Source organism: Nostoc paludosum FACHB-159 (assembly GCF_014698835.1).
Classification (GTDB): domain Bacteria; phylum Cyanobacteriota; class Cyanobacteriia; order Cyanobacteriales; family Nostocaceae; genus Nostoc; species Nostoc paludosum.
Window position 1 is genome coordinate 57,672 of sequence record NZ_JACJTU010000007.1, and the last position, 57,671, is coordinate 115,342.

General features: G+C 36.8%; 23 protein-coding genes and 1 pseudogene (2 of these 24 cut by a window edge). All 24 read right to left on the minus strand.

Translation table 11 applies throughout. The features are described from left to right. Positions 1-168, minus strand: partial view of an oxidoreductase gene (locus tag H6H03_RS09225; RefSeq protein ID WP_190954838.1) — the beginning only. It extends 720 nt beyond the left edge of the window; the window shows 168 of its 888 coding nt (coding positions 1-168); the start codon lies at positions 166-168; the stop codon falls past the left edge of the window. 233 nt (positions 169-401) lie between these two features. Beyond that, positions 402-626: an MbtH family protein gene (locus tag H6H03_RS09230; RefSeq protein ID WP_190954839.1), complete on the minus strand. Its 225-nt coding sequence runs from the start codon at positions 624-626 to the stop codon at positions 402-404. Positions 627-743: 117 nt separating this feature from the next. Further along, complete coding sequence (locus H6H03_RS09235) at positions 744-2,129, minus strand: MATE family efflux transporter (RefSeq protein ID WP_190954840.1); 1,386 nt, start codon at positions 2,127-2,129, stop codon at positions 744-746. A gap of 23 nt (positions 2,130-2,152) precedes the next feature. After that, positions 2,153-3,169, minus strand: a complete 1,017-nt coding sequence (locus H6H03_RS09240; RefSeq protein ID WP_190954841.1) for a sucrase ferredoxin — start codon at positions 3,167-3,169, stop codon at positions 2,153-2,155. A gap of 155 nt (positions 3,170-3,324) precedes the next feature. Further along, positions 3,325-4,212 (minus strand): SDR family NAD(P)-dependent oxidoreductase, encoded by an 888-nt coding sequence (locus H6H03_RS09245; RefSeq protein WP_190954842.1) that lies wholly within the window; start codon positions 4,210-4,212, stop codon positions 3,325-3,327. 147 nt (positions 4,213-4,359) lie between these two features. Further along, the gene (locus H6H03_RS09250) at positions 4,360-5,766 is read right to left on the minus strand and encodes a cytochrome P450 (protein ID WP_190954843.1); all 1,407 of its coding nucleotides are present in this window, start codon (positions 5,764-5,766) and stop codon (positions 4,360-4,362) included. Continuing rightward, entirely contained in the window at positions 5,766-9,875 is a 4,110-nt protein-coding gene (locus tag H6H03_RS09255) for a non-ribosomal peptide synthetase (protein ID WP_190954844.1), read from the minus strand. The genes H6H03_RS09250 and H6H03_RS09255 overlap by 1 nt, the downstream gene beginning before the upstream one ends. Before the next feature lie 101 nt (positions 9,876-9,976). After that, the gene (locus H6H03_RS09260; RefSeq protein ID WP_190954845.1) at positions 9,977-10,750 is read right to left on the minus strand and encodes a class I SAM-dependent methyltransferase; all 774 of its coding nucleotides are present in this window, start codon (positions 10,748-10,750) and stop codon (positions 9,977-9,979) included. Between the two features lie 88 nt (positions 10,751-10,838). Continuing rightward, positions 10,839-11,435 carry a phosphopantetheine-binding protein gene (locus H6H03_RS42205; protein WP_449289990.1) on the minus strand — a complete coding sequence of 199 codons (597 nt, stop codon included), beginning with the start codon at positions 11,433-11,435 and terminating at the stop codon, positions 10,839-10,841. After that, positions 11,409-14,069 (minus strand): annotated as a pseudogene (locus H6H03_RS09265) (type I polyketide synthase); the annotation flags it as partial. The pseudogene H6H03_RS09265 and the gene H6H03_RS42205, both read right to left, overlap by 27 nt. Before the next feature lie 33 nt (positions 14,070-14,102). After that, positions 14,103-18,452, minus strand: a complete 4,350-nt coding sequence (locus H6H03_RS09270) for a type I polyketide synthase (protein ID WP_190954847.1) — start codon at positions 18,450-18,452, stop codon at positions 14,103-14,105. Between the two features lie 83 nt (positions 18,453-18,535). Then, positions 18,536-20,191 (minus strand): pyridoxal-dependent aspartate 1-decarboxylase PanP, encoded by a 1,656-nt coding sequence (panP, locus tag H6H03_RS09275; RefSeq protein WP_190954848.1) that lies wholly within the window; start codon positions 20,189-20,191, stop codon positions 18,536-18,538. 35 nt (positions 20,192-20,226) lie between these two features. After that, positions 20,227-24,894 carry a type I polyketide synthase gene (locus tag H6H03_RS09280; protein WP_190954849.1) on the minus strand — a complete coding sequence of 1,556 codons (4,668 nt, stop codon included), beginning with the start codon at positions 24,892-24,894 and terminating at the stop codon, positions 20,227-20,229. A 21-nt stretch (positions 24,895-24,915) separates the two neighbouring features. Next, positions 24,916-27,681 carry a non-ribosomal peptide synthetase gene (locus H6H03_RS09285; RefSeq protein WP_190954850.1) on the minus strand — a complete coding sequence of 922 codons (2,766 nt, stop codon included), beginning with the start codon at positions 27,679-27,681 and terminating at the stop codon, positions 24,916-24,918. Between the two features lie 49 nt (positions 27,682-27,730). Next, positions 27,731-28,987 (minus strand): diaminobutyrate--2-oxoglutarate transaminase, encoded by a 1,257-nt coding sequence (ectB, locus tag H6H03_RS09290; RefSeq protein WP_190954851.1) that lies wholly within the window; start codon positions 28,985-28,987, stop codon positions 27,731-27,733. Positions 28,988-29,167: 180 nt separating this feature from the next. Beyond that, positions 29,168-30,049 (minus strand): cupin-like domain-containing protein, encoded by an 882-nt coding sequence (locus H6H03_RS09295; RefSeq protein WP_190954852.1) that lies wholly within the window; start codon positions 30,047-30,049, stop codon positions 29,168-29,170. Positions 30,050-30,060: 11 nt separating this feature from the next. Further along, positions 30,061-31,464: a condensation domain-containing protein gene (locus tag H6H03_RS09300; protein ID WP_190954853.1), complete on the minus strand. Its 1,404-nt coding sequence runs from the start codon at positions 31,462-31,464 to the stop codon at positions 30,061-30,063. Beyond that, positions 31,464-36,200: a type I polyketide synthase gene (locus H6H03_RS09305; RefSeq protein ID WP_190954854.1), complete on the minus strand. Its 4,737-nt coding sequence runs from the start codon at positions 36,198-36,200 to the stop codon at positions 31,464-31,466. The genes H6H03_RS09300 and H6H03_RS09305 overlap by 1 nt, the downstream gene beginning before the upstream one ends. A 14-nt stretch (positions 36,201-36,214) precedes the next feature. Next, positions 36,215-39,442, minus strand: coding sequence for a non-ribosomal peptide synthetase (locus H6H03_RS09310; protein WP_190954855.1), 3,228 nt, complete (start codon positions 39,440-39,442; stop codon positions 36,215-36,217). An 81-nt stretch (positions 39,443-39,523) separates the two neighbouring features. Further along, positions 39,524-45,094, minus strand: coding sequence for a non-ribosomal peptide synthetase (locus tag H6H03_RS09315; protein ID WP_190954856.1), 5,571 nt, complete (start codon positions 45,092-45,094; stop codon positions 39,524-39,526). 13 nt (positions 45,095-45,107) lie between these two features. Continuing rightward, positions 45,108-51,050: a type I polyketide synthase gene (locus H6H03_RS09320; RefSeq protein WP_190954857.1), complete on the minus strand. Its 5,943-nt coding sequence runs from the start codon at positions 51,048-51,050 to the stop codon at positions 45,108-45,110. Between the two features lie 387 nt (positions 51,051-51,437). Continuing rightward, positions 51,438-52,307: a TauD/TfdA family dioxygenase gene (locus H6H03_RS09325; RefSeq protein ID WP_190954858.1), complete on the minus strand. Its 870-nt coding sequence runs from the start codon at positions 52,305-52,307 to the stop codon at positions 51,438-51,440. 324 nt (positions 52,308-52,631) lie between these two features. Continuing rightward, positions 52,632-53,912 carry a glycosyltransferase gene (locus H6H03_RS09330; protein ID WP_190954859.1) on the minus strand — a complete coding sequence of 427 codons (1,281 nt, stop codon included), beginning with the start codon at positions 53,910-53,912 and terminating at the stop codon, positions 52,632-52,634. 30 nt (positions 53,913-53,942) lie between these two features. After that, positions 53,943-57,671: the 3' portion of a non-ribosomal peptide synthetase gene (locus H6H03_RS09335; protein WP_190954860.1), read on the minus strand. Its footprint extends 1,590 nt past the window's final position; the window shows 3,729 of its 5,319 coding nt (coding positions 1,591-5,319); its start codon lies beyond the right edge, outside the window; the stop codon is at positions 53,943-53,945.

Genomic DNA, 57,671 nt, shown 5'->3' on the forward strand with positions numbered 1-57,671 from the left:
ATGTTCTGGAAAACTTGCTGCTAAATCTTGTATTAATTCTGGATTCCTTGCAGTTAACACTACAGTGTCACCCTGCTCTAACACCGTTTTTGCTAATGCCCGACCCAAGCCTTTTGAGCTACCAGTAATAAACCATACTCGTCTTTCAATACTTGAGGATATGACCATAAAACTCTCCATTTTTAGTAAAAGAATTCAAGGGTAAGTCAGACAGAATCCAAAATTTAATGTTGTCTGACTAGGGTAAGCTGATGTGCTTTTAAGTTGCATAACCTTAGCCTCAAAAAGACGCGGGTATGCAATGTAAATGGTGAACCACCATACCAAAACAATTAATTGCAGGTCTGAATTTTCTGATGACTACTGAATTCTCAATTTTTCTTTAGATCCCGATCTGCTTACTAAATGTTGCCAGATGTTTCCTGCATCTTTTTCCGCAGACTAAGCGGCCTCATGTCAGTCCAAACTTCTTTAATGTAATTCAGACACTCTTGCTTCAAACCATTTTTACCAACATCCTTCCAACCAATAGGATTTTCGCGGTCAGATGGCCAAATGGAATATTGTTCTTCGTGATTAACTACAACTTTGTAAATTGTTGTGTCTTCTTTTTCATCTTGATACATAATTGACCTGTTGATGTTAATTAAATAGTGGAATTTAATCAAGGAACTACAGAATAAGAGAAAATTAAGAGTAGAAAATTTTATTCAGCTTTTTTCTTAAAATTGTCATTTTCAAACCTAGAACTGTTTGTATTTTGTTGTTTTAACTTTGAGAAAACTTAAAGATTTAAATTCTAAAACTGTTAATATTAAAACAAGTAGCATAAATAAAATATCTGCAAAAAGTATACCAGAATATATACCCCTTACACCTGCAATTTTTGAAAACAATATAACTGTTGGTACAGTTAAAATTATACTTTTTATCAAAACTACTACTAACACAGTTTTACCTTTGCCTATAGATAGAAAAAGAGTGTTACTAAAGTATGCTAAAGGCCATATCGGCATTAATACACTCATAATTCTAAAATTTAACAAATCGCCATTCATAAATTTAACATCTGGTAGAAGTATTTCTAAAAACATCTTTGGAAATAATTGTAAAGGCAGCCAAATTAATATTAATAAAAAAGTTGCTATGATTGCAAAAGTTAAATATGCTTTTTTGATCCTTCCGTAATTTTGTGCGCCATAATTGATCCCAATTATAGGTTGTAATGCTTGTGAGAACCCAATAATAGGAATAAATACAATTGAAATTACTTTTCCTGCTGCTGCATAGAAAGCAATATCAGTATTTGTTCCATAGTGAGAAATTGAATTAAAAATTACAAAATCTTGTAGCAATATGGTAAATGGATAAAATAGTTCGGAGATTCCAACTGATAAAATTTGGGGGATTAAGTCTATGGCGATCGCTATTTTTTTTAAACTAGCTGGGATAGAACTTTTCCCAACAATAAAATAACCTAAATTAGCAATGCTATAAACAACCATCGCCATAACTGTAGCGAGAGCAATACCTTGAGTTCCCCAATTAAACGCACTAATAAATATATAATTTAATGCAATATTAACAATAACAAAAAGCCAATCAAATATTAAAGTTAATTTAAGGTTTCCTTCTGATTTTATCAGCTTGCTACAACCTTCCGCTAAAATCAAAAATACTGAACCTATTATATAAGTATTAAAATATTTTGTGCCTTCTAAAGCAACTACACCAGTTCCTCCCATTAATAAAATTAATTTCCCGCCATAACTATAACCAATAATAGTAATTAAGAGTGAAATTACAGCAGTAATAACTATTAAATTACCAAAGATTTTGGACTGAGTTTTAACATCTCCTGAACCAATAGCTCGACTCAGAACAGAAGCAGAACCCACCCCGATACAAAAAGCAAATCCATTTATTATAGCTATAATTGGCAGTGCCAGCGAAATGCCAGCCAAAGCACTTTCACCAATAAATCTTCCTGCAAATAAAGCATCAATAAAAGTATTTAAACTCAGCATCAATATCCCTAAAGTACTAGGAATTGATAACTTCAACATTAGTTGAGCAAGATTACCATCAAGGATTTCATTGGTGATTTGAGATTGTTTTTGTGAAGTCATTTTTTAGTTTTCGGATTCCCTGTTTACTCAACCTTAATCAAACGACTAACACGATATTGCTTCACTGCTTCTAACTCCATCTCTTTTGCTGAGTTAAATGCACTCATGACCTCACCACAAACTTCTATTGTGGCTTCATAAGCACCTGAAGTACTACCATCTGGAAGGGCAAAATCAATCCTAACTTCTGCCCAGTTGCCATCTTTTTCCATCGCTAATACTTTGCCTGCTTTCAAGTAATTTAGCCAATTCCAACCAGACTGCATCCAAATTTCGCACTCAGCAATTTGCTCAAATTTACTTAAACCAGTCCATCCTCGGTAATATTGACGCAAACCAAAAACTGAACCATTTTGTTGCACTAATAAATCCAATACATCTGGCTCTAAATGTCCCCACAAAGAGCCTTGAGGTAAATCAATTAATGTAGGAGCAAACTGATGCCCACCAAAGTGAGTTGTTTGCCAAACGCGTAATTTTTCATTAGAAACAGGAGCGTATTCTTTACGTAATTGTCGATATATGGGAGTCCCAAATCTTCCACAAGCCAGGTCAACTTGAGCATGAGTGCAAACCATCAGTTCGCGAATGTCATTTGTTTGTTGTTGATATTGCTGAAATTGGGATAAATTGTTGGGTTGTTGTATCAATTGCTGAAATATTGCTGTCAACAAATCAGCGGCTTTACTTTCTGGAACGACAAACTCTTGTTTCTCAAACTGAGAAAACAGTGTTGCAGGGCGATAATAGTAGAAAATGCGGGTAAAACCAGGATGAGAATATTCGCGGTCAGGGGCAATTAGTATTGGTTTTAAATTAACCCCATGCTGAAAAATTAACTCTTGGAATAAACCTATTACTGATTTAATAATTGGATTTTTCTGAAATATTTCTTGCGGCCAAGGTTGCGGAACTTCCATAATCAACCAATGTTCACAAGTACCTGCTGTCCCAATTAAATCTTCTCCATTAGCTTTAGAAACCAAAGAACAAAAACGACAGTCTCTTGCCAGTAGTTCTTTAACATTTTCAGTTGGCATATTTACTATCTTTGTTATTATTTTTTATTTAAAAATAATTTGACATAAGAGCCATTTTGGATTTTTGAAAAAACTTAGCACAACTTTAAAAGCTTGTTTCCTTGATTACACAAATCAGTTTAAAAATCAAAACAAATTCCGATAGCGAGAAATTACTAATCAAGTCCCATTCCTTTTCGCATATCCTGATAAAAATTGTCATAAAAATATTGGTGCGGGACTAACCTTTTATACAAAGCATACAAAGTAAGACGCCAGTATGATTGCACTACAAAATATTGTCTTTTAGGTTTGCGAGCTTCCAATGCCTGAAAAATCTTATTTGCCACTTTTTCAGATGCTAAACCTCCACTACGATTATCTTGTACCGATCCTTGCATATATATTTTGTAATTCTTGCCATATATCGCTTTAATTTCCGATGACATATTCGCCAACGTTTTCTGATAACTAGCTTCTACTTTGTCAGCCTGTTCTGGAGTTACTATTCCTGCTGGTAATATGGAAATAACATCAACTCCACTAGAAAATAATTCCATTCGTAAAGAATCTGTAATTGCTTCGATCGCAAATTTGGAAGCAGATAAAAGACTTCTATAAGGTAGAGCCAATCTGCCACAAATTGCACTGATATTAATAATCCGCCCCTTAGCTTGTCTAATCAACGGTAAAAATGCTTGTGTGACAGCAATTTGACCAACAACATTGACTTCAAAATTAAATCTAACATCATCTATTGGAATACATTCTAAAGGCCCATCTACCGCTATAACTGCATTATTAATTAATGCGAATAATCCTTCCTCTCCAACTGCTAGCGAGACAAAATCCGTAGCAGATTTAATTTCTTCAGCTTTTGTCAAATCCATAATAATTGGTGTTAAATTACCAGATGCAGCTTCCTTGAGCGACTGTGCATCTTTCTCAGTGCGGACTCCAGCAAAAACACGATACCCTTGTTTGGCTAATAAAAGTGCAGTTGCTCGACCTAAACCTGTGGATGTCCCTGTGATAACGACTGCGCCCTTATGATTCTGATTCATACCAATTTTCCCCCAAATGGAATGTATTTTTCTGCCACAAAATGGTTAGTTGAGAAATGCAAGATATATCAACTGAATGAACAACTAAAACCAACTAATTTTGACTTTGATTGATACTATAAAAACAAATTCAGAAATATATTAAAATCAATTCATACCTTGCAAGAAAGTAGGCGTTCTTGTTTCTCCTGCGCTCTCCATATCCTCTGCTGCTTTTTGACGGCGACTACGTATAACCATTTTCACACCACTTGCAGGAGAGCAAATCAAACCTGCAAATTTTGGACGTTCTGGGCGCTTACTGACTAACTCTAATTCATAGCCTGAGAGAATCGTTGCTAATATAAGTTTCATTTCAAATAGGGCAAAATTTGCACCAATACAGACACGAGAGCCACCGCCAAATGGCAGAAATTCATAAGGAGAAAATTGTTTTTCTAAAAAGCGTTCTGGCTGAAATTCTTTTGGATTTGGATATAAATCTTTACGTTGATGGGTCGAATAAATATTACCAATAAGTATCGTACCTGGATGCAGTTCGTAACCCATTATTTCAACGGTCGATTCTACTAACCTGGGAAATGTAAACAATTGAGTCGGGTAAATCCGCAAAACTTCATTACACACAGCACTTAAATATGGTAGTGCAACAATGCTCATTGGGTCTGGATTTGGGCCAAGATTGTCAAGTTCTGCTAATAATTTTTCTCTAACACTTTTTAAACGATGAATCCAATATAAAGCCCAACTAATACCAGTTCCAGAAGCATCACCGGATGCAAATATAGGTGATATTAAAAGGTCACGTACTTCTTCATTGCTTAATGCTTCACCTGTTTCATCACGAGCTAATATTAAATCGCTAAGTATATCAGTACGTGAAAAATCTGCTTGCTGCCGACGTTCTTCAACCTCAGTCGATAGTAATTGAAAAAGTTCTCGCCGCAGGTGAAGAAGGTATCCATGTGGACTCCATCGACCTAAATCTTTTTCTCCAAAAAGCTTGCTAATAATTTTAACTATAAGAGACTGGCGATCGAGTTTAAGCAAAGATGCAAATAAATCTTTTATTTTGTTGTAACGTTCTCCTTCATTTAAACTAATTACCCGCTCTATACCCACTTTAAAAGTAATATCTTCAATGACCGGGTATGCAACAAAAGGTTTTCCAATTACTTGTTTATTCATCATCTTTTCTGTGAGTTCGCAAATACCTCGCCCGCAGGCTTGCATCCGCGCTCCATGAAAAGCTTGCATTAAAAGTTTACGGCGATTTTTGTGAATTAAACCATCAAGTTGTAGAACTCCTTGATTTCCTGTGATAAAAGCAAAATCTTCATTTAATGCACCCTTAGCTATAATTTCTTTAGTATTTGTAAAAACTTCTTTTATACCTAAAGGATTGCTGATGTAAACAATTGGTGTAGAACCAGACATGATAGTGACTATATCACCATAACGTTGGGAAATAGCATCCAAATAGTCAAAAGGATTAGACTCAAATTGTAAACCTAACAGCCAAAATGGTGTTTTCGGCCCTGGGGGTAGTTTCATCAGTTGGTTTTACTCCCATTATTTAAGTTTGGCACAGCATTATCAATACAAACTCTCAGAGTTTTAGCTAATTCTTGAATATGAGGTTCAACAAAAATTGAAAAATGATCCCCAGGAACTTCTATAACTTTAATAGGTTGGCTAGAACATTTACCCCAACCTAGTAAGGGATCATCAGTATGAAATTCCGGGCTTTCAAAATCATGAATAATCTCTTCCTTAGCTCTAAATAGAGTCATGGGGTGAGGATAAACGAGTGGTACATAATCTCGCATTGCTTGGACATGAACTTTGAAGAGTTTGTAATAACGAATAAAATCTTTAATCTCTGTATCAGTAAAGATGAAGTTTGCTTTTTGATTAATCAAATCAAGTTGCTCGTTGAGTGATAAATCTCGCAATTCTTCAAAAGAAACTGAAAAATCTATATTATTATCAGTTTTGATTGATTCAGCCATGCGGAGCAAAAATTTGGCATCATCATCTTTTGTAGATTCAATGCGTGTTTCTGAAAGTATGGCATCGATTACAACTAATAAATCTACTCTTTCACCCTGTCTTTGTAATTGCTGTGCCACCTCAAAAGCAAGTACCCCACCGTAACAATGACCACCTATAAGATAAGGGCCATTTGGCTGTATTTTACGAATTTCTTGTAGGTAGTAACTTGCTGCTTTTTCTACTGAAATAATTTCAGGTTCCTCTGCATCAGGGTTGTGTTCCAAAGCATAAAATGGATAATCTTCACCGAGCCTTCGGGATAAATTAATATAATGATTAATACCTCCACCAGCGCCATGTATACAAAAGAAAGGTAGCTTGGAATCAGAAGAATTAATAGCTACCACAGGAGAATTAGAACTCTCGCGGAATGGCTGACTAACAATTGCAGCTAGTTTCTCAATTGTCGGATTTTCAAAAAGAGTAGATAAGCTAAGATTATGACCAAATCTATCTTGAATTTGAGCCATTAAGCGTACAGCTAAAAATGAATGACCACCCAAGTTAAAGAAGTTATCTGTTACCCCGATAGAGCTAGTCTTCAGGAGATTTTCCCAGAGTTTTACTAATGATAATTCTGTAAAATTGCGAGGAGCAATTAAAGTTTTAGCAGTATTTAGTCGAATAATTTCATCAGTAGGAAGAGAACGCTTATCTACTTTGCCATTAGGCGTAAGTGGTAGTGCATCTAATACCACAAAAGCAGACGGTAGCATATAATTAGGTAATTTTTGTTGTAGATATGGCAACAGTTGTGTATCTATATGCTGTTTATCTGTGACCACATAAGCAATCAAACGTTGATTTTCTTTAGCATCATTAACGGCAATTACAACAGAATCTTGCACATCTGGATGTTGTGTAATCACAGTGGCAATTTCACCCAATTCTACTCGAAAGCCTCTGATTTTTATTTGTTCATCATCACGACCCAAGTATTCAAGATTACCATCAGATAAATAACGCACTAAATCGCCTGTTTTGTAAAGCTTTGTTCCGTGAATAAAGGGGTTATCGATAAATCGTTCTTGAGTTAATTCTGGGCGATGTAAATATCCCTTCGCTAAGCCTTCACCACCAATATAAAGTTCGCCTAGAACTCCTAGAGGTGTTGGTTGTAAATTGCGATTTAATACATAAGCTTGAGTATTATTGATAGGACGACCGATAGGGACGGTGTTTGCTTGGTCTTGTAATAAACTGGTGTCGTAGTAAGTGGCGTTAGCGGAAACTTCGGACGAACCGTAAAGGTTGATTAATTTTGCGAATGGCATTAATTCTCGGAAAGTTTTAGCCAAGTTAATGGATAGTGCTTCGCCGCTAGTTATCCAGAGTTTTAGTTGCGATAATTTCTGGGTCAGATGATGATAATTATCTAGAAGTAAACGTAGTAATGAGGGTACAAGTATAAGACGAGTAACTTTGTGATGCGCTAAAGCTTCTATAAATAACTGCGGGTCTAGTAAAGTTGCATTGCTAATAATGACTGTAGGAATTCCTTGAAGTAAAGGAGAAAAAATTTCCCAAACAGAATCTACGAAACTAATAGCTGTTTTTTGACAACAAACTTCTTCTGGGCTAAAGGGATAAGTTTTCCATAGCCAGTGTAAGCCATTCACTGTACCGCGATGAGTGCCAAGAACGCCTTTTGGTGTTCCGGTTGAACCAGAAGTATAGATGATATATGCGACATGTTCGGGTTTTGAAATGTTAATGGGGGTTTCTAGATTTTGTTGAGCAATTTCATCTTTTTGGATATCCAGACAAACGATTTTAGACGATGATAATGATAGTTTTTCTAATATTTTTTGTTGAGTAATTAATATCGATGCTTGAGAATCTAAGAGCATAAAATTTAAACGCTCAACTGGATAACTTGGATCTAGAGGAATATATGTACCACCAGTTTTGAGGATGGCTAAAATTCCCACTACCATGTTTATTGAACGTTCGAGACATATAGCAACTAAAGTTTCTTTTGTTACACCATGTTTTTGTAAATAATTTGCAAGTTGATTAGCTTGATGATTAAGTTGACTATAAGTTAGTTTTTCAGACTCATGAATTAATGCTAGAGAATCAGGGGTTAGTTCAACTTGCTGTTCAAATAGTTGGTTGAGGGATAATTTTTTATATTCTCCACTAGTTTGATTAAAATTAAATAATAGTTGCTCTTGTTCAGCAGCAGTTAGTAGCGATAATTCACAGATACGTTGCTCTGGATTAGCAAGGATATTTTCTAATAAAGTTTGGTAGTTATTGATAAATTGGCTAATAGTTGTTGCATCAAAAATATCTGTATTGTACTCCAAGCACCCTGTTAACCCCTCTTGGGACTCAAACATAGAAAGAAAAATATCTAGTTGAGATGTACCGCTATCAAAGTCTAAAGTACGCAAGGTTAATCCGGATACTTCTTGCACGTTTGTTGGAGTATTTTGTAGAACGAACATGACTTCATAAAGTGGATTTCGACTTAAGTCGCGTTCGGGTTGCAATTCTTCTACAATCATCTCAAAAGGTAAATCTTGATGTGCATAAGCATCAAGAGTCACCTGACGAACTCGGTGTAAAAGTTCGCGAAAGGTGGGGTTACCAGTGAGGTTATTACGCAAAACTAAAGTATTAACAAATAAACCCAACATCCCTTCTAATTCGGCTCGGTTGCGGTTGGCAATTGGAGAGCCAATTAAGATATCTTCTTGGTGGGTGTAACGATATAGTAATATGTTAAAAGCTGCCAGCAAGCTCATAAATAAAGTGGCATCTTCTTGCTTGCTTAATTGTTTGAGTGCATTAGTTAATGTTGTGGAGAATGTAAAATATTGCTTGGCACCTGCAAAAGTTGTGACGCTAGGTCGCGGACGGTCTGCGGGTAGTTGGAGTACAGGAAGTTCGCCGCTTAGCTGTTGCTTCCAGTATTTTAACTTGGTTGCGAGGAATTCTCCTTGAATGCGATCGCGTTGCCAAATTGCGAAATCTGCATACTGAATTGGGAGTTCGGGTAAGGGAGAAGGTTGATTTGTCGAGAAAGCTGCATACAAGGTTGACAACTCGCGCAAAAACACACCACAAGACCATCCATCGGTGATAATGTGATGCATGGTCACAAGCAAAACGTGTTCTTCTTGATTTAAACGTAGTAAAGTTGCTCTGACTAAAAGTCCTTTAGCTAAATTAAAGGGTTTTGTTGCTTCTTTAGCTACAAGCTGTTTAACTTCAGATTCCCAATTTTCATTGGATAAATGCTCAAGATGAATGATGGGTAAATCCCAAGTTAAATCAGGTGCAATTTCCTGTACTGGCTCTCCATTTATAAGTTTAAATGTTGTACGCCAAATTTCGTGACGCTTGAGGATTGCATTTAGACTTTGCCCAAGGGCGGTAATATTTAGCTGTCCTTTGATATGAAATGCAATAGGAATATTGTAGAAGGAACTCCCGTGGTAAAGTTGGTCAATAAACCATAGTCTTTGTTGGGAGAAAGATAAGGGAATATTGTTAGATATTTGGCGTTTGGGAATAGTATCAGCTTTAAATTTACCTCCTTTCCATTTTTCTAAGAGGGCTTTTTTAGCTGGTGATAAATTAGAACTATGTTTATCCATTGGTAATATTTAATGAAAGCTAAAAGATATTTAATTGCACGCAGAGACGCGGAGGCGCAGAGAGGGGGAGAGGAGAAATTTTTTTCCCCACTCCCTACTCCCTACTTCCGACTCCCTGTATTAAGAGAGGCTTTTTGACAAACAAAGCAAGCTATATCTTCGCTTTCTCCAAAGTCTCTGGTGTTATAGTAATTAAATTCTGTAAAGCCAGCATCTTTTAAGGCGAACTGAACTTCTTCTAGAAAGTGATCTTTTCTTAACCAAACGGTGTCTGAACGCTGCCAATTTTTATCTATTAATTCAAATCCTGTTACTTTGATTTCCCACATCCTTTCTTCTGGTTTGTAATAAAATAATTCTATTAATGAGCATTTATCATTGATGTTGATAATATTAAAATTGTTTTTCTGAGCAGCTTCATGTAACCAGTCTGTTATTGGTATGTTGAACACAAACACTCCACCATCTTTAAGTGCAGCATATATGTTTTTAAATACTGTTTTTAAGTCTTCATTATTTTGGATAAAATGCAGAACATCGTTTGCCAAAGCTGCATCAAAGGTGGGTGGTAAATCAAACTGACGTATATCACTAAGGATAAATTCGCTTTCAGGCGCATTTTTTCTAGCGTAGTTTAGCAGCCCTTGAGAAGCATCTATCCCAGTAACTTTATAGCCTCTAATGTTGAGTTGTTGTGCTAAATATCCAGAACCGCAGCCAAGTTCAAGAATGTGGGTTCCCGCAGGAAGTTGTGATAATAATATTTGGTCTAAAGCAGGGATTATACCTTTTGCTAAATCTTCGGGTGTGTTCTTGAATTCGTTCTGCAAGCGAGCGATGGGTTCATAGTTAGGAAGAGTGTTTAGTAAAGACATAGACTATTTTTTCTGTTGGTGAATGAAGGTTTATAATCAAAAAACTAACCGCAGAGATCCAGAGGACACGGAGAAAAAAGATAAAGATTTATTTGTTACCTAAAAGAGCTTCTACTTCTTCTTGAGATAATTCTTCTATTTTTTCTAACAAAAGTTCTTCTATCATTTCTGCTTGTTTGACTGGGATCGTGGCTTGTGATAAAAGGTCGCGCAGTGGTAAATCTATAGGAAATTTTGCCCGCAATCGAGAAACCAATTGAGTTGCAATGAGGGAGTCTCCTCCTAATTCATAAAAGTTGTCATAAATACCAACTTCTGTAATTCCAAGTACCTCTTGCCAGATTTCTGTAATTTGTTTCTCTAATTCATTTGTAGGAGCAAAATAAGAATTACTCAGTTGTGGTCTAGAATAGCGTGGGGATGAATCTAATTGGTTATCAGAGTTTGAATTTGCTAAATAATCAAGGTGAAATACATAGTTTTGCCTACCTTGATTGTCTACTGTAGAAACAACAATTTGAGTTGGTTGTTCTAGAGATAATATTTTTTGAAATACTTCTATAGCTTCTGTTGGAGTAACGCCTAATTCTATTTTGCCTACTTGTTCTAAGGATTTTGGCTCTTGGGTGAAATCTAATGTTGCTAATTTAGTATTTAAAGAAGTCTGTGAAGATTTAGCATCAATCCAGTATCTTTGTCGTTCAAAGGGATAGGTTGGCAAAGGTAAACGATGACGCTCTTCGTGGGCATAAAATCCTGGCCAATTTATATCTACGCCAAAAAGCCACAATTTACCTAATGTTTGTAATAAAAAGTTCACATCAGATTTTTGCTCTTGCACATGAGGTAAAGAAGTCAAGACATTTTGTTTAGCATTAATATCTAAATGTTGTTTGGTTAATGTGCTTAAAGTTCTTCCCGAACCGACTTCTAAAAAAACACCTTCAAACTGCTTTAAGAGTTGAGTTATACCATGAGAAAATTTCACAGTTTGGTGTAAATGTTGGCTCCAATAGTTAGGATTTCTAGCTTGTGTATCTGTAATCCAATTACCAGTTACATTGGAAATAAAGGGTATACGTGGTGGATTCAGTTTAATTCTTTGGAACGATCGCCCAAATTCCTCTAAGATTGGCGACATCATTTGAGAATGGAATGCATGGGATGTATGCAATAAACGACATTCAATTTCTTGAGATGATAATTGATTTTCCAGCGTGGCGATCGCTTCTTTTGTTCCAGAGACTACGCATGAAGTGTGGCTGTTAATGGCTGCGATTTCTACAGAGTTGGAAATTAGCGTTCGCACTTCTTTTTCACCAAGCCTAATTGCTAGCATACTCCCTGGGGGTAACTGTTGCATCAGTTGTCCCCTTTTTGCCACGATGAATAGCACATCTTCAAGAGAAAATACACCTGCGATGGCAGCTGCAACATATTCGCCAATGCTGTGACCAATCATCGCCGCAGGTTGCACACCCCATGACATCAATAACTTAGCCAAAGCATACTCAATTACAAATAATGCTGGCTGGGTGAAGGCTGTTTGTTGCAGTTTTTGGTTAGCGACGCTAATTTCTTCTAATTTTGGAAACAGCAAATTACGAATATCAAGACCGAGGTGGGGTTGCAAAATCTCGGCGCAAATATCTACATGTCTGCGAAATGTTGGTTCGACTTCGTAGAGTTCCCGACCCATGTTTGCATATTGCGACCCCTGTCCAGAAAACATGAAAATGACAGGTTGTTCTCTATGCTCTTGATATACAGTAAAAGTCCGTTCTTGCTGCTGTGTTTTTAATACAGTGACAGCATCTTCAACATTTTGGCACACCAAAATTCGGCGATGGTTGAAAGCTCTACGACCAACTTGTAAAGTATGAGCGACATTAGCTAAGTTTACTTCTGAATTTTGTTTAAAATATGCTAATAAATTTTCAGTTGCAGTTTCTAAGGCTGTGCTAGTTTTAGCTGATAATAATATTAATTGCCAAGGCCTAGATTTATCAGAATACGTAACTTCCGGTGCTTCTTCTAGAATTACGTGGGCATTAGTTCCACCAAAACCTAAGGAACTAATTCCTGCTCTGCGAGGAGTATTGTTAGTTTTCCAATCAGTCAGTTTAGTATTAACGTAAAAAGGGCTATTCTCAAAATCAATCTCTGGATTTGGAACTTCAAAATTGATGCTAGGAGGAATTTTTTTATATTTTAATGCTTGTACAGTTTTGATTAAGCTTGCTATACCAGCAGCTATATCTAAATGTCCGATATTTGGTTTGACTGAACCGATAGCACAGAAGCCACTTCTTGGTGTAAAAGCACGAAAAGCCTTAGTCAACGCTGCAATTTCTACGGGATCTCCAGCAGCCGTTCCAGTTCCATGAGTTTCTATATAAGAAATAGCATCAGCATCTATTCCAGCACTTGCTAAAGCTTCCACAATAACTTCAGCCTGACCGTTTACACTAGGTGCAGTATAACTAACTTTTAAAGAGCCATCATTATTAATTGCTGAACCTTTAACTACCGCATGAATATAATCTCTATCCGCTATGGCATCTTGTAATCTTTTTAATACAACTATTCCCAGTCCACTGCCAAAAACAGTACCCTGTGCTTTAGCATCAAAGGCTCTACAATGACCATCAGGAGATAAAATTCCATCCTGTTCATAGTAATAACCGGACTTTTGGGGAACGATAATTGTAACTCCACCAGCTAATGCAATATCACACTCTCGATCGAGCAGACTTTTACAGGCTAAGTGTAACGCAACTAATGAAGTAGAGCAGTAAGTTTGGACTCCTATACTTGGCCCTTTTAAGTTTAATTTATATGAAACATTTGTGGTTAAAAAATCTTTATTAAAAGTATAGTTGTTAGAAATAACTCTGGAATTAACATTATTATATATATTATTAAAAAAGTAAGTATTTGTGCTGACACCACCATAAACTCCAATCAAACCATTGTATGTTTCTGGGTCGTATCCAGCGTTTTCAAGAGCTTCCCAAGCACATTCTATAAATAGGCGATGTTGGGGGTCAATTAATTCGGCTTCTTTTGGACTGTAGCCAAAGAATCTGGCATCAAAATGTTCGATATCTGGTAGTATAGGCGCTGCTTTAATATAATTTGGGTCGTTTAAGACTTCCACTGCCAAATTTAAATCTGCTAGGTCACCATCGGATAAAAATGAAATAGACTCAACTTTATTTTGGATATTTTGCCAAAATTCCTCGATATTGTTGGCACCAGGGAAACGACCGGACATTCCCACGATTGCTATATCTAGATTTACTGTTGATTCTTCCATGACTTTATTAACCAGATAAATTAATTTTGTGTTTTAGTGAGTTTGCATTTTTACCTGTCTTCTTCTTTGTCCTCTACTTAGCCTTTGTTCAAAAGCGTTTTTCTCAGATTCCTCAGGAGCAAAAATATTTGTCATAGAGCTGATATTTGGACATTCATACAGTTTGGCAACAGATAGATTGGAGTCAAATTGCTTATTTAAAATAGCGATGAGTTGAATACCTATGAGTGAATCACCACCAAGCTCAAAGAAGTTATCATAAATTCCTATCTTTTCAATTCCAATAACTTCTTGCCAAATATCAACTAGTTTTTGCTCATTTTGATTGCGCGGTGCAACGTAATCATTACTGAGTTCCGGTCTGGGATATTTTAATTTGGATGAATTGACAGTTTCTAAAAAATCTAGTCCTGGCGCGTTGTTGTCAGAATTATAATATTTGAGTACATCTAATAAGTCAGAGGTAGATATTACAACTTGAGGCATTGTATTTTCTAAAATCCGGTGAAATACATCTACACCTTCATGGGGTAATATGCCTTGCTTAAGATTTTCTAATCGCAATTCTTGGAGTCGTTGTGGTAATTCTGTGTTTACCGCCATCCCAACTTCTTGCCAAGTATCCCAATTAATGCTTGTAATAAATCGGTTTTGTTTTCCAGCATAGCAGTGAGCATAAGCATCCAAAAAAGCATTTGCGGCACAATAATCTACCTGTCCAAATTCCGCTATGATTGAGCTATTTGATGAGACTAAAACAAAAAAATCTAATTCAATATTTTTGAGAATTGTATCAATAACTATTGTTCCCTTTACCTTAGGAGCCAGAATTCTTTGTGCGTCTTCTGGAGTTTTTCGTTGAATTGCACCGCCTCCAGAAATTCCGGCGGCGTGGATAACGCCATTGAGTTCGCCAAATTGTTGTTGAGCTTGAGCGATCGCACTTTGCATTTGTTCTATATTACTAACATCAGCAGCGATCGCCAAAACTTCTGCACCCAAATCTTCAAGTTCTTGAACTTTGCGAATCTTACAGCTAGTACTATCAGTTTCATCATGAGTAGATAGCCATTGAGACCACTCATTTTTGTTGGGTAAAGCAGAACGTCCTACTAACAGTAACTTTGCTTGTACAGTTCGAGCTAAATATTCTGCTAAAACAAGTCCAATACCTCCGAGTCCACCTGTAATTAAATAGACTCCTTTTTCTCGTAATCGAGGCTTTTCAGTTTTAGTCTTCTCAAAACGTACTGGCTCAAAACTCTGCACCCAACGATTCAAACCTCGATAAGCAATTAACTTCTCTGATTTATCAACCGTCAATTCTGCCAGTAAATTTTCTATTAGTTTTTGTTCTTGCCAACTGCCATCGGGAGGAAGGATAACATCAATGCTACGGCAATTGATATTTGCATATTCTTGAGAAATAACTTTAACTGGGCCGAGCAAAGTTGCCTTCTCTGGAGAAAGTACTTCAGTTCCTGTTACTGACTGTAGGTTGTTAGAAATAACTGTGATTTCAAAATTGTTAGTTGTTTCCCGTCTCCCTAAAACTTGGGCAATAAACAATAAACTATAAAATCCCTTTATTTGGGCTGTTTCTAATTCTTGGTCAATAATAGGTGTAACACTCCATAAATGAAGTATCTTTCTTGGCAACTTATTTTGCCTAATTAATTCTTCAAATAAAACATCATAATTATCATGACTTTCAGGATTAATAGTATATTCAGACTTGCCTAGTATGGTAAAGTTTTCGCCTACTTTCACCGTAACGACATCTTGGCTTTGTTTCTCTAGTTCTTTTACTAAATTGATACCTAAGCCGCACTCATCGAGAAACACCAAAGTACAATATTTTTCAGTTACTAATTCTTCAGTATCTAGTTTAGCTGGAGGTAAAGAAGGCTTCCAAAAAGGAAGGTAAAACCAGTCGGCTATATCAGGTTTTTTAACGAGTGAGGCTGAATTATGATTATTATCTTGCTCTGGCTTTTTCGCATCAATCCAATACCTTTGTCGTTCAAAAGGATAGGTAGGTAAAGGTAAACGATGGCGCTTTTCTTCGCTATAAAATTCTGACCAATCTATATTTACACCAAAAAGCCACAACTGCCCTAATGTCTGCAACAAAAAGCTAACATCTGATTGTTCATTGTGAGGTAACGAAGTCAGTAGGTGTTGTTTGGCATCGATATTTAAATGTTCTTGAGTTAATCTGCTTAAATTTCGTCCCGGCCCTATCTCTAGAAAAACACCTTCAAACTGCTCTAACAGTTGAGATATACTATCAGAAAATTTCACACTTTGTTGTAAACTTTGGCTCCAATAGTTGGGATTTGTGGCTTGTACGTCTGTAATCCAACTACCAGTTACATTGGAAATAAAACGAATCCGTGGCGGGTTGAATTTAACTTTTTTTCCCTTGTTTGTTACAATTACTAAGGAATCTTCTAAAGAAAATACACCTGCGATCGCAGCTGCAACATATTCACCAATACCTTCACCAATCATTGCTTCTGGTAGCACACCCCATGACATCCATAACTCAGCCAGGGCATACTCAATTACAAATAATGCTACATCGATGAGGTTAGCTGCGGCAATTTTATCTAAGCTTGAAAACAGGAAATTGCGAATATCAAAACCGATGTGAGATTGCAAAATTTCGGCACACTTATCTACATATTTGCGATATATTGTTTCAACTTCGTATAATTCTTTGGTGATGTTGCAATTTGGCGATCGTTCTCCGGAAAACATGAAAATTACAGGACAACGAGATGGCTGGAAATGATAGTCAAAAACTCCTTCTTGGTCATGATTTTGAAGGAATTTCACAGCGTCATTCAAGTCTTGGCAAACTATCATACGCCGATGGTCAAAAGCTCGGCGACCTACTTTTAGAGTGTAAGCTACGTCAGCTAAGTTAATATCAGGATTTTGCTGGAGGTAAGTAGCTAAATTTGCTGTGGCAGTTTCTAAGGCTGTGCTAGTTTTGGCTGATAATAATATTAATTGCCAAGAGCGAGAAGCACTAGATTCTTCAATTCTTGGAGCTTCTTCTAATATTACATGGGCGTTAGTTCCGCCAACACCAAAAGAGCTTACACCTGCTCTACGAGGTAAACCGTTAGTTTTCCACTCTGATAATTTGGTATTAACATAGAAAGGACTGTTAGCAAAATCTATTTCTGGATTTCCTTTTTCAAAGTGTAAACTAGGGGGTATTTGTTGATGTTTTAATGCCAGAACTGTTTTAATTAAACCTGTCACCCCTGCTGCTGTATCTAGATGTCCAATATTAGTTTTTACTGAACCAATAGCGCAGAAACCTTTTTGATTTGTGCTAGCACGAAAAGCTTGTGTGAGAGCCTTAATTTCAATCGGATCTCCCAAGGGGGTCGCAGTTCCATGAGCTTCAACATAAGAAATAGTATCGGCTTCAACACCAGCTAAAGCAAGTGCTTCTGAAATTACTTCTCTTTGACCGTGAACGCTAGGTGCTGTAAAACCAACTTTTAAAGAGCCGTCATTATTGATAGCCGAACCTTTAATTACAGCATGAATAAAATCTCCATCAGCAATAGCATCCTCCAATCTTTTTAATACAACAATTCCTAAACCATCGCCAAACACTGTTCCTTTAGCGTTAGCATCAAAAGTCCGGCAATGTCCGTCAGGAGAATGAAGAACTCCCTCTTGATAGTGATAGCCAGATTTTTGAGGCAGCTTGGCTATAGAAACACCACCAGCCAAAGCTATATCACTTTCTCCGTTGAGCAAACTTTGGCAGGCTAAGTGTACGGCTATTAATGATGTAGAACAGTTATTCTGAACATTAATACTTGGGCCAGTAAGATTTAATTTATAAGAAATTTGCGTACTTAAGTTATCTTTTTCATTACCAATAAAAATATTTAAAGCATCTATCGACTCGATTAATTCTTTATTTGAAACTAAATTTGTAAATAAATAATTACTGTTAGTTCCCCCAGCATAAACCCCAATCTTACCTTTGTAAGATTCGGAATCATACCCCGCAGATTCTAACGCTTGCCAGGCGGACTCTAAAAATATCCGATGCTGGGGATCTGTGATTTCAGCTTCTCTAGGAGTATATCCAAAAAATGCAGCATCAAATAACTCAATACCATCTATTATGCTGCCTACTTTCACATAATTTGGGTCATTGAGTACAGTTGGCTCTACACCAGCAGCTAAGAGTTCTTCATCTGTAAAACGCGAAATTGATTCTACTCCATCTCGCAAGTTTTCCCAAAAATTATCAACATTATTTGCACCTGGAAACCTACCAGTTATACCAATAATAGCTATTTCATCACTATCATCAAAATTTTCAACTTCTTGAGAATTATTCATAGAAAAACTACCTAACTACACATCCTCTTGCGTTCCTCTCTGCGCCTCTGCGTGAGATAAAAAATATTACTCTGACAAGCTTCTCAACAATCTGATATCTCCAAATCTAAAGCAATTTTAATTTGGTCATGTAAAACTGCATCAATATCATCTTTAGTCGTCAGCGGGTTAGCAATTACCGCACGCAACGCAGTTAGAGAAATTTCTCGATCTAAACAATTAATTCTTTTTGTTGTCCGTGAAATAAAAGTACGACCAGCTTGACGCTGACTTTTTTGCAGGCGCTCATTAAATATATTAATTTGTTTATTCTCGCTTTCTGCTAATTGCTTTTTAACTGCAACTTCTCTTAAAGACTGCGGAATATAACGATAAAGAAGTAAATTGATATCCGGTTCTGATAGTAACTCAAATTCCGGCATGGCATTGATACAATCAGCCATATATTGTGTCTTCTCGATTCCGGCATCAATCAGAAATTCATAACCTTTTAAACCTATCAGATGTAGCCCAGCATGTAAAAATAATGCCATACCGGGACGAGAACCTTCTAAAGCGCGTTTTCCTAAATCGAATGAACCTTTACGCATGGTATAGCTAGCATTTTTTTCAATAGCTGAAGCTAGGTGTGGTTCGCGCATAAATACCATGCCAATACCCATAGGTAAGTACAGCTGTTTATGTCCATCAATTGTGACTGAATCAGCGCGTTCAATACCAGCAAGTTTTTGTCGATGTTGTTCGGAAAAAATTAATGGCCCACCCCAAGCTGCATCTACATGAAAATGAACATTTGCAGCTTCGGCGATATCTGCAATATCTGAAAGTGAGTCTATATTACCAGAATCTGTAGTACCGGCAACGCCAGCGATCGCAATTATATGCAAATTTTTTGATTGACAATCTGCAACAGCCTGACGTAAAGCTACTAAGTCCACTTGGTTGTTCCTATTAGTAGGAATTTTAATCAAACTATGAGTACCTATGCCTAATAAATCTGCTGCCTTTTCAAAAGAAAAATGCATCAACTCAGAGCCAATTATTACTGCTCCTTGATAACCGTAGTAATCTAACGCTGCTGTTAAACCTGCCTTTTCTACACCTGGAAAGCTATTTTTTGCACCCAAAGATTTATTACGAGCGCACCATAACGCGATGATGTTCGCTGCGGTACCTCCAGAAACTAATATACCTAAAGTACTTTGGCTATTTTGTACATGCTCGCTATAAAATTCGTCAGAAAAGTTATAGATTAATCTATGAATCATTGCCAAAGCCTGACGTTCATAAGGACTAAAAGCTTTGGCTGTTTCTATTTTGACAACATTCTGATTCATTGCTGTCATCAGTTTTGCCAAAGGTCGTACAAAACAAGGCAGCGCAGAGGTCATGTGACCTATAAATCGGGGTGAAGATGTATGTATTGAATGATTAATAACATTACTTGCTAAATATTCCAGGTAGCTATCAAAATCAGCAGGATTAGTGGGAACTTGGCTATCAGCAAAGGTTTCTATTAATGAACTAAATTCAATACTTGAATTAGTGTTAACTGCATTTAAGAAATTATCAATCAACACATCAGTTTCAACAGCCATCTTAGCTTCTGTAGCGACTAAGCTATTAGATGGTGCAAATAATTCCATCACTTCATTGGCAACTGCATAGTGTGGCGTTAGCTCATTCTCCAAAAAGAGATTTTGCTGAGTTTTTTCTTGTCTTTGCTGACTTAATGCCATTTTCTACCCCACAAAGGATTTATGTTTTTGACTTCTTACTTTTGACTGGCTCGGCGATGGTTTTGTCTGGCTTCTTTGCGACGCTTAATTGAAGCAGACCTAACTTGAGGACGGTAAGAATCTTTTTGCGAAACAGCTTCTTCATCGCTAGTTAAAAACTCGGCAAGAGAACTGATAGTTGGTCTTTCATAAATGCTAATTATCGGAATATGGGTATTTAATTCTTTCTGTAACTGAGAGATAACCTCAACACCGATTAAAGAACTTCCTCCCAAATCAAAGAAGTTATCATAAATACCAATCTTTTCAATTCCTAAAACTTTTTGCCAAGCTTTTGTAACTATTTGCTCTACCTGATTACTAGGTGGAACGTACTCGTTTTGTAAGTTTCGTCTGGAATGAAGCGATAAAGTATCTGTATTATTTTGTAAAAAATGTCGTTTTATCCATTGCTCAATTCTTGGTTGTAATTCTCCCGCAGAAACAACAATCTGAGGAGTTTTAGTTAAACATAATACACGCCTAAAGACATCTATACCTTCCTTCCATGTCATGCGTAATTTTTCTAAGGCTACTCCCACAGTCAAGTCTTGGATATCGCCTTCTTCAGATTGCCAAGTATCCCAGTTCACGCTAATACAAGGAAACAAATTTTTTTGGTTATGCTTGTGAGCATAAGCATCCATAAAAATGTTAGCAGCAGAATAGGAAGTTAACCCTAAACCTCCTAAGACAGATGATGAGGAAGATGTGAATAAACAAAAATCTAGCCTTTGACCTTGCAAAACTTTTTCTAAGACAAATAGCCCATATACTTTAGGACTAAATTGTGCTTGGCTTTGAGCTTTAGAACTTTCTTCAATAGTGTAATACGCATCGTCATTAATTCCGGCGGTGTGGATGACACCATGAATTTTCCCAAAGCGTTCTTTAGCTAATTGTATAGCTTTTTGCATTTGTTGTTCGTTAGCTACATCAGCACTAATCGCTTCAACCTCAGCACCTAATTCCTCAAGCATCATCACTTTTTTCAGCTTTTGGCTAACTTCATTGGATTCATCATGATTTAGTAGCCATTCAGACCATTGATGTCTTTCTGGTAAGCCTTTTCTACCGATTAAAATTAGTTTAGCTTGTACTGTTTTTGCTAAGTATTCTGACATTGCTAAACCAATGCGACCAAGCCCGCCGGTGATTAGATAAACACCCCCTTTTTTTAACTTGGTTTTGCTGGTAATACTCTCATCTAAACGTATAGCTTCATAAGTTTTAATCCAGCGATGATTGCCACGATAAGCAATTAAGTTATCAGTTATTGGTGCTGTAAATTCTGTCAGTAACGAGTCTATTAGTGTTGGTGATGGCTTAGTTCTAGAGTCTGTAAGTATGATATCAAAGCAGCAGCAAGTTATGTTGAGATATTCTTGTGGAATTACATTGCATGGGCCCAATATAGTTGTTTTCTCAGGACATAAACTCTCGCTACCAGTAACATCATGTAGATTGCTGGTAACAATCATCAACTTTATTGGGTCAATGATATTCTGTTTTGCTAAGGCTTGTGCTAGAAACAGCAGACTATCAAAACCGAGATTTTGGCAATGCTCAAAAAACTGATATTGTGTCTCTGGGTCTAGCTTATGATTAGGTAAAATATCGTTAGGAGTTACGCTCCAAAAATGCGCGATTTGCCTACCTTCGTTAATCCAATTTTGTTCTTGCAGTACTTTAAATAAAGTATTATAGTCATCTCTTCGTTGGGGATTAATTACATAATTACAGTCATCAAATTTAGCAAATTTATCACCAAGCCTCACAAAAATTATATCTTGATTTTGTTGCTTGAGTCGATCTGCAATTTCTACTCCCACTCCATAGTTATCAACAAAAATTAACCAAGATGACTTTTCTTCTAGCAATTTCTCCTGTTGAATAAGCTCAACTGGTGTAGATTCTTTCCACCGAGGAACATAAAACCAGTCAGCAATATCTGGCTTTTTATCTGATTTTTTTGGCGACATCATTGCCAAAGTGGCATTTCGATTTACCTCAATCCAATAACGCTGGCGCTCAAATGGATAAGTAGGTAAAGGTAGGCGATGACGCTTTTCATTTACATAAAAACCAGACCAATCAATTTGAATTCCTACTAACCAAAGCCTACCCAAGGTATTAAGTAAAAATTCTATATCTGATTGTTGCTCTTGAGGATGCGGTATAGAGGTTAGTGTGATTACATCTGTTTGATGTTGTTTCGCTAAACTACTTAACGTCCGTCCCGGCCCGACTTCCAATAATATTTGTTCTGGTTGTTTCAATAACTCAGAAATTCCTAAGCTAAAGCGTACCGCTTCTCTTAAATGCCTAGCCCAATATTTAGGATTTGTTGCTTCAGTTGCAGTAATCCAAGTTCCACTAACATTAGAAATAAAAGGAATTTTCGGAGGATTAAGTTTTACTTCTTGTAATGACTGAATGAAAGTCTCAATGATGGGCGACATCATTTCAGAGTGAAAGGCGTGAGATGTATGCAAACGCCTACAATTTACGCCTATTTGTTGTAGTTTTTCTTGCAATCCTTCTATTGCTGTGTCTGAACCAGACACTACGCAAGAAGAAGGTCCATTAATGGCAGCTAGAGAGATTCCTTTTTCTAGAAATTGTTGTATTTTTTGTTCTGGAAGCTGAACTGAAAGCATAGCACCGCCGGGTAACTCTTGCATGAGTTTTCCTCGCGTTGCTACTATCGCTAAGGCATCTTCTAAAGTGAAAACTCCAGCTATAGTTGCAGCTACATATTCTCCAATACTATGACCAATCATTGCCTCTGGGCGCATACCCCAAGACATCCACAACTTGGACATAGCATATTCAATTACAAACAATGCTGGTTGAGTAATTGCTGTTTGTTGTAATTTTTGTGTTGCTTCTGGAATGTTTTCTTCCCTGGGATAAAGAACTTTACGTAAGTCTATTTCCAAGTGAGGTTTTAGTAGTTCGCAGCAGTAATCAACTTGTTCTCTAAATACGCTTTCATTTTCATATAATTCTCGACCCATATTTACATATTGCGAACCTTGTCCGGAAAACATAAACACAACCGAACGATTACAAGGTTCTTGGTAATAAGTAAAAGTTCTTTGCGGGTCTTGCAATGCGTTAATTGCATCTTCTTGATTTTGACAAACTACCATGCGGCGATGGTTGAAAGCCCAGCGACCCACTTGCAAAGTATGAGCAACGTCAGCGAGATTTAAATCTGGATGCTTTTGCAGATGATTAACCAGATTTTCTGTAGCAGTTTTTAGTGCTGTATTAGTCTTAGCTGAAAGTACCAGTAATTGATACCTTCTCCCCTGCTCCCCTGCTCCCATGCTCCCCTGCTGCGTTGGAGCTTCTTCTAAAATTACATGGGCATTTGTACCGCCAAAACCAAAGGAACTAACACCCGCACGGCGAGGAGTACCGTTTGTTTTCCACTCTGATAATTGATTATTTACATAAAAGGGACTGTTAGCAAAATCAATTTGAGGCGATGGTTCTTCAAAATTTAAACTAGGAGGAATTTGTTTATGTTTTAGGGCTAAAACAGTTTTAATTAAACCTGCTACACCGGCAGTTGAATCTAAATGTCCAATATTGGTTTTTACAGAACCAATGGCACAAAATCCTTTTTTCTGAGTTTTAGTACGAAAAGCTTGTGTTAATGCAGCGATTTCAAGGGGGTCACCTAAAGAAGTTCCGGTTCCATGCGCTTCAATATAGCTAATAGTTTCAGGTTCGACTTCAGCCATCACCTGAGCGGCTCGAATTACTTTCGCTTGACCATTGACACTGGGTGCGGTGTAGCTAACTTTATCGGAGCCGTCATTATTAATAGCAGAGCCTTTGATAATAGCATGGATGCAATCTCCATCTGCGATCGCTTCTTCTAATCGTTTTAAAACTACAAGACCTAAACCTCTTCCTTTCACGGTTCCCGCAGCCTTAGCATCAAAAGCACGGCAATGTCCATCAGGAGATTCAATTCCTCCTTCTTGATATAAATAACCGTCTGCTGTTGAGATTGAAACTCCTCCTGCTAAAGCAATATCGCATTCACCACTGAGTAAACTTTGACAAGCTAAATGTACGGCAACCAATGAACTCGAACAAGTAGTTTGAACCGCATAACTTGGCCCTTGCAAATTTAATTTATAAGACACAAGTGTAGTAACGTAATCTGGAGAATTTCCTTTTTCTATTTGCTTATCGCCCACAGAAGCTATCAAATCGTAATTAGAATAAATATTAAGTAGATAGCTGCCAAAACTCGTACCAGCGTAAACTCCAATAGGTTTTTTATATATCTGCGAACTATAACCAGCATCTTCAAGAGCTTTCCATGAATACTCTAAGAAAAAGCGCAATGAAGGCTCCATAACTTCAGCTTCTCTAGGGCTAAAGTCAAAGAATGCAGCATCAAACAAATCTATACCTTCGACTCGACCTTCTGCTTTCACATAATTCGGGTCATTTAGTAAGGTGGCATCTACACCTAAGTCTTTTAATTCTTGGTCGGTAAATTTATGAATCGACTCCACTCCGTCTCGGAGATTTTGCCAAAATTGCTCTATATTTTGAGCTTCTGGAAAACAGCCACTCATGCCAATAATAGCTATTTCCAAACCAGTTTTATTATTGAAATATCCTGAATCTTCCATAATTAATTTGGCTGTCTGCCGTTACACATTATGTTGTTTCTTTTGTAAAAAGCGTTGCTTTAATCTAGCTTTACCAGCTTCTATCTGTTCGTTTAATTTATTGCTTTGATTTTCAAAACTATCATCTTCTTCTTGGCTTAAGTATCGAGATATAGAACTGATTGTTGGATATTTAAACAAGTCAGTTATTGCTAAGTCTGGTTTAAAAAGCTCTCGGAGTTTGCTGTAAACTTGAAGCACATTTAGCGAATGTCCGCCAAGGTCAAAAAAGTTATCTTGAATGCCAACTTTCTCCACCTTGAGAATTTTTTGCCAAATATCGGCAATTGTGTGTTCCATCTCATTTCGCGGCAATACATAAGCTGTTTCTAGTACTGGGCGAAGATTATCTGGTTTTGGTAGAGCTTTCCTGTCCACCTTTCCGCTAGGTGCTAGAGGCAGATTTTCTAGCATCACAAAGGCAGAAGGTAACATGTGGTCAGGTAACTTTTCTTTTAAGAAAGTACGCAATTCACTAATACTAGGAACTGGCGATCTTTTGGCAACTATATAGGCAACAATTAATAAGTTACCTGGTTGGTCTTCTTGAACTATGACTACATTTTCACGTACATTCGGGTGCTGATTTAAAAATGTTTCAATTTCCCCAAGTTCAACCCGGAAACCACGAATTTTTACTTGATGGTCAATGCGTCCAAGAAATTCCATATTTCCATCAGCCAGCCATCTGCCTAAATCTCCAGTTTTATAGATTAAATCCTGGCGATTTGGTGGTAACTTCTTCCTATTATCTGGAAATGGGTTAGGAACAAAACTTAAATTAGTTTTTTCTGCATTCTTCCAATACCCCGCGCCGACACCAATTCCCGATACACAAATTTCTCCCGGAGCGCCGATAGGTAATAGTTGCATTTGCTCATCTAGAATGTAGAGATTCAAGTTGGCTAATGGTTTACCAATTGGAACTGTTCGCTGATTTTCACCGAAAGGCTGGTTAACAATAAATTGAGTAATATCGTCAGCAGCCTCGGTAGGGCCGTAAGCGTTAACAATTTTGATTTGAGGATATATCTGGAGCCACTTATTTACCCAACTTACTGATACTGGTTCTCCTACAACCATCATCCATTTCAAATCGGGTAATTCTCTTTCATGAATTCCTAGCTGGGAAGTATATTCCAGTAAGCCGCCAAATAATGCTGGTACTAATTCAACAACTGTAATTTTTTCTGATTTGAGTGCCTTAAATAGTTTATCAGGAATTCCAACAGTTTCTACATCAACTATTACTGTTTTGCCACCAATTAAAAGTGGTGCTAAAAATTGCCAGACGGAAATATCTGTCGATGAAGGAGCGCTTTGAAGAAAAGAAAATTCTTCTGTTAACTGCAACTCATCAAATTGGGCATAAATATGATTAATTGCACCATCATGTCTGACAATTGCTCCTTTTGGTAATCCTGTAGACCCAGAAGTATAGAGCATATAAGCTGGGTCAGCAGCATCATTAATAGCTTCTATATTATCATTAGGCAGATGTTCAAAATCTAACTTATTATATATCTTTAATTGTGGGCGATCGCCAACCAAGTTATGACCAGGAACAATACTATCCAAACAAATAATAGATGATAGCTGCGAACAATCTTCTGCTAAGTCTGATAAAGCATTCAATAACGAAGAATCTGTGAACAAGAACCTCAATTCGCTATTAAATAACATATATTTAATGCGATTCGCCGGGTAAGTACTATCAATCGGTACATAAGCTCCACCTGCCTTGTAGATAGCAAGGATAGCAATGAGGAAATTAATATCGCGGTCTTTGAAAATCCCTACAAACTCTCCTTGATTAATTCCTAATTTACGCAATAAATCAGCTAGTTGATTAGCTTGATAATTTAGCTCTTGATAAGTTAATTTAGTTTGTTTATTAATTACAGCTATGTTGTTTGGAGTCTGAGATACTTGCTTTTCAAATAATTGATTTATTGTCCGATCAACTGGATACTCTTTAGTATTGTTGTTGTAGTTATGTAATAGTTTATATCTATCAAAGTCTTTTAAGAAAGTAATATCTGAAATTTTGATCTTAACTTGATTCAGACAGCTTTCTAGAACATTGACATAACATCTGCTCATCAACTTAATATTTTCATCTTGAAACAGATGTTCGCTATATTCTATATCAGCATTAATACTTTCCCCATTAACTGTAAAAGAAATTGTAATGTCATTATTGAGTTGGTTTAACTCGGTTCTTTGGTGAATATTTTCTAATAAAATTACTATGTCAAAAATTGGACAACGATTAGTAATTGTCGGTATTTCTAATAATTTAATTAATTCATTGAAATTATAGTTTTGATGGCTATAAGCAGCTATGGCAGCATCTTTTACTTGTAAAACAAAATCTTGGAATGAAAACTGAGACTTAACTTGAGTACGCAAAGGAATCACTTTGCTATTTACGTCATCTGTTCCAATTTTTTCATATACTGGTATGCCAACAATAACATCATTATTTCGCGTATATTTTGGCAGCAATATTTTCAGCGCAGATACAAGTATTAAATAAATTGAAAAATAAGAACCTTTCCCAAGTTTAACGATTGCTTGAGATAAATCATTTGATAAATCAAAGCTTAGAGATTTTTTGCTCCCAGTAGGGAATAAAGGTCTTGCATAGTCCAGCATTAAATTTGTTTCTGGCAATTCTACCGATAGTTTATTTAGCCAATAAATTTTTTCTGAGAATGTGTCATGCGAGTGTAGATGTAAACCCATAATCTTTTCCTGATAATCAACTACTTGGCGAATTAACTAATACGTAAATTTAATTTGAGATACAATCATCAAAGGCTGCTTTGATAATTGAACAACCCTTTTGCAAGCTGGACATATCAATTATTAAAGGTGGCAGAATTTTAATTACGCTATCATTTCTGCCTGCTTTTTCAATGATTAATCCTAGTTCAAAACAACGCGATGTGATATGTTGAGATAAAGCGCGATCGCTAAAATCTTTTACATCAATTCCCCAAATCATTCCAATCCCGCGGATTGAAATCTTTTCACTAATTGGTGCTATTTCCTGATTGAGAAAATTTTTCAAAAAAAGCTCTTTAGCTTTCACGTCTTGTTCAAAATCATAACTTTCTCGATACTCTAGAGCCGCTGTTGCTCCAATAAATGCTAATTGATTTCCTCTAAAAGTACCATTATGTTCGCCAGGTTCCCAGATATCCAACTCTGGCTTAATTAATAATAGCGACATGGGGAACCCATACCCGCTAATTGATTTAGAGAGTACTACCATATCGGGAACAATATCTGCTCTTTCAAAAGAAAAGAAAGATCCAGTTCGACCGCAGCCGACTTGAATATCATCGCAGATTAATAAAATATCATTCTCATCACACAACTTTCTTAATCTTTGCATCCAGTCAATGGGAGCTACAATAACTCCACCTTCGGCTTGCACTGTTTCAAAGATTATTGCTGCCGGTTTTTCAATTCCAGAATTAACGTCATTTAAAACCGATTGTATATATTCTATTGTGTCAAAACTCTCCATAAATCCATAAGGATAAGGCATAAATGTTACATTACTTGATGTACCAATTGTGCCTGCTCGAATTCCGACATTACCACTAATTGCTAAACTACCTAAAGTCATTCCATGATATCCTCCCATGAAGGAGAAAATACCCGGTCTTTTTTTAACTTTTCTGGCTAACTTTAAAGCAGCTTCAACTGCATTTGTTCCTGTTGGCCCGCAAAATTGAATGCGATAATCTAGTTTTTTTGAACTGAGTACGACTTCATCAAACTTCGCTAAAAACTTTTCTTTAGCCGAAGTATACATATCTAACCCGTGTGCAATTCCATCAGCATCTAAATATGAAATAACCCTTTGTTTTATATAATCATGGTTATGTCCATAATTTAAAGCCCCTGCTCCAGCGAAAAAATCAATATATTCTTTCCCTGATTCCGAATAAATTATAGAACCTTTAGCCCTATGAAAGATATCCGGAAAATTATGGCAATAAATTCTGACGTTAGATTCACGCTTTTCAAATATGTTCATGAGATTTTTTGATTTGAATTACAAACCGAGCATATAGCGATTTCCAGTTAAGTGAGGTACAGAATTAATGTTTTTAAACGCAGAGAAGCGCAGAGTCAAGCGCAGAGGTACGCAGAGGTTTAGCCAATAAGATAAGCAATGTACTAAGTACCTCAGCAGACTAGGAAACACTATAACTTTTTAAGAAACATAATTGAGATAAGATTTATAGAATTTGAAAATTATTTGAGGGGGTACTTTAAATACTAAGCCCATCGTTAATAACCAGTTATAATATACATTTTGAACTGGCATTCCTTTTTTAATAGCTGCTAGAGCAGTGAGTGAACTTTTTTGAGTATGCCAATCGATATTAAAAGAAATTGACATATCTAAACTTCTAACATGATGCAGCGTTCCAGGAGGCATATATAAAATCTCCCCAGGATTGACAATAAATGTAATCGGTCTGGCGTTTTTGTAATCAGGATATTTATTAAAATCTGGATTTTCTGGATTAACACCAAACCATCTCCAGCCTTGGCGATAACAATATTTGGCGTCTTCAGGTAATAAGATGGTAAATTGTTTGCGTCCGGCAATTTGGAAAAAAATATTGTTAGTGAGAAGACAATCAAAATGTAGCGGTGTAATACTGTTAGAAGAACCTAAGAAAAACTGGCAGTAACGCCACCATTTGTACCAATACCATTCTGGCAAATATTCAAAAGGAAATGGTTTAACGTCCTCTATTAGTGAAGGAATTAAGCTAAATAAAGGTAAGTCATGGCAATATGGTGGCAAAGGATGATTTTCAGGATATTTTTCATAGCTTTCTATTAACTCTATATATTTTTTCATTGTCAAACGGCATATTTCGATTTCCTTGTTGCTAAATCTTTTGGCATAAATATTTAGAGAGGGTGAGATTTTTTTTAAGTATTTTAAAGACCATTTATCAAACCCACTCCAATTAGAAATTACTCCAGAAATTATAACTGGTTTACCTAGTTCAACATAACTTTTTTTGAATTCATCAGTTGATGGTTTATATCTTCTTTCTATTGCAGAGGAAATAATCATGCTTGAATACCTTAAAATGTTGCAGCTAATTCCCAATCAAATGATGCTTCTTTTTCTAAAGCAGTTAATATTTGCTGTTGTTGTGGCGTTAAAAGTGATAGTTTTTTGATTGGAACATCAGGATTATTGATGATTTCTTGGAGAAGTACTTGAAAATCTCTAATTATTCCAGTAATTGTAGCAAGATCAAATCTAGAAGCATTGTATGAAATCGCTACTATGATTTCTGATTCTGGGTAGATAACTAAATTTAAAGGATAGTTGTTTCTGTAATAGGTTCCAGTCGGTTCAAATTCTATATTTCCTTTCCAATTTCTGACAAATTGACTAACTGGAAGGTTCTCAACTACAACAATTGTTTCAAACAATGGTAAATTGCGGGGTACTTCACTCCAGCCTTGAATTTGCGTTAGGGGAGTATATTCATGATGACGCGCTTCTACTAATTGGGTCTGAAAATCTTGTAGCCATGACAATACTTGTTGGTTAGGATTTAACTTGACATTAATTGGTAAGGTATTTATAAACATACCAACCATTGAATGTACGTCGGCTAAGTCTACTGGTCTTCCTGTAACAGTACATCCATACATGATGTTGTCACGACAAGTGTAACGGCTCAGAAGAATAGACCAGATTCCATGAACTAATGTGGCAAGAGTTAGACGATTTTTTGTAGCAAAAGATAGCAGCGTTTTTGTAGTTGCTTCTGATAATTGAATTTTTTCTTCGTCGTACCTTTCTTTTTGGTCAGGTAGTTGATTATTTTCTATATAAGTTAAGGGAGTTGGCGCTTTTATTCCTTGTAGTGCTTGCCGCCAATAACTTTCGGTCTTAGCTATATTCTGTTGCTGTAACCAGTCGATATAATTCCTAAAAGCAAGCACTGGCGGTAAGTTAGCTTGTTTAGATTCACAAAGTGCTGCGTAAATTTGTAGGCATTCTTCTAATATTATCGGAGTTGTCCAGCCGTCTATAATTATATGGTGATTGCTCCAAATAAATTCATAGCAATTATCTGCAAGACGAATTAAAGATAGACGCATTAAACATGGTTGGGAAAAGTCAAAACCTAATTGGCGATCGCTCTCTAAAAATAACTTCAATTTATTTTGTTGTTCTGCTTGCTCAACACCACGCCAATCATATTGATTTAGACTAATTTTTACTTGTTTATAGACAACTTGTAATGGATTATCAATATCTTCCCAATAAAATCCTGTACGCAAAATAGTATGTCTATCTACTACTTGCTGCCATGCTTTTTCAAAAGCCTCTATATTTGGATGCCCGTGCAAAGTTAAGGTATGGTGAAAGAAATATAACGCTGATTCTCTCGCATACAAACAATGGAATAGCATCCCCTTTTGAACTGGTGTAAGTTCATATATATCTTCTACATTTTCTGGTTTCATTATGCTTTTTTCTCACTTAATCGGTTGATTTTTGCGAACAATTTGTCTAAGTCTTGTTGGTTCAAGTTAGCTCTGGGAAAATCAGACGGTGTATATTTTTCTGCTCGATCCTGAGTGGGTGTAAGATAAACCTCTCCATCTTTGGAATCGTTTTGCTTAGTCTCATTTAAATTTGCTGCTATTACTAATTCAGCAATAGTTTGGTGCAGAAACATTTGTTGAGAAGTTAACTTGAGACCTAATTGGTTAGCTTTGGCAACAATTTGAATTGTAATAATTGAGTCTCCTGCCAACTCAAAGAAGTTATCATGAATACCCACCTTGTCAATTCCCAAAAATTGTTGCCAAATATCCGCTAGAGTCTGCTCGACTTCGTTACGAGGCGCAACGTAAGCATTTGCTAAGTTTGGACGTGGATGCCTGAATTGGGCGGAATTTGTTTCTGATGTCTCTGACAAAAGACTTAAATCTTGGTCTATATAATTGAAAGAATTATTCTGTTCAATTACTTGTTGAAAGTCTTGGGTTGAGACAACAACACGAGGCAAACCACTTAACAAAATACGATTAAAAGCTTCAGCACCTTCTTGAGGTAGTATTCCTTTTTTAATTTCTTCTTCACGTTGCAGCTTTAATTGTTCTGGTAGTGTTGTTTCTACTGCCATCCCTACTTCTTGCCAAGTATCCCAGTTGATTGACACCGTGAATTCATCACATTGAGAAGCACGATAATTTGCATAAACATCTAGAAATGCATTGGCAGCACAATAATCTACCTGTCCAAATTCACTCAAGATAGAACTTTGGGATGAACAAAGCACCAAGAAATCTAAAGTAATATGTTTGAACTTTAAAATCTGCTCTAATACTAATGTGCCTTTGACTTTTGATGCCAAAACACTGTTTGCTACATCCTCTGTTTTGAGTTGAATTATTCCACCGCCAGCGATACCCGCTGCATGAATGACGCCATTAATTTGGCCAAATTTTTCTAAAGTTTCACTAATAGCTACCTGCATTTCTTCGTAGTTGGCGACATCGGCACTTTTAATCTCAATTTCCGATCCTAATTTTTCAAGTGCCAACATTTTTTGGATCTTGCGGCTAACAGAATCTTGGCGATCGTGAGTTTCTAGCCATTGTTGCCATTGCGATCGCTCTGGTAATCCCTTTCTACCAATTAAGATTAATTTAGCTTGTACTGTCTTCGCTAAATGTTCCGCCAGCACCAAACCTATACCGCCAAGTCCACCAGTAATTAAGTAAACTCCTGCTTTTTTTAACTTAGCTTTACCTGGGATATTTTCATCTAAACGCACATTTTCAAAGGTTGGAATCCAGCGATAATGTCCCCGATAAGCAACTATATTTTCGGTTTGCTGCGTTGTTACTTCTCTAATCAGATACTTGGCAAATTTATCGGAAATTTGAGCAGTAGGGATTATTACATCAATAAGAGAGCAATGAATATTTGGATATTCCTTGGGAATTACCTTACAAGCACCCAATATCGTTGCTTTCTCTGGGCATAGCTTTTCATCGCCGATGACATTATATAGATTATTAGTTACAATTTTTAACTTCAGAGAATCACTGATATTTTGCTTTCCTAATGCCTGCGTCAAATACAATAAACTCCAAAAGCCGAGCTTCTGACAATTTTCAAAAGTAGGTAAAGTATCATTTGGCGTAATGCTCCAAAAATGAGCGATATGCCATCCGGCACGCTTCGCGATCGCATTTGGAATCAAACTCTGCTTTTGCAGTTCTTCAAATAAAGCATCGTAATCATTTTTCTGCTGTGGGTTAATAGTATATGTATATTTTTCGATCTGAGTAAATTTCTCACCGATGCTAACTTTAATTACATTTTGACTTTGCTGTTGGAGTTGTTTGGCAACTGCATCACCAACTCCATAGTCATCGATAAAAATTAACCAGCAGGTATTTTTTTCAATTGCTTGGAATAATTCAATTGGTGTAGATTGTTTCCAACTTGGGATATAAAACCAATCAGTAATATTTGGCTTTTTACCTAATGATTTTGGCGATATTGTTGATAACCCAGTCTCAGAATTAGCCTCAATCCAATAACGTTGACGCTCAAAAGGATAAGTAGGTAAAGGAATGTGTCTGCGTTGTTCGCGAGCATAAAAGCCCGCCCAATTTATCGGCAATCCTGCTAACCAAAGCCGAGAGAGAGTATTAAGCAAAAATGCCACATCAGAAACTTGTTCTTGGGGATGTCGCAGCGAAGTTAGCACCATAGTTTGTGAAGCTAACTGTCGTTTAGCTAGGGTAGTTAATGTGCGTCCTGGGCCGACTTCTAAAAATATTCGCTCTGGTTGTTGCAGCAGTTCAGCAATTCCCTCGTTAAACAATACCGCTTGTCGTAAATGTTTAGTCCAGTAGTCAGGATCGGTTGCTTGCTCTGCCGTAATCCAAGTTCCAGTAACATTAGAAACAAAAGGAATTTGAGGTGGTTTCAGATTGACTTTTCTAACGTGTTGTACAAATAACTCTAAAATCGGCTCCATCATTTGGGAATGGAAAGCATGAGATGTATGCAGACGGCGACAATCTATACCTTGCTCAGTCAATTTATTTTGTAATATTTCTATAGCATTTGTAGCGCCAGAAACTACACAAAGAGATGGTGCATTACTCGCTGCTAAAGAAAGTTCTGAATCCAACATTGGTTGTATTTCTTGAGCAGAAATAGAAACAGAAAGCATCGACCCAGGTTCGAGATTTTGCATTAATTGTCCGCGAATTGCGACTAAAGTCAGTGCCTCTTCTAAATAAAAAACACCGGAAATGCAAGCGGCTACATACTCACCAATGCTGTGACCAATCATCGCTTGTGGATGCACACCCCACGACATCCAAAGTTTAGCCAGAGCATATTCAATTACAAATAATGCAGGTTGGGTTAATGAAGTTTGTTGGAGTTGTTCTGTTGTAGTTCCTAATGTTGGGGGATAAATTATATCTTTGAGATTTAACTTTAAACGCGCTTCCAAAAATTCACAGCAATCATCAACTTGTTGGCGAAAAATAGATTCTGTTTCATATAATTCCCGTCCCATGTTTACATACTGCGCTCCCTGTCCGGGAAACATAAACACAATTGGATGGTTACGGGCTTCTGAACAATTGCTAAAAATTCCTTGTTTATCTGGCGCTGTTAGTGTTTTTATTGCATCTGGAATATTCTGACATAACAACACTCGACGATGGTTAAAATTTCGGCGGCCAACTTGCAAAGTATAGGCTACATCGGCAAGATTAATTTGAGGATGCTGTGCCAAATAATTAGCAAGATTAGTTGTAGTAGATTCCAATGCTGTTGGAGTTTTGGCAGAGATAGCCAATAAATGCCAGGGACGAGAAATACTTTCTTTGGTTGCAAAAAATGGAGCTTCTTCTAATATTACATGGGCATTAGTACCGCCAATACCAAAAGAACTAACTCCTGCACGTCTAGGATGTTTGTCTGCTTTCCATTCAGAAAGTTTATTGTTGACATAAAAAGGACTGTTGGCGAAATCGATTTGAGGATTTGGTTCCTCAAAATGCAAGCTAGGAGGAATGTGTTTGTGTTTGAGAGCTAAAACTGTTTTAATTAAACCTGCAACGCCAGCGGCTGCATCTAAGTGTCCAATATTTGTTTTTAAAGAACCAATCGCACAGAAATTTTGATTTTTTGTACTACTTTGAAATGCTTGCGTTAGTGCAGCAATTTCAATCGGATCTCCTAAGCAAGTTCCCGTTCCGTGAGCTTCAATATAAGTGATTGTTTCTGGTTCTACTTCTGCAACAACTTGAGCGGTTTTAATAACTTTGGCTTGGCCTTCTATCCGGGGTGCTGTGTAGCTAACTTTGTTTGAACCGTCGTTATTAATGGCAGAACCTTTAATTACAGCATGAATAAAATCTCCATCACTTAATGTATCTTCTAATCTTTTTAAAACAACGATTCCCACACCTTCACCACTTACAGTTCCTTGTGCTTTGGCATCAAAAGCGCGGCAATGTCCGTCAGGAGATTTAATACCTCCCTCTTTATATAGATAGCCAGCTTTTCTTGATGCATTGACAGAAACGCCACCAACCAAAGCAATATCACATTCACCGTTGAGTAAACTTTGGCAGGCTAAATGTACAGCGACTAATGAACTCGAACAAGCTGTTTGAACTGCATAGCTAGGCCCAGTTAAATTAAGTTTATAAGAAGTACGTGTAGCTAGATAATCTTTATCAGCAGCAATTGTTAGCTGATGTTCGTCTATTGAGTTTCTAATATTTTGATTAAAATAAATGTTTAGTAAATAACCGCTTAAGTTAGATCCAGCAAAAACACCTATGGAACCATTATAGGTTTCCGAATTATATCCTGCGTTTTCCAATGCTTCCCAAGCACACTCTAAAAAAATCCGGTGTTGAGGATCGGTCATTTCTGCATCTCTGGGATTAAAACCAAAGAAGGCAGCGTCAAAAAGTTCTGCATCTTCTAAGACAGCATTAGCTTTTACATAATTGGGATTAGTAATAAGTGCTGGATCTACTCCTGCTGCTAATAGTTCTTCGTCACTAAAAAAAGAAATTGACTCTACACCATTTTGGAGATTATGCCAAAATTCCTCAAGATTTTTCGCCCCAGGAAATCTTCCTGCTAATCCGATAATTGCGATTTCTGAACCGTTATTAGAATATGTTTCGCTTGGAATATTCATAATTTATAAATTCCTTAATTATTTTCAACTGATTTAAGTTTTTGCAACCGTTTTCTTTGTTGCGCTTTACCAGCTGAAATTTTTTCTGTTTGGATCTCAGTTTCCTGTAAAGATACTGTTTGATTTGCAGATGAGCTTAAATACTCTGCTAAAGAATTGATGGTGGGATATCTAAACAAATCAAGGGTTGAGAGTTCTGCATTATTTAATATTGTCTGCAATTGGCTGTGAACTGCAACTAAAAGTAATGAATGACCGCCAATTTCAAAGAAATTATCATGAATACCTATTTTTTCAAGATTTAAAGCTTTCTGCCAAACTGAAGCTATTGTTTTTTCTACTTCAGTTTGTGGTACCACATAAGCAACTTCTAATTCTGGGCGTAGAGCATCTGGCATTGGCAATGCTCGACGGTCTACTTTGCCATTAGATGTTAGTGGAAATGCTTTTAATATCATAAAGGCTGTTGGTACCATATGGTCAAGTAATTTATTTTGTAAGAAGCGCCGCAGTTCAGAAATTGTTAGCGTTTTGTCTGGATGAAGAGTTATATATGCTGTTAAATTTTGATTTCCTGGTTTATCCTCCCGAACGATCGCCACACTTGCAGATACTGATGGATGTTGATTGATAACGGCTTCAATTTCTCCTAATTCAACACGGAAACCCCGGATTTTTATTTGGTTATCAATTCTACCGATATACTCAATATCTCCACTCGGTAAAAAGCGAACTAGATCCCCAGTTTTGTAAAGGCGATCGCCTGCTTGTTTACTAAAAGGATTGGGAATAAATTTCAAAGCTGTTAATTCAGGTTGATTTAAATAACCCCTAGCTAATCCAATTCCGCTAATGTGTAATTCACCCGCTACACCTGTTGGTACTGGTTGCAAATATTGGTCTAAAATGTACAGTTGAGTATTAGCGATCGGTTTACCAATGGGTATGGAACCTGAAGTATGTTTTCCTATTGGAATTTGGTAAATACAGCAACCTACTACTGTTTCTGTAGGGCCGTATTCGTTTACTAATATCGTATCTGGGGCTACATCTTGCCAGAAAGTAATGCTTTCGGCTAATAAATTTTCCCCACCAATAATAAAAGCTCTCGTTTTATTTGCTATCTCTTCTTTAGATAACTGTTGTTTTAATAAATCTAAGTGCGCGGGAGTGATTTTGACCAAGCTTAAATTCGAGCTTTTCTTTAAAGCTTGAGAAAGTGTTTCAATTCCTTGTTCTTCTGATAATAACTCTGCTGTGCGGCCGACTAATAAAGGTGATAATAGGCTGGTGATGGTTAAGTCAAAACCCAGAGGTGAGTGGACTAGAGTTCCTACTCCTTGTTCTACTGTATATCTTTGAGTAGCCCAACAGAGGTAATTAACTAATCCTTGATGGGAAATTAAAGTTCCTTTAGGTTTACCAGTGGAACCAGAAGTGTAAATAACATAAGCTAAATTTAATGCAGATGTTATAGTAATTGGGTTATCAATTTTTTGTTCTTTTATCGTTTGCCAATCGCTATCAATACAAATTACTTTAATTTCATTTGTAGCTAAATCTGCCATTAAATGCTGTTGAGTCAATAGCACTGGCATTTGAGAATCTTTTAGGATAAAAGCTTTTCTTTCTAAGGGATAGTTAGGGTCAATCGGTACATAAGCACCACCCGCTTTTAAGATGCCTAAAAGTGCAATTAACATTAAAGGCGATCGCTCTACACAAATCCCCACCATTACATCAGGTTTCACGCCTAATTTTTGTAGGTAATGAGCTAGCTGGTTAGCACGATTATTTAATTCTTGATAGGTAAATTGCTGATTTTTATAAACAATAGCAATTTTGTCTGATGTGCGTTCTACTTGTTCTGCAAAAAGTTGATGGAAACATTTATCTGCTACAAAAGCAGTTTGTGTATTATTAAACTCAATCAACAGTTTTTGTCGTTCAATATCGCTAAGTATTTCTAATTCACTTAGCAGTGCATCTGGATAGTTAGTTACATTTTCCAATAGAGTAGAAAATTGTCCTGATAACCGTTCGATATCTTCTGGCAAGAATAATTCTGAATCATAGTGCCATTCAGCGTGAAGAGAGCTTTCAGTACGTATAAACGATAATTTTACTTTGAATATGTCAAAACAAACATATTGCTGTAGTAGAGAAAATTTAACTGTACTTGTAGTCAATATTTGTTGATTTTGCTCTATAAACTCAAAGCAAAAGGGTAAGACTAATCCTGAAATTAACTCCCAATTAAAACAATCTTGCCATTCATAAGCTTGATTTTGATTCAAAGTAATTTGCTCTAAAGCTTCGCTAAACTTTAAATTACCTTGCAGATAGCAATCCACTGGTACATATTTGGCAAGTAGTCCCAGCATTGCTTGGAGTTCTTCTTCCGATCTACCATCGCAATGAGTACCAACAACCATATTTGGTACATTAGTCAAACGCCATAATAGTATTTGCCAGCATGTTAGTAATAATGACGATTCAGTAGTATTGAATTTTTCGGCGATCGCATTTATTTTAGCTATCAGTTGAGGCGGAATTATCTGAGTAAAAATTTGTGGTTTAAATTCAGTTGTAGCAGGTAATAGATTTTCATTTGGCAGTTTCAAGTTGAAAATATGGTTAATATCTTTTTCTCGCCAATATTCTCTACCATTTTCTGCTTCTTCTGACTCTAATAATTCATTCTGCCAGTCTGAAAAAACGATATATTGCACTGGTTCATCATCATATAAATTACCAGTGTAAGCATGAGTTATTTCTGTTAATAAATTATTCAGTGAAGTTCTATCTGTGTATAAACCAGGTAAGTTTAACAGTAATAAATATTTAGATTCTGGAAGGATAACTAGAGATATCTGTAATGATGATTTCTCTAAATCGAATTTTTGCTGTTTAATAGATTCAATTAATAATTCAAGAGTATTATTTTGTTTTTCAGGTGTAATCGAACTAAAATCATGTTCTTTTATTAATAAATTGCTGTTGTTTTCAATTACTTGTAGTGGAATATTCATTCCTGGCAAGCAGCGAAAACTAGTGCAAAGGATTTGATGTCTATTGACAATACTTTTTAAGGCAGTCTTAAAGGTCTCTATATTTAAATTACCTGTAATTTCCACCGCAGTAAATGAATAATAGGCAATGCTATTGTTATCTTGTTGTAGTAGCCATAAATGTTTTTGCTGTGGTGAAAGTTGGAAACCGTGAATTACTTGATTATTCATATAACGAACCGCAGAGACGCTGAGGGCACAGAGAGGGGAGAGAAATTGTTTAGTCTATGGATTTTATGAGTGAATAATTATTTAAAAATAATGCTGAAAAGGTTCACCCATTGCAGTTAAAATTTTTCTCGAACCAGAGTAGGGATTACGTGCGTGGGCTGTCAACATATTATCGAGCATTAATATATCGCCTTTCTGCCAAGGATAAACAATCATTTCTTGTTGATAAGCTTCACGAATTTCTGCAATAACTGAGTCTTCAATGGAAGAACCATCGCCATAAAAAGTGTTATATGGTAAATCTTCTTCTGTAAACTCGCTGAAGAATTTTTCTCGAAATTGTGTTTGCAAACTCGATACATGCCAAAAAACAACATGGTTAAACCAAACCATTTCACCCGTTTTTGGATGTTTTGTTATGGCTGGACGAACTTGACGAGTTCTTAAACCCTTGTCATCTTTCCACTCAACTTCAATACAAGCATTACGACAATATTCTTCCATTACAGCTTTGTCTGTTGTGTGATAGACTTTCTGCCAAGGTAAACCAAATCCATTTCCATAGTTGCGAACTAACATCCAACCTTTTTCTTGAAAGCGTTCTCTAATGCGAGGATGAATACGTTGAAATACTTTTCTCACATCAGCAATTGGAGTTTCTCCTCCTTGGCTTGCAGGTTCTATGCAACAAAACCATATCTTCATCGGGTAGGTATTGGCATAGGATGATTCATTATGTAAGGCAATGGTTTGCTCAGCAGGAAATTCGGTAGATGTGTAAACTTTTTCGCTTAATTTAGTACGAGGTGTGGAAGATTCTATGTAAGGCATTAATTGAGGACATACGCCGCTAACAAATTGCTCAAAATCCTCTTTTTGATTAATAGTAAAATCTCTAAATAAAATTCCTCCATATTTAAATAAGTTATTGATAATGAATTCTTGATTCTTTTCAGCCCAGATTGGCAAATTTAAATCGCTGAATTTAGGCGAAATAACTAAAGGTAGTTTATCTCCAGATTGTAAAAAAGATTCTGTAATTAATTCTTCTGGCGATAAGTTAATTACTTTAGGTTTGGGTTGCGATTTAAATGCTTTAAATTTTTGGCTACGGGCTTGTTTAAATTCTTCTTGTTTTGCATCTTGCCTTTGTTTGTCTGCTGTTACCAGTATTTCTTTGATGCTTGTAAATTTAATATTAGGTTGAGCAACAACGGCACGCAAAATTATTTCATAATCTTTAATAAATTTAGCGATCGCAGTAGCATTAAATAACTCTGTGCTATATTCCAAACTACCACTCAACCCTTGTTCATTTTCCCACATAGTAAGTAATAAATCAAACTTAGCTGTGCCATTGTCAATCTGTTCGACAATTTTCAACTTCAAGCCTTCGAGTTCTAGTGGAAGCGTTGGGGCATTTTGGAGAACAAATTTAGATTGAAACAGAGGTGTACGACTCAAATCTCGTTCTGGTTTCAAGGCTAAGACTAACTGGTCAAATGGCATATCTTGATGTTCGTAAGCAGCCAAGGTCACCTCACGAACGCGTTTCAATAATTCCTGAAAAGTTGGATTTCCTCCCAAGTTAGTACGTAATACTAGCTGATTAACAAAAAAACCAATAATATTCTCTGTTTCAGGAAAATTCCGGTTAGCGACATCTGTACCGACAACAATATCATCTTGCTTTGCGTAGTAATGCATTAAGGTTTTAAATGCTGCCAATAGAGTCATAAATAGAGTGACTTCTTCTCTACGGCTTAATACTTTAATTTCTTCACAAAGTTCTTTTGAGAATTCTATATGTTGTCTACTACCGCGAAAAGTTTGGATTTCAGGACGGGGATACTCGGTAGGCAATTCCAGTACAGGTAAGTTTGCAAGTTGTTGTTTCCAATAAGATAAATGTTTTTCCATCACTTCACCTTGCAGCCACTGATTTTGCCAATAGGCGAAGTCTGCATATTGAATTGGTAATTCTGCTACAGGTGATGGTTGTTTTTTCCTGAAAGCTGCATAAAGCGCAGATAATTCACGAATAAGTACACCAATTGACCAACCATCAGAAATAATGTGGTGCATTACTAACACCAATACATAAGACTCTTCGCCTAAACGCAATAAATTAACTCGCAGCAATGGACTTTTATTTAAATCAAAAGGCCGTTGAGCTTCCTCCAGAATTGACTGCTGCACCGTAACAAATTGCTTTTCTGCTGAAATTTCACTTAAATCTATGATTGGCACAGCAATAAAAACAGATGAAGCGATTATTTGTATAGGATTTCCATTTACTTTTTTAAAGCTAGTGCGTAATACTTCTTGACGGCGTAAAAGTTCTTTAAAAGTTTGTTCTAAAGCATGTATATCTAAATATCCGTTCAGGTAAACGGCAGCTGGCATATTATATGTAGAACTTCCTCTTTCCAATTGTTCTAGAAACCACAATCTTTTTTGAGCAAAAGATAAGGGTATTTCTTTGTCTCGTGAAACTCTTTCAATTGGTGGCAGTGGCTTAATACCTAGCTGCTTTTCCTCAATACTTTTGGCTAATTTTGCTATTGTTGGTAGTTCAAAAATTCGCCGTATTGGTAACTCGACATCAAGATTTTTATTAATCCGGGATATCACTTGGGTTGCTAAAAGTGAGTGTCCCCCGAATTCAAAAAAGTTATCGTTAATTCCTAATTTTTCTAATGCAAGTACTTCCATCCAAATCGCTGCTAATTGTTTTTCCATAGCGGTTTGAGGTGCAACAAACTTTTCCTCAAATTCTGGAAGTACTGTATCAAGAGCAGGTAGCGCCTTACGGTCAACTTTACCGTTAGGTGTTAGTGGAAGTGCCTCTAATATTACAAAATTTGTTGGCATCATGTAGCTTGGTAATTTTGACTCCAAAAAGCTACGGAGTTCAGAAATTGTTAATGTTTGTTGGTTTTGAGGAACTAAATAAGCGACTATTCTTTGAGAATCTAATGAATCTTTACGTACTACAACTACAGCTTCTCGCACTGCGGAATGTTGGGTAAGGAGTGCTTCAATTTCTCCTAGTTCAATACGAAAACCACGGACTTTTACTTGGTTGTCAATGCGACCAATATATTCGATTTCTCCATTTGGTAAATAGCGGGCTAAATCTCCTGTTTTATACAAACGCCCAGCTTTTTCACTAAATGGATTTGGTATAAATTTCTCTGCTGTCAAGTCGGGACGGTTGAAATAACCTCGTGCAAGTCCGTCGCCACCGATATGCAATTCCCCTGCTACACCCACAGGAACTAACTGGTTGTATCGATCTAAAATGTAAAATTGTGTATTAGCGATCGCATTACTAATCGATATAATTCTACTATCAGTTTTTACCTCAGATGCTGCTGACCAAATCGTAGTTTCTGTAGGGCCGTACATATTCCATAAAGAAGCACAGCGATGCAATAATTTATTAGCTAAATACCCAGGTAAAGCTTCTCCACCACAGAGAATTTTTAATTGATGATTCCCACTCCAGCCTGCTGTTAAAAGTAGTTGCCAAGTCGCTGGTGTCGCTTGGATAACTGTTGCTTTGGAGTCTGCTAGTTTTGCTGACAATTGCATTCCATCCGAGGCTATTTCCCGACTAGCAATTACCAAAGAACCACCAACTATAATTGGTAGAAAAAGTTCTAAAGCAGCAATATCAAAAGAATATGTTGTAACTGCCAGTAAAGTATCATTTTGGGTTAATCCTGGTCTTTGCTGCATGGAGTACAAAAAGTTGCTCAAAGCGCTGTGAGGAATTTGTACGCCTTTTGGTTTACCTGTAGAACCAGATGTATAGATGACATAAGCTAGGTTATCAGTAGTTAGTTCAGAAAATAAATTCTCCTGACTTTGTTGTGCAATTTTCTGCCAATGTGCATCTAAACAAACGACTTGGCTTTTATTTTGCGGTATTACTTCTAAAAGTGATGTTTGAGTTAGTAATACTGGGGCTTGAGCATCTTCTAAAATAAATGCTAATCGCTCTTTTGGATAACTCGGATCTAGCGGAATGTATGCTCCACCTGCTTTGAGTATGGCTAATAATCCAATCAGCATATTTAGGGAACGTTCTACACAAATCCCTACCAAAACTTCCGATTTTACTCCCAGTTTTTGTAAATAATGTGCTAATTGATTAGCTCTGGCGTTGAGTTCGCCATAGGTTAATTCCTCATTTTCAAATACTGCTGCTACGGCATCAGGTGTTTTCTCTACTTGCGCTTCAAATAACTCATAAATACACTTTTGAGGATAATCAACTTGGGTATTATTCCAATCTAACAACAATTGGTAATGTTCCTGTGCAGTCAGCAATGGCAAGTCTTTAACACGCTGTTGCTCCTTGGCTGTCATACCCAATAATAATGTACGAAAGTGCCCCAACATTCGAGCAATTGTATTTGACTCAAACCGATGGCTTTCATAGAAAATTTCTAATAATAATTCTGAATCCACCTTCACTGATAGAGTGAGGGGATAATGAGGATGTATAAAACTACGAACATTAGATATTTTTAAATTACTAACTTGGTATAATTTACAAAAATCTGTTGGGTAATTATGAAAATTAACTATACTTTCAAATAAAGGTTGCCCAGATGGTATATCACTGCATTTTTGAACTTTGATTAATGGGCATTGTTCATACTTTCTTGTTTCATTTTGCTGTATTTGTAGTTGCTTTAACCAAGAGACAAGAGATTCTTCTGAATTTACACGCACTCGCACTGGCAGAGTATTGATTAACACTCCTACCATAGATTCAGTTCCAGCTAAACCACCTCGACCAGAAACAACACTTCCAAAAACAACATCATTCTCTTTGCTATAACGGCTTAAAAGAATAGCCCATGTACCCTGTATTAAAGTATTTAATGTTAGCTGCTGCTGTCGTGCAAAAGATTGCAATGTTAATGTTTCGGCTGTGGATAATTTAATATATTGCTGTTGATATTCTTTCTGTTTATCAGACAAATTACTAGAGGTTTCGTCTACACTCAAAGGAGTAGTTGCATTAAACTGTTGCAAATACCGTCGCCAAAAAGCCTCACTTTCGCAAATATCCTGCTGTTGCAGCCAAGCTATATAATCTCGGTAAGCACGAGGTTTTTTTAAATCTAAATTCTGATTTTGACTAAATGCTCTGTAAAATGTAAAAACTTCATCCATTAGCAAAGATGAAGACCATCCATCTAGTAGCAAGTGATGATGGCTCCAAACAAACTGATAGTTATTTTCGGCTAATTGAATCAGAGTTAACCGCATCAACGGTGCTTGATAAATATTAAAACCTCGCTGTTGTTCTGCGGCTAAAAAAGTTTCCATACGCTTTTGCTGCGTAATACTTTCAATTGACTGCCAATCTTCTTGGTTCCAAAGCAATTTAACTTGTTTATGTACAATTTGAGCAGGTTCTTTTAAACCTTCCCAAATAAAAGATGTTCGTAATATTGGGTGACGCTCTAGCAATTGTTCCCAAGCTTGCTTGAATGCTGGAATATTCAATTTTCCTTGCATCTGGCAACTGAATATTTCGCAATAAACTGCTGAATGTGGGGCATAAAGGCTGTGAAATAATATGCCCTGTTGTGTCGGTGAAAGTGGATAAAAATCTTCAAGGTTTTTCATTTTATCAATAAAGTTAAGAGTTATCAATTTTCGCCAAAATACTATCAATTTCAGCCTGACTCCATTGGGTAGACTTAAATTCTGCAAAGTCAGAAGGTGTGTAATTTATTAACGAAGAAGATTGAAAATCTCTAATTAGCGATCGCAAATTTTCTACAAAACCTTCAGTTAATTTTTTAACTGTCTCTGCTCGATATATGTTTGTGCTATAAATCCAATCAACTTTTAACTGATTGTTAATAATTAAACCATTAATTTCTAACAGATGGCTACGATTTCCTTGCAAACTAACAACATTTCCGGAAGATTTTTCAGACAGCTTCCACAAAGTAGATTTGGGTAAGGTTTCTTCTAGGTTACCAAGGTAGAGGAAAATTACTTCTGCTGGCTGTAGCGATCGCAATTTTTCTGTAATTAGCGTATCATGACTTAAATATTTGAGAACGCCATAACCAAGTCCTTGGTTGGGAAAGTTCCGAACTTGCTCTTTAACAACTTTCAGCACTTCCACAGGTTCGCATAAACTCCCTATTTCTAATAAAATAGGCGCAATATTAGTAAACCAGCCTACTGTTCTTGATAAATCTATATCATCAAAAATTACTTCTCTACTATTACCTTCTAAATTAACTAATAATGATGAAGTTCCAGCCCATTTAGTAATAGTTTGAGTCAAGGCTGCCAGCAATATATTATCCATTGTTAATCGATAAGCTGCTGTTACTTCGTCCTGCAATATCTTGGTCTCTTCAACACTGAGCGTAATTGATATAGTTTGAGATGATTTAACATTATTTATACCCTGTGGATAATCAGTTGGTAAGGGTAGTACCCATTCACGAGATGCTGCTAACCAATAAACTTGCTCTCGTTGCAATTCAATAGATTCTGCGTATTCAATTAATCGTTGTGACCATTGCTTAAAGGATGTCGTTTTTAAAGGTAACTTAATAGTTTTTCCTTGGCTTAGTTGCTGATATGCTGTTTGCAAATCATCTAATAAAATCCGCCAAGAACCAATATCTACAGCTAAATGGTGGATAACAAACAACAAACGATTTGCTTGATGTTCTCCCATGTCAAAATAACCAATTTTGACAATCGTTCCATCTGATAAATTTAAGCTTGCCTGTAACTCGTTAGTAGATATTTCAAATGCATTTTCCTGCAACTCTGGTGAAAGCTTAGATAAATCTAACCGTGAAATCGGTATAGTTGCTTTGATACCTGTATTAATCTGTATCCAATTAGATTCTAAGAGTTTAAAACTCAGACGCAGAGCATCGTGGTGTGCTAGTAAATGTTGAATTACCTGCTGTAAAATCCCAATATCTACAGGTTGTTGTAATTCTAACAAAATAGCTTGATTCCAATGATGAGAGTCAAAATTATTTTGCTCAAAAAACCATTTTTGAATCGGTGTTAAAGCTAGTTCACCTTCAACTAATCCCTGTTCAGCAGTTACAGTTTTTGTTATAGTTACAATCTCTGCTAATTGCGCGATCGTTGGGTATTCAAATAAATGTTGATTAGTAAATCGCAACCCTTCTTTGTTCGATCTAGCAGTAATCTGCACGCTCAGGAGGGAATCACCCCCTATTTCCAAAAAATTATCGTAGATTCCTATCTTTTGAATTCCAAGAATTTCTTGCCAAATCTCAGCTATTTTTTGTTCAATTTTATTTCGAGGAGCAACATAATTATTACTCAAGTTTGGTCGTAAATGAATGGCTTGAAAATTCTGTTCTTGAGAAAATTCTTTTGGTTTGTTCCATCGTTCAATTCTAGCTTGTAAATCTGTCGTCGAAATTATTATTTGATTAACTTTTGGTATAGATAAAATACGTTCAAAGACCTTTATACCTTCTTTGTTAGTTATGAATGAATCGGTGGAAATCTCTGGCTTGCTTGCTAATTCCACAGCTAATTCACTAGTCAACCAGTTATCCCAATTGACACTTACCCAGCGAATAGTATTCCTCTGATTATGTTGGTAAATAAAGGCATCTGTAAAATGATGTGCTGCTGGATAAGCCGCCATTCCCAAAGCACCAACAACAGATGATACGGAAGATATCAATACACAAAAATCAATTTGTATTCCCTGCAATACTTTTTCTAATACAAAAAGTCCATACCCATTTGCTTTTAGTTGTTGTTCGCATTCACTCGGAGTTATTTCAGCAATTGTTTTGAATAATTTAATTCCCGCTGCATGGATGACTCCGTTAATCTGAAAAAATCGCTGCAAAGTTTCATCAATAACAGCTTGCATTTGTGATTCGTTTGCAACATCAGCCTTCAATATCAAAACTTCTGCACCAAGTTGTTCAAGAGAACGCAGCTTTAGGATTTTACGGCTGTATTTATCTCCTTCTTCATGGGTAGCTAACCACTCATCCCATGTTTCTGCTGCGGGAAAATTTGAGTGGGTTGTCAGTACTAATTTTGCTCGTATTGTCTTAGCTAAATATTCCGCAAGTTCAAGTCCAATACCTCCTAAACCACCAGTAATTAAATACACTCCTTCTTCCCGCAATGGAGATGTAGTCGTTTCATAGTGCAATGCTTCATAGCTTTGTACCCAGCGATGATGCCCGCGATATGCAACAGTAACATCAGTAGATTTTGTATTTAATTCGATTAGCAGCTGCTGTATGAGTTGGTTTTTTAAAAAAGTGTGAGAAGCGGGATTTACAATATCGATATTGCGACAGATAATATTTGCAAACTCTTGAGGAATAACTTTACACATCCCTACAACAAAAGCTTTTTCAGGGTTTAAACTTTCAGTACCTATGACATCGTATAAATCATTGGTGGTAACCAAAATATCTATAGGTTGAGTAATACCATTTTTATCCAAAGATTTAGTTAAGAATAATAGACTGTAAAAACCCAGATATTGAGAATTTTCAAATAAATCAATTCCTGATTCTATATGTTCGCTTGGTATAACACTCCATAAATGTAATATTACATCTGGAACTCGATCCAGTGCTTGTAAATTGGCAATTAAGGCATCATAATCTTCCGGTGATTGAGTATTTATGGTGTATATGTGATGGTTATTTTGCCTAAACTGTTCTGCTATGGCTACAGAAATTACATCACATCCACTACTTGCCAAATTGTTCGCTATTTCTTCTCCAATACCACAATTATCTGTAAAAATTAGTACTTTTTTTCTAGATTTAATACCTTGAGGTGCAATAGATTGCTTCCAAACTGGAATATAAAACCAGTCTACAATATCTAGCTTTTTGTGGTTTGTTACTAAATAATTTTTGGATGTTTTCTGTGATTCAATCCAATATCTTTCTCGCTCAAATGGATAGGTCGGTAAAGCCAAGCGATCGCGCCTTTCCATTGTATAAAACTTTGCCCAATTAATACTAATTCCAGCTAGCCATAAACGACCCAGAGTGTTCAGTAAAAATGCAATATCAGCTTGTTCTTCTTTAGGATGGCGTAAAGAAGAAAGTATAATTTGCTGCTTTTGTTCTCGTATATGCTGTTTGGCGAAGGTACACAAAGTACGCCCTGGCCCAACTTCTAATAAAATTAAATTTGGCTGTTCTAATAATGTAGATATACCTGCTGTAAACCTCACTGTTTCCCGTAAATGCCTTGTCCAATAAGTTGGATTTGTTGCTTGTTCTGTTGTTATCCAAGTTCCGGTCAAATTGGAGATAAAAGGCATCTGGGGAGGACTAAGTTTAACTGTCTTAACTGCTGTAATGAATGGTTCTAAAATAGGTTCCATCATTTGCGAATGGAAGGCATGGGAAGTATGTAAAAGCTGACATTCTACACCTTGATTTGCTAGCTGTTCTTTTAGTGCATGTATAGCTTTATCGCTTCCTGAAACTACACATGAATTCCGTGTATTGCAAGCAGCTAGAGATAAATTTTCATTAAGAAGAGATTCAATTTCTGCTTCTTTTAAAGGTACAGAAAGCATTTTCCCAGAGGGTAATTGCTGCATTAGTTTTCCACGTATGGCAACTAAAGCTAAAGCCTCTTCAACAGACATAACTCCCGCAAGGCAAGCAGCGACATATTCTCCTACGCTATGTCCGATCGCTGCTTGAGGAGAAATACCCCACGATATCCACAACTGGCTGAGGGCATACTCAACGACGAATAACGCGCTTTGAGTAAAACAGGTTTGTTTGAGTTTCTCTGCTGCGGCTGCTTTTTCAGTCTTGTTGGGATAAATGAGCGAACGCAAATCTAACCCTAAATGAGGTGTTAATATCTGACAACACCAGTCTACTTGCTCGCGAAATACTGGCTCAGTTTCGTAGAGTTCTTTACCCATGTCTGCATATTGAGAACCCTGTCCAGGAAACATGAAAGCGATAAAGCGGTTCTCGTTTGGCTCTTGAAATTGTGTAAAAACTCGTTTTGAAGCCTGTTGGTTGAGTTCGTTAATGGCATCTTGGATATCACAGCAAACCAGCATTCGCCGATAATTGAAGTCTCTGCGCCCCACTTGCAAGGTATAAGCCACATCTGCCAGGTTTTCATCGGGATGCAACATCAGATGTTGGGCAAGATTTTGGGTAGCAGTTTGTAGCGCAGACTCGGTTTTAGCAGAGAGCAATAATAGTTGCCAAGAACGAGAACCACTAGAAGCCGGAAGTATTGGAGCTTCTTCCAAAACTACATGGGCATTGGTTCCCCCCATTCCTAAAGAACTCACACCAGCACGACGTGGGGTAGAATCTGTTTGCCATTGCGTCAGTTTTGTATTGACGAAAAAGGGACTATTAGCAAAATCAATTTCTGGATTTGGTTGTTCAAAGTTAAGGCTGGGTGGAATTAACTGATGTTTCAGGGCTAGGGCAGTTTTGATTAACCCTGCAACTCCAGCGGCGGCATCTAAATGACCAATATTTGTTTTGACTGAACCGATGGCACAAAAACCTTTCTTTTGAGTACTACCACGGAAAGCTTTTGTCAATGCTGCAATTTCAATGGGATCGCCCAAAGCTGTGCCAGTACCGTGAGCTTCAATATAGCTGATTGTCTCAGGCTCTACTTCTGCGAGCATGATTGCTTCGGCGATCGCTTGTGCTTGGCCATCTACACTCGGCGCTGTAAAACCAACTTTCACAGCACCATCATTATTGATTGCTGCACCTTTGATGACTGCATAGATGCGATCGCGATCTGCGATCGCATCTTCCAACCGCTTGAGGACAACAACCCCCACGCCATTACCAATAGTTGTTCCCTGTGCTTTAGCATCAAAGGCTCGGCAATGGCCATCAGGAGAAAGCGTCCCTCCCTGTTGATACAAATAACCCGTTTTTTGTGGGACTCGAATAGAAACTCCCCCTGCCAAAGCTATATCACATTGATAACTCTGCAAACTTTGATAAGCCAAAGTCGTAGCAACTAATGATGTGGAACAAGCTGTTTGAACTGTAATACTCGGCCCTTTCAGATTTAATTTATAAGAAACACGGGTAGAGATAAAATCTTTATCATTACCAATTAACTTTTGATATAACTGCGCTGACCCTAATTGCTCATCTTGTAAATCAATAGATAAGTAGTTATTTAAGCCAGTACCAGCATAAACTCCAATCCGACTTTCACATTTAGTGGAGTCATATCCAGCATTTTCTAATGCCTCCCAAGCACATTCTAAAAATAGACGCTGTTGAGGGTCTGTAAATTCGGCATCTTTGGGATTAATGTCAAAAAATGCTGCATCAAATAAATCTATGTTTTCTAATATCCCGCTAGCTTTAACATAATCCCCATCATTTAAGTAAGTTAAATTAACACCACTAGCTATTAATTCTTCATCTGTAAATAAAGATATTGACTCTACGCCATATTGCAAATTTTCCCAAAAATCATTGATATTTTTGGCTCCCGGAAAACGTCCTGCCATTCCTATAATAGCTATTCCTTCGACTACATTATCGAGAATTTTCATATCGAGTACACAGTTATGCTAATAATTAACTCAAGACTTTGTATAATATTCAAATCATCAAAATGGTTTAACAGTTTTCATGAAAATAAAATCAGATTTATAAGTACTTCCATCTGGTTCCGTATCCAAATTAAAATCAATAGACTTCTTGCAGAAGTCGGGAAAAGGGGAAGGGGGAAGGGGGAAAGGTTTGGTATTTTCCCTTTCCCCTTTAACCTTTTCCCTTTTCCCACCTCTTGCAAAAAGCACTTTTGCAAGAGGTCTAATATTAGTCCAGTGGATATGAAGGCGATCGCCGCAACCAAGATTTAGACACTTCATAAGCTGATATTTTTCACAGTTTTAGAGATTATTGTTTTAGGTTGATAGCTTGTTGGCTACAATAATTTAATCATTCAGATAACTTAGTAGAGAAAATATTCTTCTTCTGGTATCAGTAAATGATCTACGTCCGTGTAAAAATCTTGAATTATCAATCATTACTAAGTCACCTGATTCCCAATCAATTACCTCAGCTAATCTGTTCATGAGTTCCTGAATTTGGTTGATAACTCCTAGAGGAATGGGTGAGCCATCTTCAAAAGTAACGACTGCTTTGGGGTTTTTATACTCAGAAATTAAACTGTTTGCAAAGGCATATTGATTACCATATTTTGTTTTGACTACAGCAGAACAAATATATTCTATATAAACAGATTGGTCTTCATTGATTCGGTAACTTAAACCTTCAATACCGTCCAAAGTTTTTTTAACGTCAGCAATGCTAGCGCCTGTACCTAAAAAACGTTTCCAATCCACAGCAGGAAATTTTTGCAAAAATCTAATCTTTCTAGAAATAAATAAATTCTTCAGTTCCCCACTCATTTCCTCCCAAACTCGAACACCATCCCAGAATAAAGTTTCACCACCCTGTGCTGCTGGTACACCGCAGCAAAACCAAACTACATCTGGACGAAAGGGAGAATTAGCATTCTCACAGTGAGGACTAACATAATGCATTCCAGGATCTACTAAAGTGATATACCGATTGTTTGGGTCAACAATGGGTCTATCTTTATCTAAGACAAACCTAGAACTGAATTTTTCTGCAAAGGCTTTCATCTCTTTATAAGTAACACCAAATCCTCGAAAAAGAAGAATACCAAATGACTTAAACATTTTCAAATTTTCTTGTCGAGGCAAATCTAGAATACTATTACCTTGGTTGTTGTAAATTATTTGAGCATTTGTGCTTGTGTCGAAATTGATATTTTTCATATTCAAATTTGTTCAAGTATCTGATTTTTCTAGAAATAGTAATACAGCAAATCAATAAAAAATACTAATTCAAAACTTTAAAATTCATTTCTGAAGCAAGCAAATATCGATTTAATATTTCCACAGCTACTTAGGCTATGTAAGGTCGTATATCACCATGCCCACCCCAAGCTACGATTGTAATTTGCATATTTGTTTCCTGACGTATTCTGCAATGGGTTGAAATTTTATTTTTTGGAGCAAATTAAACATAATTAAGAAACCTTTAAAATCAAACTTCAAACGGCTGAAATTTAGAATACCTTAGATACTTTTCAACAAACTTTATACTAAACTTAGCCTCTTATTAGCTGGCAAATGTTTATCAAATGCTGCGATCGCTTGTTGAATACCATCCTCTCTCGCAATTTTCTTACTAATTTCAAGTAGGCGAGTTTGCATTGCGCGATCGCTAATAGCAGTTTGAATTGCTGCTGCTAACTTTTTAGCAGACAATTGCTCTTTATCCTGTAGTTCAAAATCAATACCTAAACCTGATTTTGCCAGCTGGTTTGCCCAAAATTCTCGATCTGTCAAGAAAGGATCTGGAATAGCAATTGAAGGAATTCCAGCGCGTAAACTACTCATAATTGTTCCCAAACCACCATGATGTACAACTACTGCCACTTTTGGAAATAGCCATTCATGAGGTATCAAACCTTTAATCAAAAATAATCGCTCTGTAGGTTCAGTATCGTTTTCCTCATCCTCTGAACTCTGCACAATTATTCGCCGTCCGGTTAGTGCTGAAACTTCTAGCAACACTTCTTTTGTAAATTGATTATTATCCCAAATCTTACTAATATAAATTGGTGGCAAGCCTTCAGATAAAAAATCTATTAGTTTTGTAGAAGGTTGCCAATCTTTGAAAGTATCTAAAAACCAATAACCTGTTAGATGTACATGTTCCTCCCATTCAGATGGTTTAGATATCAGAGGGCTAAAACTATAGATTGTTGGTAATTTTTGTTGCTGTAAATTAGTCAACAAACCAGCAAAAATAGGAAGAGGTGGTAAATTTAAAGTTGCCTGCCGCCATTTATTAATAGTTGTGCGAATATGCAACCAAAAAATCATGTCATAAACCAGATAACTCAGTCTATTATAAGTAGTTCCCAATATCTTGAAAGGAGGCATTCCCACGTAATGGAAATCTTGTGTTTCGTGATGAGGTTGCATAGGAGCGAAATAACACGGCACACCTAGTTTTTCTGCAATATAGTAACAAGGATATGCAACTCCATTAAATATAATCGCCTCTGCTCCCTGGCACGTCTGCCATAACTGAGCTAGCATACTATTTTCAATTTTCAGATCGTCTGATGAATAAGCTATTTCATTGAAAGTACGAATGTTAAAAATACGCTTTTTATATAGATATTTCTCAAAGTTTGGAGGCTCCCAACCCATAGCAACAAATTCAATTCCAAAACTTTTGATAAATTCTCCATGATCCTCAATCGTGGCAATTCGCACTTCATGTCCAGCTTTTTCTAACCCTAAAGCTAAAGCGACATAAGGTCTAACGTCACCATGCGAACCGATTGTAGCAATTGTTATACGCATATAATATTTAACCTATTTTCCTTGCCTCAATTAACGAGAATTATTTCTAGACTGCTTCATAAATAATTGTTTTTGTTTATGAAGTGCTTCTTTTTGCTTTTGTACGCGATCGCCAATTTTTTCAAAAGATAATTTATGGTTTATTGTTTGGCTTAAATATTCGGCTAAAGAGTGAATAGTTGGGTTCTGAAACATGGTGACAACTGATATATCTCGCTGCAAAATTGCACGCAGTTTATGATTTATCTGAAGCATCAGTAGCGAATGCCCACCTAAATCAAAAAAGTTATCATGAATACCCACTTTCTCTAAATGCAACACCTCTTGCCAAATCTTTCCTATCTGCTGTTCCATATCCGATCGCGGTGCTTGATAAGCTGCCATCAATTCTGGACGCAAGCTTTCAGGTACAGCTAAAGCACGACGGTCTAATTTTCCATTAGGCAAAAGTGGTAAGCTATCTAGCAGCATGAAAACACTAGGTATCATGTAATTAGGTAACAGTTCTTTTAAATAAATTTGCAATTCATTGATTTTGAGTATTTGCTCTTGTTGAGGAACAATATAAGCCACCAATTGCCGATTGCCTGGTTTGTTTTCTCGTGCCAAAACTACAGCTTCTTTCACTTCTGAAAGTTTTAACAACGCGTTCTCAATTTCTCCCAACTCAATACGAAACCCTCTAATCTTTACCTGACCATCAATTCGTCCCAAATACTCCAAATTTCCATCACTTAGATAACGAGCTAAATCTCCAGTTTTATAGAGTCGTGAGTTCAGTTGATTATTGAAACAATGAGATATAAACCGTTCTTTTGTTAATTCCGGTCGGTTTAAATAACCTCTAGCCAAACCAGCACCGCCAATATAAATTTCTCCTGGTATGCCAATTGGTACTGGTTTTAATCGAGCATCGAGCAGATAAATTTGTGTATTGGCGATCGGGCGACCTATAGTTACACTACTATCACCTTTTTTGACCAAGCTAAATGTGGAATAAGTCGTATCTTCAGATGGGCCGTAAAGATTAAAAACCTTTTGAATATTATTATTTTTTTGATAAATCTGCTGCACTAGGGCATTTTGCAACGGTTCTCCAGCAAGATTAACTGTCCTGACTGAAGGAGGTAAACCGTCTACTTGCAATAATTCTGTAATGATGCTGGGAACTGTATTCACCAAAGTTACCTCCGCAGTTAACGAGGGTAAATGTAAAGCATTCTCTACAAGAATCACTTTTCCACCCCAACTCAGAGGAACAAACAATTCAAATACTGACAAATCAAAGCAAACGGAGGTTGACGCTAAAACTCCAGCCAGGTCATTATCTGTAAAGATGTTTCTCGCCCATGTTAATAAAGCAATGCAACTTTGATGTTCGATCGCAACGCCTTTTGGTACACCAGTAGAACCAGAAGTATAGATGACATAAGCTAGATGATTGGGTTTTACTTCACTGCACAGATTTTTTGTACTCTGTCGGCTAAATAATGTTGATTCTCCATCGATACAGACGACATCTACATGAGATTTAGCAAACAACTTAACTAGATGGGTGTGAGTCACCAGTATTTTGGCCTGACTGTCTTCTAGCATCAAAGTTAAGCGTTCCTGGGGATAGGTTAAATCTAGTGGTACATAAGCTCCACCGACTTTCAGGATCGCTAACATTGCAATTAGCATTTCTATACTGCGTTCCATGCAAAGACCTACAATTACTTCTGGTTTCACCTCTAGTTCTTGTAAGTAATGCGCTAGCTGATTTGCTCGGTTGTTTAACTCTCTATAGGTTAATTGCTGATTTCCAAAGACAACTGCAACAGCATTTGGTGTTTTTTCTGCCTGTTCCTCAAACAATTGATGAATACACTTGTTTTGCAGATAATCTGTGTTGGTATTATTCCACTCAACTAATAATTGTCGGATTTCCGATGGAGTCAGTAATTGTAAATCTGCTATGTGTTGTTTGGGGTCGCTAATTATACTTTCTAACAAAGTCTCGAAGTGCCCTAACATCCGGTTAATAGTATCTGCATTGAATAAATTTGTGTTGTACTCGCAAGTTGCAATTAACCCTCCCTCGGAATCCTCCATAAACACAGTCAAATCAAACTTAGATGTCCCGTTGTAACCTTCTTCATAAGTAATTGAGACATCCGACAGGCTTAAGTTGGGTTTCGGCACATTCTGGAGAACGAACATCACCTGAAATAATGGGTTGTAACTCAGGTCTCTACTTGGTTTTAGCTCCTCTACCAACTTTTCAAAAGGTAAGTCTTGATGAATGTATGCTTCTAAAGCTGTTGACTTCACCCGTGCTAACAAATCTTCAAAACTCAGGTCGCCAGAAAGGTCTGTACGCATTACTAAAACATTGACAAAAAATCCTATTAATGATTTGATTGCTGCTCTGTTACGACTGGCAATTGGCGAACCTACTAAAATGTCAGTCTGACCGGTGTAACGATACAGCAAGGTTTTGAAGGCTGCAAGCAAGGTGATAAACAGCGTTACTCCCTGGTGACGGCTGAAATTCTTCAGTTTTGTTGTCAGAGTTTGGGAAAAAACTAGTTTGGCTTGGGCACCGTTGAATGTTTGAACTGGGGAACGCGGACGATCTGTAGGCAGTTGTAATATAGTTAGTTCGCCACTCAACTTTTGTTTCCAATAAGTCAATAGGTGTTGAATGCGATCGCCATCAAGCCATTTTCGCTGCCAATTGACAAAATCTCTATACTGAATGGGTAATTCAGCAACTGATAAAAGTTCGGTAGAGAATGCTTTGTATAGTGCAGCTAGTTCTTTAATCAAAACACCGATAGACCAACCATCTGCAATTATATGATGCAGAGTGACCAATAATTGATAATTTTTATCATTTAAATGTAAAATTTTAGCACGCACAAGGAATTGAGCAGATAAATCAAATGGCTGCTGTGCGAATTCTCTAGCCAAACGTTGTGCTTGTTGAATGCGTTCGCTGTCTGATAGGGAACGCAAATCTTCAACGTCCAAAGTTACAGGTACGGCTTGATTGATAACTTGGACGGGTTGTCCATCAACCAATGTAAAGCTTGTACGTAAGACTTCGTGTCGTCTAATAATTTCGTTAAGACTATCTTGTAAGGCTTTTAAGTTTATGCAACCTTGGAAGTTAATAATTATAGGAATATTATATGTGGGAGTATCGGGAGTTAGCTGATTAATAAACCACAATCCCTGCTGGGCAAAAGATAGAGGATGAATTGATGTATTTTTTTCTTCTTGGGTAAAAGATATTGACGGTATTGCTTGTGTTGTCATTTGAGCTAGTAGCTTTGTGACAAGCGATCGCGTACTCATCCCTTCAAAGAAATCTGCTACCGATACTTCTATTTCTAAGTCAAGCTCAATGCGATTTTTTAATTCAAATACTTTTAAAGAATCAAGTCCTAGCGTACTTAACGCTTCTTGTGGATTAATATTATCTGCTGAAATTGAAAGTACTCCTGCTAACAGTTCAATTAAATAATTTTCTAGAATCTGTTGACATTCCCTTGGAGAAAGCGCCAACACTTGAGAACGCTGTAATCGAGTTTCTTTTCTAGTAATCTCAGTAATTTTGAGAATATTGCTGGCAACTATATTTAGTTGATTATTTTCAAACTGAGCGCGAGTTGCACGACGTTGAATTTTACCGCTAGAAGTTTTGGGAATACTACCCGGTTTAATTAAAACTACGCCATAAACTTGGACTTCATGTTCTTCTGTAATCGCTTG

Bases quoted from the DNA above. Each gene is read 5' to 3' on its own strand.
- H6H03_RS09230 (WP_190954839.1), bottom strand. From the start codon at position 626: ATGTATCAAGATGAAAAAGAAGACACAACAATTTACAAAGTTGTAGTT.
- H6H03_RS09235 (WP_190954840.1), bottom strand. From the start codon at position 2,129: ATGACTTCACAAAAACAATCTCAAATCACCAATGAAATCCTTGATGGT.
- H6H03_RS09240 (WP_190954841.1), bottom strand. From the start codon at position 3,169: ATGCCAACTGAAAATGTTAAAGAACTACTGGCAAGAGACTGTCGTTTT.
- H6H03_RS09245 (WP_190954842.1), bottom strand. From the start codon at position 4,212: ATGAATCAGAATCATAAGGGCGCAGTCGTTATCACAGGGACATCCACA.
- H6H03_RS09250 (WP_190954843.1), bottom strand. From the start codon at position 5,766: ATGAAACTACCCCCAGGGCCGAAAACACCATTTTGGCTGTTAGGTTTA.
- H6H03_RS09255 (WP_190954844.1), bottom strand. From the start codon at position 9,875: ATGGATAAACATAGTTCTAATTTATCACCAGCTAAAAAAGCCCTCTTA.
- H6H03_RS09260 (WP_190954845.1), bottom strand. From the start codon at position 10,750: ATGTCTTTACTAAACACTCTTCCTAACTATGAACCCATCGCTCGCTTG.
- H6H03_RS09270 (WP_190954847.1), bottom strand. From the start codon at position 18,452: ATGAATAATTCTCAAGAAGTTGAAAATTTTGATGATAGTGATGAAATA.
- panP (WP_190954848.1), bottom strand. From the start codon at position 20,191: ATGGCATTAAGTCAGCAAAGACAAGAAAAAACTCAGCAAAATCTCTTT.
- H6H03_RS09280 (WP_190954849.1), bottom strand. From the start codon at position 24,894: ATGGAAGATTCAGGATATTTCAATAATAAAACTGGTTTGGAAATAGCT.
- H6H03_RS09285 (WP_190954850.1), bottom strand. From the start codon at position 27,681: ATGGGTTTACATCTACACTCGCATGACACATTCTCAGAAAAAATTTAT.
- ectB (WP_190954851.1), bottom strand. From the start codon at position 28,987: ATGAACATATTTGAAAAGCGTGAATCTAACGTCAGAATTTATTGCCAT.
- H6H03_RS09295 (WP_190954852.1), bottom strand. From the start codon at position 30,049: ATGATTATTTCCTCTGCAATAGAAAGAAGATATAAACCATCAACTGAT.
- H6H03_RS09300 (WP_190954853.1), bottom strand. From the start codon at position 31,464: ATGAAACCAGAAAATGTAGAAGATATATATGAACTTACACCAGTTCAA.
- H6H03_RS09305 (WP_190954854.1), bottom strand. From the start codon at position 36,200: ATGAATATTCCAAGCGAAACATATTCTAATAACGGTTCAGAAATCGCA.
- H6H03_RS09310 (WP_190954855.1), bottom strand. From the start codon at position 39,442: ATGAATAATCAAGTAATTCACGGTTTCCAACTTTCACCACAGCAAAAA.
- H6H03_RS09315 (WP_190954856.1), bottom strand. From the start codon at position 45,094: ATGAAAAACCTTGAAGATTTTTATCCACTTTCACCGACACAACAGGGC.
- H6H03_RS09320 (WP_190954857.1), bottom strand. From the start codon at position 51,050: ATGAAAATTCTCGATAATGTAGTCGAAGGAATAGCTATTATAGGAATG.
- H6H03_RS09325 (WP_190954858.1), bottom strand. From the start codon at position 52,307: ATGAAAAATATCAATTTCGACACAAGCACAAATGCTCAAATAATTTAC.
- H6H03_RS09330 (WP_190954859.1), bottom strand. From the start codon at position 53,912: ATGCGTATAACAATTGCTACAATCGGTTCGCATGGTGACGTTAGACCT.